General features: G+C 65.8%; 55 protein-coding genes and 2 tRNA genes (2 of these 57 cut by a window edge). 7 read left to right on the plus strand and 50 right to left on the minus strand.

The annotated features are described in order from the left end of the window. Positions 1-474, plus strand: partial view of a YdgA family protein gene (locus AB3147_RS00750; protein WP_367351225.1) — the 3' portion only. It extends 999 nt beyond the left edge of the window; the window shows 474 of its 1,473 coding nt (coding positions 1,000-1,473); the start codon falls outside the window, past its left edge; the stop codon is at positions 472-474. Positions 475-607: 133 nt separating this feature from the next. Beyond that, the gene (locus tag AB3147_RS00755; RefSeq protein WP_367351226.1) at positions 608-2,059 is read left to right on the plus strand and encodes a YdgA family protein; all 1,452 of its coding nucleotides are present in this window, start codon (positions 608-610) and stop codon (positions 2,057-2,059) included. Between the two features lie 3 nt (positions 2,060-2,062). Here AB3147_RS00755 and AB3147_RS00760 read toward each other — a convergent pair whose 3' ends face one another. The 8 genes from AB3147_RS00760 to AB3147_RS00795 all read right to left on the minus strand — a co-directional run bounded on the left by AB3147_RS00760 (position 2,063) and on the right by AB3147_RS00795 (position 12,840). After that, positions 2,063-3,271, minus strand: coding sequence for a metal-dependent hydrolase family protein (locus AB3147_RS00760; protein ID WP_367351227.1), 1,209 nt, complete (start codon positions 3,269-3,271; stop codon positions 2,063-2,065). Positions 3,272-3,298: 27 nt separating this feature from the next. Next, positions 3,299-5,026 (minus strand): ABC transporter ATP-binding protein, encoded by a 1,728-nt coding sequence (locus tag AB3147_RS00765; protein WP_175137045.1) that lies wholly within the window; start codon positions 5,024-5,026, stop codon positions 3,299-3,301. A 7-nt stretch (positions 5,027-5,033) separates the two neighbouring features. Further along, positions 5,034-5,960: an ABC transporter permease gene (locus AB3147_RS00770; protein WP_175137046.1), complete on the minus strand. Its 927-nt coding sequence runs from the start codon at positions 5,958-5,960 to the stop codon at positions 5,034-5,036. Between the two features lie 11 nt (positions 5,961-5,971). Continuing rightward, entirely contained in the window at positions 5,972-6,943 is a 972-nt protein-coding gene (locus AB3147_RS00775) for an ABC transporter permease (protein WP_056565682.1), read from the minus strand. A gap of 119 nt (positions 6,944-7,062) precedes the next feature. Continuing rightward, on the minus strand, positions 7,063-8,670 hold the full coding sequence (locus AB3147_RS00780; RefSeq protein ID WP_175123932.1) for an ABC transporter substrate-binding protein: 1,608 nt from the start codon (positions 8,668-8,670) through the stop codon (positions 7,063-7,065). Between the two features lie 355 nt (positions 8,671-9,025). Then, on the minus strand, positions 9,026-10,414 hold the full coding sequence (locus tag AB3147_RS00785; RefSeq protein ID WP_367351228.1) for a GTPase/DUF3482 domain-containing protein: 1,389 nt from the start codon (positions 10,412-10,414) through the stop codon (positions 9,026-9,028). Next, a complete protein-coding gene (locus AB3147_RS00790) occupies positions 10,407-11,852 on the minus strand; it encodes a DUF2868 domain-containing protein (protein ID WP_367351229.1) in 1,446 nt (481 codons plus the stop codon). Before AB3147_RS00790 ends, AB3147_RS00785 begins: the two co-directional genes overlap by 8 nt. Before the next feature lie 97 nt (positions 11,853-11,949). After that, entirely contained in the window at positions 11,950-12,840 is an 891-nt protein-coding gene (locus tag AB3147_RS00795; RefSeq protein ID WP_367351230.1) for a helix-turn-helix domain-containing protein, read from the minus strand. Positions 12,841-13,011: 171 nt separating this feature from the next. Here AB3147_RS00795 and AB3147_RS00800 point away from each other — a divergent pair, with 171 nt between their 5' ends. Next, complete coding sequence (locus AB3147_RS00800) at positions 13,012-13,920, plus strand: DMT family transporter (protein ID WP_175185557.1); 909 nt, start codon at positions 13,012-13,014, stop codon at positions 13,918-13,920. Positions 13,921-13,976: 56 nt separating this feature from the next. Here the strand turns inward: AB3147_RS00800 and AB3147_RS00805 are convergent, their stop codons facing one another. The 4 genes from AB3147_RS00805 to AB3147_RS00820 form a co-directional block, all read right to left on the minus strand. Beyond that, positions 13,977-15,173, minus strand: a complete 1,197-nt coding sequence (locus tag AB3147_RS00805) for an aminotransferase class V-fold PLP-dependent enzyme (RefSeq protein WP_367351231.1) — start codon at positions 15,171-15,173, stop codon at positions 13,977-13,979. Positions 15,174-15,207: 34 nt separating this feature from the next. Continuing rightward, positions 15,208-15,681: a RidA family protein gene (locus AB3147_RS00810; RefSeq protein WP_175137053.1), complete on the minus strand. Its 474-nt coding sequence runs from the start codon at positions 15,679-15,681 to the stop codon at positions 15,208-15,210. 118 nt (positions 15,682-15,799) lie between these two features. Beyond that, a complete protein-coding gene (gene gcvA, locus AB3147_RS00815; protein WP_343737608.1) occupies positions 15,800-16,711 on the minus strand; it encodes a transcriptional regulator GcvA in 912 nt (303 codons plus the stop codon). A 162-nt stretch (positions 16,712-16,873) separates the two neighbouring features. Then, positions 16,874-16,949: transfer RNA gene (locus AB3147_RS00820), tRNA-Asn, on the minus strand. A 173-nt stretch (positions 16,950-17,122) separates the two neighbouring features. On the opposite strand from AB3147_RS00820, the gene AB3147_RS00825 reads away from it, so the two are divergent. Continuing rightward, positions 17,123-18,511, plus strand: coding sequence for a GntP family permease (locus AB3147_RS00825; RefSeq protein ID WP_175137055.1), 1,389 nt, complete (start codon positions 17,123-17,125; stop codon positions 18,509-18,511). A gap of 101 nt (positions 18,512-18,612) precedes the next feature. Here AB3147_RS00825 and AB3147_RS00830 read toward each other — a convergent pair whose 3' ends face one another. From AB3147_RS00830 to petA, 8 genes are all read right to left on the minus strand, one after another. Then, positions 18,613-20,427, minus strand: a complete 1,815-nt coding sequence (locus AB3147_RS00830) for a T6SS phospholipase effector Tle1-like catalytic domain-containing protein (RefSeq protein WP_367351232.1) — start codon at positions 20,425-20,427, stop codon at positions 18,613-18,615. Positions 20,428-20,516: 89 nt separating this feature from the next. After that, positions 20,517-21,047: a DUF3304 domain-containing protein gene (locus tag AB3147_RS00835; RefSeq protein ID WP_367351233.1), complete on the minus strand. Its 531-nt coding sequence runs from the start codon at positions 21,045-21,047 to the stop codon at positions 20,517-20,519. A 362-nt stretch (positions 21,048-21,409) separates the two neighbouring features. Then, positions 21,410-21,485 (minus strand) — tRNA-Thr (locus tag AB3147_RS00840). 68 nt (positions 21,486-21,553) lie between these two features. Continuing rightward, the gene (locus AB3147_RS00845; protein ID WP_367351234.1) at positions 21,554-22,006 is read right to left on the minus strand and encodes a ClpXP protease specificity-enhancing factor; all 453 of its coding nucleotides are present in this window, start codon (positions 22,004-22,006) and stop codon (positions 21,554-21,556) included. Between the two features lie 13 nt (positions 22,007-22,019). After that, the gene (locus AB3147_RS00850; protein ID WP_006388039.1) at positions 22,020-22,631 is read right to left on the minus strand and encodes a glutathione S-transferase N-terminal domain-containing protein; all 612 of its coding nucleotides are present in this window, start codon (positions 22,629-22,631) and stop codon (positions 22,020-22,022) included. Positions 22,632-22,782: 151 nt separating this feature from the next. Continuing rightward, the gene (locus AB3147_RS00855) at positions 22,783-23,634 is read right to left on the minus strand and encodes a cytochrome c1 (protein ID WP_175123920.1); all 852 of its coding nucleotides are present in this window, start codon (positions 23,632-23,634) and stop codon (positions 22,783-22,785) included. 24 nt (positions 23,635-23,658) lie between these two features. Next, on the minus strand, positions 23,659-25,047 hold the full coding sequence (locus AB3147_RS00860) for a cytochrome b (RefSeq protein ID WP_105236915.1): 1,389 nt from the start codon (positions 25,045-25,047) through the stop codon (positions 23,659-23,661). 71 nt (positions 25,048-25,118) lie between these two features. After that, positions 25,119-25,760: a ubiquinol-cytochrome c reductase iron-sulfur subunit gene (petA, locus tag AB3147_RS00865; protein ID WP_063954111.1), complete on the minus strand. Its 642-nt coding sequence runs from the start codon at positions 25,758-25,760 to the stop codon at positions 25,119-25,121. A gap of 138 nt (positions 25,761-25,898) precedes the next feature. Between petA and mscL the strand changes: the two genes are divergently transcribed. Next, the gene (gene mscL, locus AB3147_RS00870; RefSeq protein ID WP_105236917.1) at positions 25,899-26,345 is read left to right on the plus strand and encodes a large conductance mechanosensitive channel protein MscL; all 447 of its coding nucleotides are present in this window, start codon (positions 25,899-25,901) and stop codon (positions 26,343-26,345) included. A gap of 79 nt (positions 26,346-26,424) precedes the next feature. On the opposite strand, the gene AB3147_RS00875 is transcribed toward mscL, so the two are convergent. Beyond that, a complete protein-coding gene (locus tag AB3147_RS00875) occupies positions 26,425-27,201 on the minus strand; it encodes a Nif3-like dinuclear metal center hexameric protein (RefSeq protein ID WP_105236918.1) in 777 nt (258 codons plus the stop codon). Positions 27,202-27,220: 19 nt separating this feature from the next. Here AB3147_RS00875 and AB3147_RS00880 point away from each other — a divergent pair, with 19 nt between their 5' ends. Continuing rightward, complete coding sequence (locus tag AB3147_RS00880) at positions 27,221-28,378, plus strand: trypsin-like peptidase domain-containing protein (protein WP_367351235.1); 1,158 nt, start codon at positions 27,221-27,223, stop codon at positions 28,376-28,378. On the opposite strand, the gene AB3147_RS00885 is transcribed toward AB3147_RS00880, so the two are convergent. The 26 genes from AB3147_RS00885 to AB3147_RS01010 all read right to left on the minus strand — a co-directional run bounded on the left by AB3147_RS00885 (position 28,375) and on the right by AB3147_RS01010 (position 48,543). Beyond that, complete coding sequence (locus tag AB3147_RS00885; protein WP_367351236.1) at positions 28,375-28,782, minus strand: helix-turn-helix domain-containing protein; 408 nt, start codon at positions 28,780-28,782, stop codon at positions 28,375-28,377. The two genes, AB3147_RS00880 and AB3147_RS00885, sit on opposite strands and share 4 nt — an antisense overlap. A 100-nt stretch (positions 28,783-28,882) precedes the next feature. Next, positions 28,883-29,674, minus strand: a complete 792-nt coding sequence (gene tatC / locus AB3147_RS00890) for a twin-arginine translocase subunit TatC (RefSeq protein ID WP_175123917.1) — start codon at positions 29,672-29,674, stop codon at positions 28,883-28,885. Continuing rightward, positions 29,671-30,297 (minus strand): Sec-independent protein translocase protein TatB, encoded by a 627-nt coding sequence (tatB, locus tag AB3147_RS00895; RefSeq protein WP_367351237.1) that lies wholly within the window; start codon positions 30,295-30,297, stop codon positions 29,671-29,673. Before tatB ends, tatC begins: the two co-directional genes overlap by 4 nt. 75 nt (positions 30,298-30,372) lie before the next feature. Further along, the gene (tatA, locus tag AB3147_RS00900) at positions 30,373-30,600 is read right to left on the minus strand and encodes a Sec-independent protein translocase subunit TatA (protein ID WP_056320404.1); all 228 of its coding nucleotides are present in this window, start codon (positions 30,598-30,600) and stop codon (positions 30,373-30,375) included. A gap of 14 nt (positions 30,601-30,614) precedes the next feature. Further along, positions 30,615-30,983: a histidine triad nucleotide-binding protein gene (locus AB3147_RS00905; RefSeq protein ID WP_367351238.1), complete on the minus strand. Its 369-nt coding sequence runs from the start codon at positions 30,981-30,983 to the stop codon at positions 30,615-30,617. A gap of 16 nt (positions 30,984-30,999) precedes the next feature. Beyond that, complete coding sequence (locus AB3147_RS00910) at positions 31,000-31,350, minus strand: phosphoribosyl-ATP diphosphatase (RefSeq protein WP_175123914.1); 351 nt, start codon at positions 31,348-31,350, stop codon at positions 31,000-31,002. Further along, complete coding sequence (gene hisI, locus AB3147_RS00915; RefSeq protein ID WP_175123913.1) at positions 31,347-31,751, minus strand: phosphoribosyl-AMP cyclohydrolase; 405 nt, start codon at positions 31,749-31,751, stop codon at positions 31,347-31,349. The genes AB3147_RS00910 and hisI overlap by 4 nt, the downstream gene beginning before the upstream one ends. Before the next feature lie 2 nt (positions 31,752-31,753). Continuing rightward, positions 31,754-32,575 carry an imidazole glycerol phosphate synthase subunit HisF gene (hisF, locus tag AB3147_RS00920; RefSeq protein ID WP_343737110.1) on the minus strand — a complete coding sequence of 274 codons (822 nt, stop codon included), beginning with the start codon at positions 32,573-32,575 and terminating at the stop codon, positions 31,754-31,756. Continuing rightward, complete coding sequence (hisA, locus tag AB3147_RS00925) at positions 32,572-33,312, minus strand: 1-(5-phosphoribosyl)-5-[(5-phosphoribosylamino)methylideneamino]imidazole-4-carboxamide isomerase (protein ID WP_006224535.1); 741 nt, start codon at positions 33,310-33,312, stop codon at positions 32,572-32,574. Before hisA ends, hisF begins: the two co-directional genes overlap by 4 nt. A 56-nt stretch (positions 33,313-33,368) precedes the next feature. Then, positions 33,369-34,067, minus strand: coding sequence for an imidazole glycerol phosphate synthase subunit HisH (gene hisH / locus AB3147_RS00930; RefSeq protein WP_175123911.1), 699 nt, complete (start codon positions 34,065-34,067; stop codon positions 33,369-33,371). Positions 34,068-34,115: 48 nt separating this feature from the next. Beyond that, complete coding sequence (hisB, locus tag AB3147_RS00935) at positions 34,116-34,703, minus strand: imidazoleglycerol-phosphate dehydratase HisB (protein WP_105236925.1); 588 nt, start codon at positions 34,701-34,703, stop codon at positions 34,116-34,118. Between the two features lies 1 nt (position 34,704). Beyond that, positions 34,705-35,808: a histidinol-phosphate transaminase gene (hisC, locus tag AB3147_RS00940; RefSeq protein WP_367351239.1), complete on the minus strand. Its 1,104-nt coding sequence runs from the start codon at positions 35,806-35,808 to the stop codon at positions 34,705-34,707. After that, the gene (gene hisD / locus AB3147_RS00945) at positions 35,805-37,109 is read right to left on the minus strand and encodes a histidinol dehydrogenase (protein WP_175123909.1); all 1,305 of its coding nucleotides are present in this window, start codon (positions 37,107-37,109) and stop codon (positions 35,805-35,807) included. Before hisD ends, hisC begins: the two co-directional genes overlap by 4 nt. A gap of 65 nt (positions 37,110-37,174) precedes the next feature. Further along, positions 37,175-37,849, minus strand: coding sequence for an ATP phosphoribosyltransferase (gene hisG, locus AB3147_RS00950; RefSeq protein WP_175123908.1), 675 nt, complete (start codon positions 37,847-37,849; stop codon positions 37,175-37,177). Next, positions 37,846-39,114 carry a UDP-N-acetylglucosamine 1-carboxyvinyltransferase gene (gene murA, locus AB3147_RS00955; RefSeq protein WP_175137175.1) on the minus strand — a complete coding sequence of 423 codons (1,269 nt, stop codon included), beginning with the start codon at positions 39,112-39,114 and terminating at the stop codon, positions 37,846-37,848. The genes hisG and murA overlap by 4 nt, the downstream gene beginning before the upstream one ends. Further along, on the minus strand, positions 39,114-39,359 hold the full coding sequence (locus AB3147_RS00960) for a BolA family protein (RefSeq protein WP_175123907.1): 246 nt from the start codon (positions 39,357-39,359) through the stop codon (positions 39,114-39,116). Before AB3147_RS00960 ends, murA begins: the two co-directional genes overlap by 1 nt. 5 nt (positions 39,360-39,364) lie before the next feature. After that, on the minus strand, positions 39,365-40,177 hold the full coding sequence (locus tag AB3147_RS00965; RefSeq protein ID WP_175123906.1) for an ABC transporter permease: 813 nt from the start codon (positions 40,175-40,177) through the stop codon (positions 39,365-39,367). Continuing rightward, the gene (locus AB3147_RS00970; RefSeq protein WP_175123905.1) at positions 40,174-40,986 is read right to left on the minus strand and encodes an ABC transporter ATP-binding protein; all 813 of its coding nucleotides are present in this window, start codon (positions 40,984-40,986) and stop codon (positions 40,174-40,176) included. The genes AB3147_RS00965 and AB3147_RS00970 overlap by 4 nt, the downstream gene beginning before the upstream one ends. Before the next feature lie 175 nt (positions 40,987-41,161). Further along, a complete protein-coding gene (locus AB3147_RS00975) occupies positions 41,162-41,791 on the minus strand; it encodes an MlaC/ttg2D family ABC transporter substrate-binding protein (protein ID WP_175123904.1) in 630 nt (209 codons plus the stop codon). 38 nt (positions 41,792-41,829) lie between these two features. Then, positions 41,830-42,639, minus strand: coding sequence for an MlaA family lipoprotein (locus AB3147_RS00980; RefSeq protein ID WP_175123903.1), 810 nt, complete (start codon positions 42,637-42,639; stop codon positions 41,830-41,832). An 82-nt stretch (positions 42,640-42,721) separates the two neighbouring features. Continuing rightward, positions 42,722-43,222 carry an outer membrane lipid asymmetry maintenance protein MlaD gene (gene mlaD / locus AB3147_RS00985; protein WP_175123902.1) on the minus strand — a complete coding sequence of 167 codons (501 nt, stop codon included), beginning with the start codon at positions 43,220-43,222 and terminating at the stop codon, positions 42,722-42,724. A gap of 12 nt (positions 43,223-43,234) precedes the next feature. Further along, on the minus strand, positions 43,235-44,023 hold the full coding sequence (gene mlaE / locus AB3147_RS00990) for a lipid asymmetry maintenance ABC transporter permease subunit MlaE (protein ID WP_175123901.1): 789 nt from the start codon (positions 44,021-44,023) through the stop codon (positions 43,235-43,237). Further along, positions 44,020-44,856 carry an ABC transporter ATP-binding protein gene (locus AB3147_RS00995; protein WP_175123900.1) on the minus strand — a complete coding sequence of 279 codons (837 nt, stop codon included), beginning with the start codon at positions 44,854-44,856 and terminating at the stop codon, positions 44,020-44,022. The genes mlaE and AB3147_RS00995 overlap by 4 nt, the downstream gene beginning before the upstream one ends. Positions 44,857-45,229: 373 nt before the next feature. Beyond that, the gene (locus AB3147_RS01000) at positions 45,230-46,291 is read right to left on the minus strand and encodes an NAD(P)H-dependent flavin oxidoreductase (RefSeq protein WP_367351240.1); all 1,062 of its coding nucleotides are present in this window, start codon (positions 46,289-46,291) and stop codon (positions 45,230-45,232) included. An 18-nt stretch (positions 46,292-46,309) separates the two neighbouring features. Then, positions 46,310-47,287 carry a Bug family tripartite tricarboxylate transporter substrate binding protein gene (locus AB3147_RS01005; protein WP_175123898.1) on the minus strand — a complete coding sequence of 326 codons (978 nt, stop codon included), beginning with the start codon at positions 47,285-47,287 and terminating at the stop codon, positions 46,310-46,312. A gap of 26 nt (positions 47,288-47,313) precedes the next feature. Beyond that, a complete protein-coding gene (locus tag AB3147_RS01010) occupies positions 47,314-48,543 on the minus strand; it encodes a YbfB/YjiJ family MFS transporter (RefSeq protein WP_367351241.1) in 1,230 nt (409 codons plus the stop codon). A gap of 65 nt (positions 48,544-48,608) precedes the next feature. On the opposite strand from AB3147_RS01010, the gene AB3147_RS01015 reads away from it, so the two are divergent. Beyond that, positions 48,609-49,481 carry a LysR family transcriptional regulator gene (locus tag AB3147_RS01015; RefSeq protein ID WP_367351242.1) on the plus strand — a complete coding sequence of 291 codons (873 nt, stop codon included), beginning with the start codon at positions 48,609-48,611 and terminating at the stop codon, positions 49,479-49,481. A 39-nt stretch (positions 49,482-49,520) separates the two neighbouring features. On the opposite strand, the gene AB3147_RS01020 is transcribed toward AB3147_RS01015, so the two are convergent. From AB3147_RS01020 to AB3147_RS01030, 3 genes are all read right to left on the minus strand, one after another. Next, the gene (locus tag AB3147_RS01020) at positions 49,521-50,162 is read right to left on the minus strand and encodes an OmpW/AlkL family protein (RefSeq protein ID WP_175123895.1); all 642 of its coding nucleotides are present in this window, start codon (positions 50,160-50,162) and stop codon (positions 49,521-49,523) included. A 203-nt stretch (positions 50,163-50,365) separates the two neighbouring features. Next, positions 50,366-51,832: a glutamate synthase subunit beta gene (locus AB3147_RS01025; protein WP_367351243.1), complete on the minus strand. Its 1,467-nt coding sequence runs from the start codon at positions 51,830-51,832 to the stop codon at positions 50,366-50,368. Positions 51,833-51,840: 8 nt separating this feature from the next. Further along, positions 51,841-55,709, minus strand: the 3' portion of a protein-coding gene (locus tag AB3147_RS01030) for a glutamate synthase-related protein (RefSeq protein ID WP_175123893.1). It continues 871 nt past the right edge of the window; 3,869 of the gene's 4,740 nt are visible here — the last part of the coding sequence; its start codon lies beyond the right edge, outside the window — the gene reads right to left on this strand; the stop codon is at positions 51,841-51,843.

Genomic DNA, 55,709 nt, shown 5'->3' on the forward strand with positions numbered 1-55,709 from the left:
GACGAAGAAAAGGCTGCGATCCAGACCAACGTCGAGCAACTGCTGGCCGGCAACCCGACGCTGGCCGTCGCGCCGCTTGAAGTGCGCACCGCTAACGGTACGTCGACGTTCAACCTGGACATGGCGCTGGTCAAGCCGGCCCAGCTGGAAGGCGACGCGTCCGACATGGCGGTGAAGGCCCTGAAGAAGCTGGATGCCAAGCTCGTGCTGTCCAAGGGCAACCTGGCGGACCTGATGGCCATCGAACCGCAAATGCGCGGTGTGGCGGCCGAACAGGCCGCGCAGACCGCCAAGGGCCAGGTTGAAATGGTCGGCACCATGGCCACGGCAATGGGTCTGGGCAAGATCGAAAACAACAACATCGTCTCGTACCTGAACTACGCCGACGGCCAGGTCGACTTCAACGGCAAGAAGATGCCGCTGCAGCAGTTCCTGATGATGGCGATGGGCGGCGTGCTGGGCGGCATGCGCTAAGCTGCCGCAACACGATTGGCACGCCGCGATTCTCTCGGCGTCGCCTGCGACGGGCTGTCCTTGCGACAGCCCGTTTTTCTTTATGATCGCCCCTTGCGGCAATCACGGCGTATCTCAAACGGACAGAGGCATCATGAACAAGCGGATCGTGGCGGTTGGCGTGGTGGTGGCGGTGGTGGCCGCGGCGTGGGTCGGCACCGCGTGGTACACCGGCAAGCAGATCGAAGCCCGGCTGGCGCAGGATGTGCAGGCGTTGAATGCAGAGGCGCAGCGCCTGAGTGCAAAGCTGGGCGTGCCCGTGACGCTCGAACTGCAATCGTTCGAACGCGGCGTGTTTTCGTCCGATGCGCGGTTCGGGGTGAAGGTCAACGTGCAGTCCGGACGCAAGCCGGCCGAAAAGACATTCGCGTTCACGAGCAAGATAGAGCACGGTCCGTTTCCCGCCTCTCGGCTTGCGTCTGGCGCTGTCGCGCCCGTGATGGCGGCGGGCCGGCTGCATATGACGGAGACGCCCGACGCAGCCGCCTGGTTCGCGGCCGCGGGTGGGTCGGCGCCGGTGACGGCGAACTTCCTGATCGCATATGACCGCGACTTCTCGGGCGATCTGGCGCTGGCGCCGGTGAAGTATGCCGACGCTCCGATCACGTTCGACTTCTCGGGCTTGCAGCTGCAGGTCAAACATGCCGGCGACGGCACGCACGACACGGTGTCACTCGCCGTCAACAAGGCCTCGCTGACCGAAGTGATCAGGGGCAATCCCAACACGCTGACCCTGGATGATCTGGCGGTGTCGCATGAATTGTCCGGCACCGCGGCGTCCTCCACGAGCAGCTCGACGCTGACGGTCAAGCAATGGGCGTCCGATATGGACAAGCTGCCGCTGGGCCTGAAGGACATTGCGCTGACGCTGGGTTCGGAAGGGACACCTGAGCGCATGGCCGGCAAAATGACGCTCGATGTCGGCAGCATCAGCGTGCGCCACTTGCATGTGGCCAAGCTGCGGATGGAGGCGGGCGGCAAGGATATGGACGTGGCGGCGCTCAAGGCGTTTCAGGACGCCACCACAAGCACGCCGTTGAACGCGAAAAAGGCCGATCCCCTTTCGGGTGAGGGGATGCTTGCCGCGTCGCAAATGTTGAAGTTTCTTCTGGCCCGTCCCAGCTTCACGCTGTCGACGCTGCAGGTCGATACGGCGCGTGGCACATCGACGCTCAGCCTGGATATCGGCCTGGATTCGCCGTCATTCTGGAAACACGACCCCATCGCCGTCGCCAAGGAAGTCGTGCGCAACCTGAGCGTGCGGCTGAAGCTGTCGCCGGAAAACCTGGCCGACGTGATCGCGGCGCGGGCGGAACTGAAGGGCGCCACGCGTGAGGCGGCCCGGTCGGCGGCCGAGCGGGAAGCCGCAGGGCTGCGCGGCCTGGTCGCCGCAACGACCTGGGCCCGTATCGAGGACGGCGTGATCCAGTTCGAGGCGGACTACCGCGATGGTCAAGTCGACATCAACGGCAAGCGCATCCCCGTCGAGATGTTCCTGGGCCAGATGTTCATGCGCAATTCGCCGGGCGCCGCGCCGGCGCCCTGAGGGTCAGAACGGCAAGGCCCCCGCCGCAAGTTCGCCGTTGCGCAGCACGGCGACGTGAAACCGCTTGTCCGCGGCCTTCATGACGTCTTCGGCGGGGTCGCCCTGCACCAGCAGCAGGTCGGCCACCTTGCCCTCTGCAATCACGCCGTGATCGGTCATGCCCATCAGGTCATGGCCGCGTGACGTGCCGGCGATCAACGCGTCCACCGGCGTCATGCCGAACTCCACCATGTAGGCCAGTTCCATGGCGTTCTCGCCGTGCAGGTTGAACGGCGTGCCCGCGTCGGTGCCCAGCGCGATGCGCCCGCCCGCCTTGTAGTACATCTGGAACGACTCGCGATGGCGCTGCTCCACCGCGCGGGCCTTTTCCACCGCGTAGGCGGGAATGCCGTTGTCGGCGTTGGCGATAATGTTGCGCACGGCGGCGATGGTCGGCACCAGATACGTCTCGGCTTCCAGCATTTCGCGCAGGCAGTCGTCGTCCATGAAGATGCCGTGCTCGATCGAATCGATGCCCGCGCGCACCGCGTTCAGGATGCCTTGCGTGCCCTGCGCATGGCTGGCGGTGCTTTTACGAAAGCGCTTGGCCTCGTGCACGCCCGCCTTCATTTCGTCGAAGCTGTAGTGCGCATCCATGGGGCTGACGCCCGGCGTCATGACGCCGCCGGTGGCCATGATCTTGACCAGGTCGCAGCCGGCGTGAACCTGTTCGCGCACGGCCTTGACCACTTCCTCGCATCCGTCGGCGACGCGGCCGATTCGGTTGCCGTGGCCGCCCGTCATGCAGATGATGCGGCCCGAGGCCTTGATGGTGGGGCCGGGGAACACGCCGCGCGCGATGGCGTCGCGCACGCCGAATTCCAGATAATCCTTGCCGCCGCAGTCGCGCAGCGCCGTGACGCCGCCGCGCAGGCTGGCCTGCGCGTTCTCCAGCGCGGTCAGCGTGATCTGCGCGGGGCCCTGCTTGCTCAATTGGGCGTTGGGGTCCGCGCCGCCGGTGTACACCAGATGCACGTGGCAATCCGCCAGGCTGGGCATGAGCGTCATGCGGGTGGTGTCGACCCTTGCACCCGCGTAGCCCGAGAACTCGCCCGCAGGCGCCACGCGGGCCACGCGTGCGCCCTCCACCAGCACGCCGTGGTTGGGAAGTGTCTTGCCCTCCCCGTCGAAAACCTTGCCGCCGATGAAGAGGGTTTGCCGTGACTCGCTCATGTCAGTGGACTCCATTGGCGCGCGGTCTCAACCCACCACGTCCAGCCCTTCGCGGGACATGGATTGCAGACGAGGCATCAAACCGAGCAGATGTTGGCTGTAGGGATGCTGCGGGTGTTCGAACAGGGTTTCGGTCTCAGCGACTTCCAGCAGTTCGCCGTGGCGCATCACGCCGACGCGATCGCACATCTGCCGGATCACCGGCAGGTCGTGGCTGATGAACAGCATGGTCAGGCCAAGCTCTTCCTGCAGGTCTTTCAGCAGGTTCAGGATCTGTGCCTGGATGGAGACGTCCAGCGCCGACGTGGGCTCGTCGCAGATCAGAAAACGCGGCCGCGTGGCCAGCGCCCGTGCGATGCAGATGCGCTGCCGCTGACCGCCGGAGAACTCGTGCGGAAAGCGTTCCGCGGCGCGGTCCGCGAGGCCTACCACGTCCAGCAGGTCGGCCACGATGCGGCGCGTCTCGGCTTCGCTGGCGGCAAGCTTGTGGAAGCGGATGGGCTCGGCCACGATGTCCAGCACGCGCATGCGCGGGTTCAGCGACGAGAACGGATCCTGGAAGATCATCTGGATCTGCCGCCGGAATGGATTGAGTTCCTTCTCGCCCTTGAGCGCCGTGAGATCGGTGCCGCCGAATGTGACCGAGCCTTCGCTGGGCGTGTACAGCCCCGATATCAGCCGCGCCACGGTCGACTTGCCCGAACCGGATTCGCCGACCAGACCGAAGACCTCGCCTTCGCCGATGGATAGATTCACGCGCTTGACCGCGTCCAGCGTGCGCTGGTTGCGCTTGAAGAAGGCGCTCTTGAGCACAAAGCGCATGGACAGGTCGCGCACCTGCACCAGCGGGCCTTCCGTTCGCTTGCCGAAGTCGCGGCGCTGGCCCAGCCAGTGCGTGGCCAGGTCCAGCGGCTGCGCAGGCGTGCGCACGGATTCGATATAGGTCACCAGCGGAAAGCGCTTGAGCTTGATGTCCGGACGCGGCACGGCCGAGATCAGGCTGCGCGTGTAGGCGTGGTCGGGGTCGCCAAGAATCTTGGCCGTGGGGCCCTGCTCGACCAGCTTGCCGCGATACAGCACCGCCACGCGGTCCGTCACATCCGCGATCACGCCCATGTCGTGCGTGATGATGATCATGCCGACCTGTTCTTCGCGGCACAGTTTCTTGAGCAGATCCAGGATCTGCGCCTGGATCGAAACGTCGAGCGCGGTGGTGGGTTCGTCGGCGATGATGACTTCAGGCTCGCAGCACAGCGCCAGCGCAATCACCACGCGTTGCCGCATGCCGCCGGAGAACTGGTGGGGATACTGCTGCACGCGCAGCTCGGGCTGGTCGATGCCGACCTGCGCCAGCAGCTGCACGGCCCGTTTCTTTGCGGCGTCGTGCGTCAGGTCCAGATGCACCTGCATCGTTTCCACCAGCTGGCTTTCGACGGTCTGCAGCGGGTCTAGCGAGGTCAACGGATCCTGGAAAATCATGCCGATGCGTCGGCCGCGCACTTTGCGTTTCTGTGCGGGCGTCAGCGTGTCGATGCGTTCGCCGTTCAGCAGCACCGATCCGCCCGCCAGCCGTCCCGGCGCTTCAAGCAGGCCAATGACCGCGTTGCCGATGGTGGACTTGCCCGCACCGGATTCGCCCACCACGCCCAGGATCTCCCCTTTTTCCAGCGACAGGGAAACGCCGTCCACTGCCACCAGCGTGCCGCGGCGGCTGGGGAATTCGATCCGGATGTCATCAATGTTCAGCAGGGCCATGGCGTCCTCAGCGCAGCTTGGGGTTGAGCGCGTCGCGCAGCCAGTCGCCCAGCAGGTTGACTGACAGCACCAGCGCCACCAGCGCGATGCCGGGGAAGATCGAGATCCACCACATGCCCGAAAACAGATAACTGTTGCCGATGCGGATCAGCGTGCCCAGCGACGGCGCGGTGGGCGGCACGCCCACGCCCAGGAACGACAGCGTGGCCTCGGTGATGATGGCGATTGCCAGATGAATGGTGGCGATGACCAGCACCGGCCCCATGACGTTAGGCAGGATGTGGCGGCGCAGGATGGTGATGGGGCCGATGCCGATCAGCTTGGCCGCCTGCACGTATTCCTTGTTGCGTTCGACCAGCGTCGAGCCGCGCACCGTGCGCGCGTACTGCACCCAGCCGGAAATGCCGATGGCGAAGATCAGCACGTAGAGCGCAAGCTGGTCGTGCATGTCGCGCGGCAACAGTCCGCGCGCCACGCCGTCGATCAGCAGCGCGACCAGGATCGCCGGAAACGAGAGCTGCACATCGGCGATGCGCATGATGAAGCTGTCGACGCGTCCGCCCGCGTAGCCGCTGATGAGCCCGAGCGTCACGCCCAGCACCATCGAAAACAGCACCGAGGCAAAGCCGACCAGCAGCGATACACGGGATCCATACATCACCGCCGACAGGATGTCGCGGCCCTGGTCGTCCGTGCCCAGCAGAAAGTCGGGGCTGCCGCCTTCTTCCCAAGCCGGCGGCGTGTTGGCGTCCATGATGCTCAAGGACGCGAGATCGAATGGATTGTGCGGCGCCACGAGCGGCGCGAACAGCGCGCCCAGCACGATGACCAGCGTGACGACCGCGGCGATGATGGCGCCGGGCGAGCGTTTGAAGCTGTGCCACAGGTCGCTGTCGGCGGCGCGTGTGAAGAAGGGAGCGATGCGAGCAATCATGCGTTATTCCTTTATTTGCTCTGCACGCGCAGACGCGGGTCCACGGCGAAGTACAGCAGGTCAACGACCAGGTTGATCACCACGAACATGAAGGCGATCAAAACCAGATACGCGGCCATGACCGGGATGTCCACCATGCTGATGGCCTGGATGAACAGGAGACCCATGCCGGGCCACTGAAACACCGTCTCGGTGATGATGGCGAAGGCGATGATGGAACCGAGCTGCAGCCCCGTGATCGTGATGACGGGCACCATCGTGTTCTTGAGTGCGTGCCGGAAATTGATCAGCCGCTCTGGCAACCCACGCGCCCGAGCAAATTTGATGAAGTCGGCACGCAGCACTTCCAGCATCTCAGCGCGCACCAAACGCATGATGAGCGTCATCTGAAAGAGCGCCAGCGTGATCGCGGGCATGATGAGCGCCAGCCATCCGGATTTGGTGAGAAAGCCCGTTGTCCACCATCCCAGGCTAACCACATCGCCGCGCCCGAAGCTGGGCAGCCATCGCAGCTGCACGCCGAAGAACAGAATGAGCAGGATGCCGATCAGGAACGTGGGCAGCGAGATGCCCGCCAGCGAAATCGCCATGAACGCCTTGGACAGCACACCGTGGCGCTTGAGCGCGGTGTAGATGCCCATGGGGATACCGAGCGCCAGCGCCATGACGGCGGACACGAACGACAGTTCCAGCGTAGCCGGCATGCGCTCTTCGAGCAGGTCGCTGACCGGGCGGCGGTGCCGGTACGACATGCCGAAGTCGCCCTGCACCGCGTTGATGACGAAGTGGGCGTACTGCACGACGAAGGGATCATCCAGGCCGAGCTGTTCGCGCAACTGGGCGCGCTGTTCGGGCGTCGTGTCCTGACCCACCATGCTGGCGACCGGATCGCCCACGTAGCGGAACATGGAGAACGCGATCAGCGCCACCGTCAACATCACGAGCACCGACTGAAACAGCCGCTGCGCAATAAAGGAAAGCATGTCAGGAAGCCCTCTGGTTCGGACGGCGCCGGGCCGCGTTCCGCGCGCGATGCGGGAATGGGGGCTGGGCCGGGCGCGTCCGGGCGGCGCGTGCCGCCCGGGGTTGCATCACGCGCCGCTTACGGCAGCACGACGTCGCGCAGGTCCAGCACGTCGTCGGCGCGCTGGGTGACGGTGACGTTTTCCTTCACGCCCCACGACATGGGCTGCTGGTGCAGCGGCAGGTAGCCGAAGTCGCTGCGCACGATGCCGAAGGCTTCCTTGATCATCGCGTTGCGCTTGGCCTGATCGGTTTCGACGCCGATCTTGTTGGTCAGCTCGTCCACCTTCTTGTTGCAGTAGCCGCCCAGGTTGAACTGGCCGGCGGCCGTCTTGGCGTCGCGGCACGAGGTCAGGTTCAGCAGCGTGTTGTGCGCGTCGGTGGAGCTGGGCGTCCAACCCAGCATGTACATGCTGGTCTGGTTGCCGGCCTGCAGCAGGATCTTGCCGAAGTACTTGGACTTGGTCTGCGCCAGCAGGTTGATCTTGATGCCCACGCGCGCCAGCATGCCGGCCACGGCCTGGCAGACCTTTTCGTCGTTGACGTAGCGGTCGTTCGGGCAGTCCATCGTCACGGTGAAGCCCTTGGGATACCCGGCTTCGGCCAGGAGCTTCTTGGCGCGTTCGGGATCCGGCTTGTACGGCGCGCCGAACGATTCGTCGTAGCCGTTGATGGACGTGGCGATCAGCGAGCCCAGCGGCTTGGCCGCGCCGCGCATGATCTTCTCGTTGATGGCCTTGGTGTCCACGGCCAGCACGACGGCCTCGCGCACGCGCACATCCTTGAACGGGTTCTTGCCCTTCACGTCTGAGAACAGCAGCTCGTCGCGGTCCTGGTCCATGCCGATGAAGATGGCGCGGGCTTCGGGCGCGGTCAGCGGCTTGACGCCCTTGGCGTCTTCCAGGCGCTTCCAGTCCTGCACCGGCACGGGCTGCACGACGTCCATCTCGCCCGAGATCAGCGCGGCCACGCGCGTGGCTTCCTGCGTGATCGGCTGGAAGACGACTTCGTCGATGTTGGTCTTGATGTTCTTGTTCCAGTAGCCGCCGTAGCGCTTGAGCACCGTCTTCACGTCGGGCTGGCGCTCGGTCAGCATGAACGGGCCGGTGCCGTTGGCGTGCAGGTTGGCGTAGTTGCCCTGGTTGTCGCCCTTGACGTTGGTGGCCTCGGTGGTCTTGTTCTTTTCCGCCCAGTTCTTGCTCATGATGTACAGGAACACCCATTCGCGTGGCAGGATGGGGTTGGGCGTGGGCGTGGTGACTTCGATGGTGTAGTCGTCCACCTTCTTGATGTCGCTGGCCTTGGCGCCGTAGCCCTTCATGTCCGAGCCGGGCGTCAGGCTGCGCTTCCACGAGAAGATCACGTCGTCGGCGGTGAACGGCGAACCGTCATGGAACTTCACATCCTTGCGCAGCTTGAAGACCCATTTGGTGGGCTCGGGGTTCTCCCAGCTTTCCGCGAGCAGCGGCGTGAGTTTCAGGTTGCCGTCGTAGCCGGCCAGCGTTTCGTAGATGTTGCCCTGGAAACCCAGCGTGAAGGTCTCGTTCAGGGCCATCGGATCCATCGACGTGGCGTCGCCCTGATACGACCAGTGCAGCGTTTTGGCGGCTGCGCCGGCGCTGAAGGCCAGCGAGGCGGCCACGGCAGCGGCCAGCGCCGCCTGCTTGAAGTGGGGAAAAGTACGCATAGCCCTCATGCTCCGTGTGGTGCGCGGATCGCGCGACAGAAGTGACAGGGCCCCGGCCCCAAGGGGATCCGGGGCATGGCGTTGCTGCTTACGACGATGGAAGGATGGGGGCCGGGCGGCGCGCGGCGCGAACTGCGCGCAGGCCGTGGTTGGCGATGCCGGTAATCACTGCGCAGGACTTCGACTTCACGATAGACCGACCCCTTGTGATTGGCATGACGGGGACGGACCCGCGCCGATGCAGATCGAATCTTATCGACGCATTCGTTTAAGCGTCAATTGCTTTGGGTTGGGGTTATCACGCGCTTGCCGGATGCCGTGAATGGTGCGTCCTGCGGGGCACGCGGGCCGCCGGTCATTCGGCCGGGAGCGGCGTGGATGCTAGGGTTTTCGCCAATTCGTGCAGCATGCGCTTGCGGCGGTCGCTGTCTTCATAGTGTTTACCCAGGGCCGACCATTCGGGCCGGCTGCGCGCTTCCTTCAACGCGTCGGGCAACGGGCCCTTGCGCCATGCATCATCGGCGGGAAGGTCCAGGCGCAATGGATCGCGGGCCGCGTGGCCACGGCGCTCCAGTGCCTCGATCAGCTGCCGTTGGCGCAAGGCGAGCAGGCGCAGCACGGCATCGTCGACGCTGATCTCGCGATAGCCGCGCAGCTTGCCCGCGACCCGCTTGCCCAGCTTTTCGACGCCTTGCCACAAGCCGCCCGCGGCCGCGCCGATCAGCATGCCGGTGCCCAGGCTCAGGCCCGCGCTCATCAGGTCCACGGCGGCGCCGGCCATGGCGCCTGCGGCCGCGCCCATGCCGACCTGCACGCCCATGTCCTTGAGCGCCTGCGGGTGAAAGAGATCCATGCCCCAGCGTTCGCCTTGCAGGGGTAACGCGTCGTCGGTGTAATCGGTGGCGCGGAAGTTGTACAGCGCGAGCAGCGCGTTGACGCAGGTCTGTTCGCGCTGGCGCACCTGATCGCGTAGCTGGCTGGACGCGGCGGCCAGCGCGGCTTCATCGCTTGGGCTCGACAGGTGCAGCGCAGCCACGTCGATGAGCAGGTCCGCGACAAGCTCGTAGGCGGCGGCGTGGCGTTCGCGGCGCTGCGCAGCAAGGCTGTCCGACAGCCGGGCCAGCGCGCCGGCGTGGCGATCCAGCAGCACGCCGAGCTTGGCGTACAACTGCTGTTCGCCATCGAGCGGCGGCGCGACGGTGTCGAACTCCACCACGGCGTGCAGGCCCAGTCGTGCCATGGCATCGCGCCATTCGTCGGCGCGGTGCGCGGGTGCGTTGACGAAGTTGAGGACCGGCAGCAGGGGCCGGCCGCACGCGGCCAGGATGGCGATTTCATCGCGATGCTTGCCCAGCACCGGATCGCGGGCGTCGATGACGTACAACGCGGCATCGCAATCGAGCATCTTGGTCAGGACGCGCGCCTCCTGTTCGTAGCGGCCGTGCGCTTCGGGCGTGTCCAGGAAACGGCGGATGCGCGCCGGGCCGTCCAGCCTTTCGCCGGGGCGGTCCAGCCGTTCCAGGTATTCCAGCAAGGCGATGCTGTCTTCCATGCCGGGCGTGTCAAACCATTCCAGCACGGGCCGCCCGTCCAGGCGCAGGCGCGCGCCTTCGACGTGACGCGTGGTGCCGGGGCGGTCGGCCACTTCACCAAACGTCGTGTCGCGGGTCAGCGTGCGCAAGAGCGACGTCTTGCCGGTGTTGGTGTGACCGACGAGGGCGATCTTGATGAGCGGGTCAGCCATGACCGGACTCCAGCCAGGTGAGCGGTGCACTGGGCGCCTGCAGGATGGCATCGGTGGGCAGGCCCAGCGCCAGCAGGCGGTCGCGCCAGAGGCCGGCGCGGGTTTCGGCAGACGTGTCGTCGCCGGCGCGCGGCGTGATCAGCCAGACGCGCGTCTGGCCCGCGTGGGCCGACAGGTCCGCCACCAGCGACAGCGTGCCCCGGTCGGGCGTCTGGCGCGCGTCGCAGGCAATCAAAAGACGCGAGGCCGCCGATTGGGCGAGCGCATCGAGCACGCGGTTGCGTTCTTCGCGGGTATCCAGGTTGCCGGCCTGGCGGATGGTGCTGGGCACCTCCGCGGGCGGCCACGTCAGGTCCGCGGGCAGCTCCAGCGCCAGCAGCACGGGCTGCCCGCCCAGGCCGTCCAGCGCCGGGGCACGCACCCGCGGTTCGTGCAGCGGATCGACGGGGCGGTCGATGCCGGTGGACAGCGCGGGCGGTTCAAGCCGGTCGCGCAGGGGCGAGAAACCGGCCAGCGTGGGATCGATGTGCACGCGTCGCAGCGCGCGCAGCGTGGCGGCGACGCACAGCGCGCCCGCGATCAGGCGCGGCACGATGCCGTAGACCACCAGCACGCCGATCAGCCAGAGCGACCATTGCGCCTGCGCGCCGGCCGGCAGGACCTGCGTGCCGTCGCTGGCGCGGATCGTTTCGGCGTCGGGCATGGGAAAGCCCAGATGCGCGGGCAGCCAGCCGATGACCTGCGTCAGCCAGACGAAGGTGTCGGGCGCGAGCAACGTGGTGGCCCAGATGAAGCGGTAGCTGGCGGTGGACAGCACGGCCAGCAGCGTCGCGAGCGCGGCGCACAGCGCGGTCAGCCACAGCAGATGGCTGATGCTGCCGAACAGGCCGCGCAAGGCGCCGGCGCGTGACAGCAGATTCAGGAAGGCCTGCGGCACCAACGCGCCATCGGGTCCGCGCGCCAGCTTGCGCGTTGCCCATAACCAAAGCCGCCCAAAGCCGGTCACGGCCCCGGGCCGCAGCAGAAAGCTTGCCAGCCACAGCAGGAACGTCAGCGCGTGCAGGCCCAACAGCGCGCCCACTGCCCACAGCACATTGACGGGCCGCGTGCCATCGCCCAGCGCACCCATGGCAGCCGCGGCGCCGGAAACCAGCGCCAGCACAAACAGGGCGGCCAGCATGGCCGTGGCGCTGCGGCGCCAGGCGTCGACGAGGGGATTGAGGTTTTCGCGTTGCGCCAGCAGCGCGGCGCGGGCCAGGATGCGCGACGGCAGGTCGGCATCGAGTTGGCGCACCTGGCGCACCGCCTGCGCGTCTTCGAGCGGCCCCCAGTGCGTTTCGCGCAACCGGATGAGTTCGGCGAGCCAGTGCGCGCGCAAGGGGCGCTGACCGGCGCTGTCGATGAGGGGGGAAGTATCGCGAGAGGTCGGAAGCGGCATCGCGTCGGAGCAGGCGGGAGGTGGCCGGGTGAGCCGCTAGGGCGATGCGCCATTGTAGACCGCGCGCTGCGGCCGGCATGATGCCAGATGGGCGGTGTCAGTGCCGGGCGTGCGCACTGCGGTACTGGCCCGGCGTGACGCCGATGGCGTCCCGGAAGACGCGGGCCAGGTGGCTGGCGCTGCCAAAGCCGCAGGCCTGCGCAATGCTGGCGAGGTCGCCCTTGCCGGCCGCCAACAGGTGTTGGGCGCGGGCCAGACGCCTGCCCCGTACCCAACCATGGGGCGGCTCGCCGAACGAGGTGTGGAACATGCGGGCGAAGTGATACGTGGACAGCGCGGCGACGCCGGCCAGCTCGTCGAGCGTCAGCGGATCGGCCAGATGCGCGTCCACGTAGTCCATCACCCGGCGGCGCACGCCCGGCGCCAGGCCGCCGCGCGCCGGTTGCGGCGTTTTGCGCGCCACGCCCTGCATCAGCAGATGGTGCAACACGGTCTCGGCCGCGCTGCTGGCGGCCAGCCGGTCGGCGGGTTCGTTCCAGTCCGCATCCAGCAGGCGGCGGCAGACGTCGATGAGCGAGTCGTCCTGGATGTAGGTGCGGTCGCGCAGTTCGAGGGTGCGCGGTTCGCAGTCCAGCCGCATGACGGCTTCGCGCGCCAGCCGCTGCGGAGCGATGTACAGGTGCAGGAAGCGCACGTTGTCGTTCATGCTCCAGCGGGAATGGTGCTCGGCGGGCAGCACGCAGAATTTGCCCGCACCGCCATGCAGCGAGTCCTGGCCCACGCGAAACGACCGGTCGCCGCCGTGCAGGTACAGCGACAGCGTGTGGTGGCCGGGCGTTTCGTAGCCCAGCGTTTCGCGGGCGGTGCGCGACCACTGCGAGATCGCCATGCCCTCGCCCAGCGACGTGGCGCGCTGCAGCGTCGCGGTCGAGCGCGACAGCGTGCGGAATACGGAGAAATCGGCCGGGGCCGTAGCGGTGTTGCCCATGGGAAGGAATGCTACTGCGTTCGCGCGCGCGTGACGCGCCCGATCCGGACAAAAGCGCAAGAAACGGCAATTGCGGCGTGGCTCGGGGGCGCACACTGGATGCACGGTGCGCCAGGTGGCCGCCGGTGTCCGAATCGGCTCTCAGGGCTGCTTTACCGCGCCCCTCGCATCATGAATCTTTTCCTGTATCTGCTCACCGTCCTGATCTGGGGCACCACCTGGATCGCCATCAAGCTGCAGCTTGGCGTGGTGGCCATTCCCGTGTCGATCTTCTACCGTTTCGCGCTGGCGGGGCTGCTGCTGTTCGTGACGCTGCTGGCGATGCGCAAGCTGCAGAAGCTGGACCGGCGCGGCCACTGGCTGTGCGTGGGTCAGGGCCTGTGCCTGTTCTGCCTGAACTTCCTGTGCTTCTATTCGGCCACGCAATGGATTCCGAGCGGCCTGGTGTCAGTCGTGTTTTCGGCTGCCACGCTGTGGAACGCCCTTAACGCGCGGATCTGGTTCGGCACCCGCATCTCGCCGCGCATCATGGTGGCCGGCGCGCTGGGATTCTGCGGCCTGGTGCTGCTGTTCTGGCCGGAACTGGCGGGCCAGGAGGCCAGTCACGAGACGCTGCTGGGGCTGGGCTTTGCGCTGCTCGGCACGCTCTGCTTTTCCACGGGCAACATGCTGTCGTCCCTGCAGCAGCGCGCCGGCATCCGGCCGCTGACGGGCAATGCGTACAGCATGCTTTATGGCGCGGCGATTCTTCTGGCGGGATGCGTGGTTGCCGGACTGCCGTTCGGCTTCGATTCCTCGCCGGCCTATGTGGGCGCGTTGCTCTATCTGGCCGTGCTGGGGTCGGTCGTGGGTTTTACCGCCTATCTGACGCTGGTCGGCCGCATGGGGCCGGCGCGGGCCGCCTACTGCACGGTGCTGTTTCCGGTCGTGGCGCTGAGCATATCGACCGTCGTCGAAGGCTACCGCTGGACGCCCTACGCCTTCGCCGGCCTGGCGCTGGTGATGCTGGGCAATCTGCTCGTGTTCACGAAATGGTCGCCGTTTTCGAAGCGGGCGGGCGTGGCGGGCAGGATCGCGTAATGCGGGCCGCAGGCGCCGCCGCGCAGTCATACGCGGGCGGCTCGATCCAGCACCCGTTATGAGGCCAGCTTGCGCAAGGCTTCCAGCAGCCGGTCGATCTCGTTGCCGCTCGTCAGATAGCTCACCGATGCGCGTGCGACCCGGTCCAGGCCGCGGGCCTGCATGTCCAGCGGGGTGTAGGGCACGCCGTTGCTGCCGATGGTGATGCCCTGCGCGGCCAGCGCGCGTTGCACGTCGGTCGCGTCGTGTCCGGCGAGGTTGAAGGCGACCAGCCCGGATTTGTCGCGGCCCTGGTCCAGCACCGACACGCCGGGAATGACCGCCAGTTCGGCGCGCAGTGCCTGGGCGTTGGCGTCGATGGTCGCCCGGATCGTGTCCAGGCCCACATCCAGTGCTTCGCGCAGGGCATTGGCAAGGCCGCAGCGCAGCGCCAGCGAGTTCTCCGCGGATTCCAGACGCGCGGCATCGGCGCGCAACATGGGCTCGCCGTCAGCGCCCAGCGGCGCGGAATGCGTGTCCACGAAGGCGGGCGTGAGCCGATCCAGGAAGTCGCGCCGCACGTACAGCAGCCCCGTGCCGCGCGGTCCGCGCAAGGCCTTGCGGCCGGCGCCGCTCAGCACATCGCAGCCGACCTCGCGCACGTCGATGGAAAACTGACCCACCGCCTGTGCGCCGTCCACAAAGTACGGAATGCCATGCTTGCGCGCCACGCGTCCGATGGCGGCGGCGGGGTTGATGAGGCCGCCGTTGGCGGGCAACCAGGTCAGCGCGATCAGCCGCACCCGGTCGTCCAGCATGGCTTCCAGCGCCTCTGCGTCCACGCAGCCGCTGTCGTCCGACGGGATCGTTTCCAGCGTCGCGCCCGCGCGCTGCGCAATCAGGCGCATGGCGGCCAGGTTGCCGCCCCATTCGTGGCGGCCGACCAGAATGCGATCACCGGGCCGCCACGCCGGCAGCGCCGCAAACGCGGCGCCCCAACCCGGCGAGTTGCCGCCCGTCAGCGCGATCTCCTCGATCTGCGCATTGAACAGCTGCGCGGCCAGCGTGCGGGCTGCTTCGATAAGATCGCGCGCCGCCACGCCCGCTTCCATCGGCCCCTGCGCCGCTTCGCGCTTCAGATGCGCATGAATGGCCAGCAGCGTGGCTTCTGACGGCAGCGATGCGCCGGCGTGATTGAAGTGCACCGTGCTTTGCGCGCCGGGCGTGAGGGCGCGCAGCGCCTGGACGGCGCTCGGGGTCAGGGGGGCGGTCATGGCGGTTCCTGTTGTGGCTTTCAGTCGGCCGGCATCAGGCCGGGGTCAGCGCGATCACGGCCTCGACTTCCACCGATACGCCTTGCGGCAACGCGGCGACGCCGACGGCGCTGCGGGCATGGCGTCCCGCGTCGCCGAACACCTCGACCATCAAGTCCGAAGCGCCATTGGCGATGGCGCTCTGGCGGTTGAAGTCCGGCGCGCTGGCAACGAACACGCCCAGCTTGACGACGCGCGCCACGCGATCCAGGCGGTCGCCCGTGGCGGCGGCAATCTGCGACAGGATGCCCAGTGCGCTGGCCCGCGCCGCCTCGACGCCGTCGGCGTCCGACACCTGATGGCCCAATTGGCCCAGATAGGCCGCCTTGCCGTCCTTGCGCGAGATCTGGCCAGAGATATAGAGCAGGTTGCCTTCCTGGACGAAGGGCACGTAGTTGGCGGCCGGCGCGGCGGCTGCTTCCAGGACCAGGCCAAGTTCGGCAACGCGGGCGGAAATGCTTTGGGTCATATCGGATCACCTATGAAGAATGGGAAAGCGCGTCTTGACGCTTCCCCGATGCTATCGGCCGCGGCGCGGCATGACCAATCAATTCTTGCTTGGTACGTATGAGTAAAACTAATACGTGTCAGACACCCGTGGATTGGGTTGCCGTCTGCGCCAGCCAGTCGTGCAAGGCCTGGACGGGTTCGCTGAATGCACCGCGCGGCGTGACGAACCACCAGCCGATGCGCGGATCTTCCAGCACCGCACCGGGCAGCGCCTCGACCAGCGCGCCGCTCGCCAGGTGCGCGCCGATCAGCCGTTCCCGGCCCATCGCCAGGCCCTGCCCTGCAAGCGCGGCCTCGACGACGATGTTGTAGTCGTGCAGGCGCACCGTGCGCGCGGCACCCAGATCCAGCCCGTACCGGTGCGCCCAGGCGTCCCATTCGAACTGCTGCCGCGCGTGCGAGACCAGCAGCGGGTGGCGCAGCAGGTCTGCGGGCGTTTTCGGCCGCTTCCTGCCCGCCACCAGCGCGGGCGCGCACACGACCGACAGGCGTTCCGTCATCAACAATGTGCTGCGCACGCCGGGCCAGCCACCGCGACCATAGCGGATCGCGGCGTCGACCTCGCCGCCCGCCACATCCGCCAGCGCGATGTCGGGCTGCAACTGCAGATCGATGTGGGGATGCGCGGCGGCAAAGGCGGGCAGGCGCGTCGCCAGCCAGCGCGTGGCGAACGACGCCAGCAAGCCGATCCGCAGCGTATGGCGCGCGGGCTCGGGCGCGCGCAGTTCGTCGGTGCTCCGGCGCAGCAGCTCGAATGCCGCGTGCACGTGGGCGTAATAGGCCTGGCCCGCGTCGGTCAGCGCAACGGCGCGCGTGCGCCGCTCAAAGAGCGCCACGCCCAATTCCTTTTCCAGCCGCTGGATGTGATGGCTGATCGCGCTCTGCGTGACGAAGAGCTCTTCTCCGGCCTGCGAAAAGCTCAAGCGCCGCGCGGCGGCCTCGAAGGCGCGCAGGGAGACCAGAGGCGGCAGGGATCGCGAGGAACGCATTGTTGTGCGGGGATGGAAGGTGCGGCAGATCCGGGTGATGCTACGCGATGTGCTCGGGTTGGCAACTCGTGCGCCCTCCCGCGCACGCCGCCGCGCCCGAATGCAAAAAGCCCGCAAACAAGTTGCGGGCTTTTTTAAGGGTACTGCGGTACTGCAAATTCTTGGCTCCCCGAGCTGGGCTCGAACCAGCGACCTGCGGATTAACAGTCCGTCGCTCTACCGACTGAGCTATCGGGGAACAGGTAGAGGGGGCGAATTATGCACAAAAAAACGGAAGAATGCAAAGCGGGGCCGAAAAAGCGCGTTTCGGCGGCCGAAACCGGCCCTTTTTTTCAAGCTTGCCGTCAACCCGATCCCGTATGATGGCGCGCAGAGGGCTCGCGACCTCTCTCGATTTTTCTGGGTTCTCATATGTCTTCGTTCGACATTCAATTGCTGCTCACCGCTCTGGTGAGCGTTCTGGTCCTGGTCGCACTGATCGTCTCGCGGATACGCATGCATCCGCTGCTGGCGCTCTTGATCGTGTCGATCGGCGTCGGCTTTGCAACGGGCATGGCCCCGGGCGCCATCGTCAAAAGCCTGACCGACGGCGCCGGCAAGACGCTGGGCGCCGTGGGCGTGGTGATCGCGCTGGGCGCGATGCTGGGCAAGATCCTCGCGGACTCCGGCACCACCGAGCGCCTGGCCAACGCAATCCTGCGCCACACCTCCCCGCGCCTGATTCCCTGGGCCATGACGCTGGTGGCGTTCGTCATCGGCATCCCCATGTTCTTTGAAGTGGGTCTGGTGGTGATGCTGCCGCTGATCTTCAGCGTGGCGCGCAAGCTGGAAAGCCAGGCGCGCTTCAAGGGTTCGGCCTATGTCTACGTAGGCGTGCCGGTGATTTCGGCGCTGGCCGCCATGCACGGCATGGTGCCCCCGCATCCCGGTCCGCTCACCGCCATTGCCACCCTCAAGACCACGGTCGGCCCGACCATGATCTACGGCTTCATCGCAGCCCTGCCGGCCATGATCTTCGGCGGACCGCTGTATGGCGCGTTCATCGCCCCGCGTATGACGACGCGGCCGGACGAGGCGCTGCTTGAACAGTTCACTGCCTCCACCGACAGTCCCGCGGGCCAGAATGCGCCCAGCGTCGGCCTGGGCGTGCTGGCGGCACTGCTGCCGGCCTTGCTGATGCTGGTCCATGCCGTGGCCGAAATGCTGCTGCCCAAGGACTCCAGCGTGACGCACGTGGCCGCCTTCCTGGGCAACCCTGTCGTCGCCATGCTGCTGGGCGTGCTGTTCGCGGCCGTGACACTGGTCTTCATGCGCGGCGGCGACCCGGAAAAGCTGCGCGGCGCGCTGGGCCAAAGCTTGAAGCCCATTGCCGGCATCATGCTGATCATCGCCGGCGGGGGCGCCTTTCAACAGGTCCTGACGAACGCCAAGGTCGGCGACGCCATCGTGCACCTGACCCACCAGTTCGCGTTCCCGCCGCTGATCCTGGGCTGGCTGATCGCCATGCTGCTGTCGGTGTCGACTGGCTCGGCCACCGTCGGCATCGTGGGCGCCGCGGGTTTGCTGGCGCCACTTGCTGGCGCCGACCCCAACCTGAATTTGCCGCTGCTTGCCCTGTCGATCGGTTGCGGCTCGCTGTTCTTCAACTACGCGAACCACGCCGGATTCTGGATGGTGAAGGAATCGTTCGGCATGACGATGGGCGAAGCCACGAAGACGATCTCGGTCGTGCAGTCGATCGTGTCGGTGGTGGGGTTGGTGATGGTGCTGCTGTTTAACTTGTTGCCGGCGCTGGGGTGACGAGGGCCGGGGGCGGAGGCGCGGCGTGCGCGCGCCGCCTTCTCATTACCTATGCGGGCGCTTAGTAAAAGGATGCCGATCTGCCCGGTGCCCGGCATTGATCACCGTGGCAGACTGAACAGCTTCTTCATATCGATGCTGTTCTGCAGCGCGCGCCTCGTCGCTTCGTACTCGCGCTGCTCCGCTTCCTGGCGCTGTTGCTCGGTGGGTGGCGCCTGGGTCACGGGCTTGCCTGTGCCCCGATAGATGCGACGGTAGCGCAGATAGCCTTGGAGTTCCCACCTGCCGGGCACGGGATCTGCACAGCCAAGGCGGCTAAGCGGTTGATCGAGCGGACGGAAGCCCGCGTAGGAATCATGCAAGTAGTTGGCAAACAAATAGGCTTGCGGCGTCAAGTGCTCCGGATTCTCGGGAGTCGCCAACGTCGGATGTGCCTTGATGTGCTCCAGCACGTCCCCGGCTTCGTCGGCCAGCACCAATCGGCGCGAAGTTTTCGTCACGGCATCGCCGCCATACGCCAACGGACTCACCATGGCCGCACGTTTGAGGTACTCACTCTCCTCTTCGGTCATCCCGTCCAGGGCGGAGATGTCCTTCAGTAGCGTCTGGTTGGCGCCTTCCAAGTCCTGAAAGTCGTGGGGGAAGGCTTTCTTCGCGCGGGCCACCCAGGTTAGTTTGGTTGAAAAGACGTTTCGCACCTGATAACGCCACGCGAGGTAGGAAATCAGCCAATGGCTGGCAGTCGCTTCCGCTGGAACCGCTTGCATGAAGGCGTCGTAGGCGTTGCGTACATCCGGGTGAATGGCGAAGGGGTCATAGCCGATGTCTTCCGCCAACTTCTTGTTCAGCGGAACTTGCGCCATGCGTGCGGCGTCGTACATGAGTTCCAAAGGAATCTGCGACAGCATGTCGTCGTATCGTCCGCTGGGACCGCGCCCCTGACTTCCGGGCAGATAGCCGCCTCCCACATCGGAATGCACACCAGGCACCGCGTATTCCTTGTGCCTGCGTGCAAGGCTGCCATCGGGGCTGCGTATGCTGTCCAGCGGAAACGAGGTGCGATTCTCGTGCATGGCCACATAATGCACGCATTGCACGTTGGCCGGCACTGCTAGTGCGTCGGGCGTGGCCCAAGCGAAATGCCCATCGCCACCGGCGCTGGCCGGAATGCCGATTGAGGCCACCGTGTCGAACAGGCCGACAAACCGAATCTCCGTCTGTACGCCGCACAAGCGATCCCCGTCCATCAGCGCGCGCAACCAATTGCAGAACACGCGGGCCTGGGCAGCACCTCGGGAAAAACCGAAGACGTCCAGCGAAATACTGATCAGTTTGGGCTTGACTGTCCTGGCGATCCTGTCTGCCAACGCCTGGACCTCACGCCGGTAAAACGCCTCTGCGTGCGGGCGAGCACCGTCTCCACAGCACAGCAAGCCCCCCTCGGTACGCATGCCCACCGCATCCAGCGCCTGCACATCCTGAACGCCTCCCTCCAGAGGGGAATAGGTGTCTGTGCGCTCGAAATAAATGCGCTTGCCGTTGCGGCAGAGCGCCATGATGACTGCGTCTGCGTAGCGAAATCTATTGCCGCTGATCGCACGATGAATAAAATCCAGCACGCTCAGCAAGCCAAAGTTGATGCGTCCGTCACCGCCCTGGCCGCTCGACGGTCCGAAAGCGGCGTGGTCGTTCTCGCCGATTTCTGGAAAGGGTGTACCCACGCCTGGAACATATAGCCTGCGCTTACCCTCCGTGAACTTTTCGGGGTATGCCCTGAACAGCCGAGCCACATTTGTGTCTTTCCGCGCCATGAGTTGGGTAATCCCCGGGCCAAGGCCTGGCGCGCATTCGTTCGCATCGTCCCAATATTGGTTGTTGCCCGTCCCATCAAAGAATACGCCGATCTGTAGATCCACCTCGCAGTTCTCCGTGGCGGGAAGGCATTGTGGAAACGACGGGTGGATACTCGGCGTAGGGCCGACGGGATGGGCTCGAAGGAGTTTATTCACTGCGCTCTTTCCATCATGACCGGGCCGCCTGCCCACGAACAGCGTTCGCGATAGCTGCCGTAGACATCCCAGGGGTCCTTGTTAGGGATCAAGTCATCCGGTCCGAGGTAGCCGTTGCCAGGGTAACCAGGACCTACGTTTGCTGAAACGACACGAACGCTTCCATCTGCTAAGAAGTGAACAAACATATGCCCCACCTTCTCGTAGGGGTCCACTGCCACGCGTCGCTCGTAGCTTTGTCCGCCACAATCTCGCCAGTTAGTGACATTCCAGTTCACCACCACCGTTAGATCGGGATGCCATTTCCGCGGCAGCGTCGCGCAGCAGACGACGCTGCCACCAGTGCCTGCTTGATGTCCGCTGGCGCCATTGACCCAGAAGTTCTGCACGCTCACGTGATCCGGCAAGTGATCGATTCCGGTCATGGACGTGCCCACGGTGTCCTGCTTGGCCTGCCGACCGTCACAGCTAGTCAGCTGGACCGCGAGCAAGGCGAGTGCTAGAAAAACAAGAGGGAAAACTTTCATGCCGACGCGTTGTTGGTTCTGACTACAGGTGGATTGAATTACCCCAGGACGGGTGTTTCCGCGACCCACTTGTAGACGCCATGCTCAAGGTCGGTAAATAGGATTTCTATTATTTGTGCGGCCGATCCGACCACGATCATGGAGTCCGGCGCAGATGTCCCGGGGCCGCGTCAATCGGGGTTCAACGATTGCGCGGTTGCCGTGGCATGAAAGTCACAGGCCGCAGTGTCCGCCGCACGCGGTCAAATGTGCCGTCTCCCGGCGCAATCTGACGGTCGATTCTCACAGGCAAGAAAAAACCCGCATCGCCAGTTTGGATGCGGGTTTCGTGTACTGCGCCAGATGAATCTGGTGGAGATTTTTGGTGCCGGTGAAAGGAATCGAACCCTCGACCTTCTCATTACAAGTGAGCTGCTCTACCAACTGAGCTACACCGGCGAAGCGTGCCGGGGCACGCGCAGGGACTGCATTGTAATGAAAAAAATGCAGCCCCTCTTGTGGGGTCGTTATTTGACGATGGTCAGGCGCGGGCGCTTGGGTTCGTCGTCGTCGCCGTCATCGTCGCCGGAGGCGGGATTGGCGTCCGAGCCCTCGGGGGCGGCGGGGTTCGGCGTGGCGCCTTGGGCGCCTGCCTCGGGCGGCTCGTAGGGCTGTACCTCGAAGCCCATGCCGGCGCCGGTTTCGCGCGCATAGATGGCGCTGACGGCGCCCACGGGGACGTAGACGTTTTCGGTCACGCCGCTGAAGCGGGCCTGGAATTCGATGAGTTCGTTGCCCAGCACCAGGCGGTTGGTGGCCAGCGTGCCCACGTTCAGCGTGATCTGGCCGTCGCGCACGTGGGCGACGGGCACCATGGTGTGCTCGTCGACCTGCACGGTGATGTACGGCGTGTAGCCGTTATCGGTGCACCATTCGTGCAGCGCGCGGATCAGATACGGTTTGGTCGAAGTTTCACCCATTACACAGCCAGCCTTAACGACGCATCACTTTTTCCGAAGGCGTCAGCGCTTCGATGTAGGCCGGGCGCGAGAAGATGCGTTCGGCGTACTTTTGCAGCGGAGCCGCATTCTTGGGCAGTTCGATGCCGTAGTGGTCCAGGCGCCAGAGCAGCGGAGCGACGGCCACGTCGAGCATGGAGAATTCCTCGCCCAGCATGTACTTGTTCTTGAGCAGCATCGGGGCCAGCTGGGCCAGGCGGTCGCGGATGTTCTGGCGAGCGTTGGCGAGCTTCTTTTCGTCGGGCTTGGCGCTGCGGTCTTCCAGCGTCGAGACGTGAACGAACAGTTCCTTCTCGAAGTTGTACAGGAACAGACGCGTGCGGGCGCGCATGACCGGGTCGGCGGGCATGAGCTGCGGGTGCGGGAAGCGCTCGTCGATGTACTCGTTGATGATGTTCGACTCGTACAGCACCAGGTCACGTTCGACCAGAATGGGCACTTGACCGTACGGGTTCATCACCGAGATGTCTTCGGGCTTGTTGTACAGGTCGATGTCGCGGATCTCGAAATCCATACCCTTTTCGAACAACACGAAGCGGCAGCGTTGCGAAAACGGACACGTGGTTCCGGAATAGAGCACCATCATGGCGGTAAGTCCTTTATTGAAAAACGAAAGGCCAGCGCCTAAATCTAGCAGGCGCTGGCCCCAATTGCCAGGCAGGATAGGCTTACAGCCCTATCCGCCTCTTCCGTCCCCGATAGACGGGGTGGCTGGGGAACCTGGCGGGGCGTTACGGTTAGCGCACGTGTTTCCAGTACGAGGCATTCAGGCGCCACGTAACAAAGAAGAACAGGAGCAGGAACAACATGACGCCGACGCCGATGCGGACGCGCAGTGTCTGGACGGGCTCGGCCATCCAGGACATGAATGCGGTCAGATCAGCGACGTCGTTGTCGTATGTTGCGGTTTGGGCCGGGTTGGCGGCCTTGAATTTGGCATCGAAGGTGGCATGGCCATGGTGATTGGCTAACGGCTCGGCCTTCACCGTGGCAAAACCCTGTGCATCGTACACCGTTGTGACGCGTTCCCAGGTTTTGGGGGCGCCTTCCTTGCCTTCGACTTCGTGAACGGCGACGGTGGTGAGCTCGCGCGGACCCTGTTCCTGCCAGAGCGCGTGCGGCATGCCGACCGACGGGAAGACCAGGTTGTTCCAGCCCGTGGCGCGCGACGTGTCGCGGTAGAACGTGCGCAGGTAGGTGTACAGGTAGTCGGATCCCGAGGGGCCGGCGTTCACGGATTTGGCGCGGGCGATCACGGACAAGTCCGGGGGCGTCGTGCCAAACCAGGCCTTGGCGTCCTTCGGCGTCATGGCGACGTGCATCATGTCGCCGATCTTTTCGCCGGAGAACAGCAGGCTTTCCTTGATCTGTTCGTCGGTCAGACCGATATCCCGGAGCTTGTTGTAGCGCATCGAAGACGCGCTATGACAGTTCAGGCAGTAGTTGACGAACAGCTTGGCGCCGTTTTGCAGCGACGCCATGTCGTTGACGCGGTAAGGCGCCTTATCCAGCGGGAATCCGCCTCCGGCGGCAAAGGTTGCGGTACACGTGAGCATCAAGGCCACGGCACCAATCAGCTTCTTGATCATGGTTAGTCCGTTATTCTCGTTGGCTCAGTGGGCGTGGAACGTGACGCGGTCGGGCACTTGCTTGAACGTGCCCAGGCGGCTCCATACCGGCATCAGGAAGAAGAAGGCCAGGTACAGCAGCGTGCCGATCTGCGACGTCAGGTTCAACGGCGGACTGGGCGGCTGCGTACCGATGTAGCCGAGCACCAGGAAGTTGACCATGAAGATGCCGTAGATCCACTTGTGCCACGTGGGGCGGTAGCGGATCGACTTGACCGGCGAATGATCGAGCCAGGGCAGGAAGAACAGGATGACGACCGTGCCGCCCATGGCCACCACGCCCCAAAACTTGGCGTCGATGACGCGCAGCAGCACGGCGACGACGATCAGGATGCCGGGGACGGCGATGCGCATGAAGCCCTTCAGGTTGCTCTTGGCGAACAGCACGATGGCGCCCAGCACCGACGCGCCCGCCAGCACCCACGTGAATTCATCCGTGGTGGCGCGCAGCATCGAGTAGAACGGCGTGAAGTACCAGACCGGGGCGATGTGCGGAGGCGTCTTCAGCGAGTCAGCAGGAATGAAGTTGTTGAACTCGAGGAAGTACCCGCCCATTTCCGGGGCGAAGAACACGATGGCCGCGAACACCAGCAGGAAGCCCGCCACGCCCACCAGGTCATGCACCGAGTAGAACGGATGGAACGGGATGCCGTCTTTCGGGCGGCCGTACTTGTCTTTCGGGCCCTGCTTGATTTCGATGCCGTCCGGGTTGTTCGAGCCGACTTCGTGCAGCGCCACCAGGTGAGCCGCGACCAGACCGATCAGCACCAGCGGAATGGCGATGACGTGGAAGGCGAAGAAGCGGTTCAGCGTGGCATCGGACACGACGTAGTCGCCGCGGATCCAGATGGACAGTTCAGGACCGATGAACGGAATGGCTGCGAACAGGTTCACGATCACCTGGGCGCCCCAGTACGACATCTGGCCCCAGGGCAGCAGGTAGCCGAAGAAGGCTTCGGCCATCAGACAGAGGAAGATCGCGACGCCGAAGATCCACACCAGTTCGCGGGGCTTGCGGTAGGAACCGTAAAGCAGGCCGCGCAGCATGTGCAGGTAGACGACGACGAAGAACATCGACGCGCCGGTCGAGTGCATGTAGCGCACCAGCCAGCCCCACGGGACCTCGCGCATGATGTATTCGACGGATTGGAACGCGCGCTCGGCGTCCGGCTTGTAATGCATGACCAGGAAAATGCCGGTCACGATCTGCAGCACCAGCACCAGTAGCGCCAGCGAGCCAAAGAAATACCAGAAGTTGAAATTCTTGGGTGCGTAGTACTCGGACAGATGGGCTTTCCAGGTGGAGGTCACCGGAAAGCGCCGGTCCAGCCAGCCCAACAGGCCTGTCGTCTCGACGGTTTTCTCGCCAGCCATGTAACGGCTCCTTCTATACGTGGCGTATTGTTCTTACTTACGTAGATCGGGAAAAAAGCGCGACGCGAGCGTCAGGCCTTGTTGTCTTCATCGACGCCCACGATGATGCGGGTGTCGGTGAGGTACTGGTACGGCGGAACTTCGAGATTATCGGGAGCAGGCTTGTTCTTGAAGACCCGGCCAGCCAGGTCGAACGTGGAGCCGTGGCACGGACAGAGGAATCCGCCTTGCCAATCCGCGCCCAGACCGCCGCCGCCACCCGTTTCGAAATGCGCGGTGGGCGAGCAGCCCAGGTGGGTGCAGATGCCGACGCAGACGAAGATCTCGGGCTTGCGCGAGCGGGCTTCGTTTTCGGCATACGGAGGCGTGAAGCCGGGCCGCTTGGATTGCGGGTCGGCGAGCTGGGGATCCAGCGCTTTCAGTCCGGCCAGCTGCTCGGGCGAGCGGTGGATGATCCAGACCGGTTTGCCGCGCCATTCGACCGTTTTCATGGCGCCGACGGGAATGTCGCCGATATCCACTTCAACGGGCGCTCCGGCCGCGCGGGCTTTTTCGGAGGGGGAAAACGTGCTCACAAGCGGCACTGCCGTTGCGACACCTGCTACGCCGCCCACAGCACAGGCGGTGGTAACCCAGAAACGTCGCGAAGGATCAGGTGGCAGGTTGGGATCAACCGCACCGTCATCGTCATGCACCAGCGTATCCTGACTCATCTTCCTATCCTTGTTGATGCGCCCGCTCAACGAGTAGCATCACTTCTGCGGCATCGGGTTCGCGGGAATATGTAACAACATAGCAACCGCGTATTATAGGCCAGCCTACCCCAGGCGTATCACGAATGGAGCGGATTTATGAGCAAATCGACTGGTTTCGTCAAAGAGTTTCGAGATTTCGCGGTCAAGGGCAACGCGGTCGACTTGGCCGTTGGTGTGATCATCGGTGCGGCGTTTGGCAGGATTGTCGACTCGCTGGTCCGAGACATCATCATGCCGCTCGTCAATTTCATCCTTGGCGGATCGGTCGATTTCTCGAACAAGTTCCTGGTCTTGTCGATGCCTGAAGGCTATGCCGGGCCGATGACCTACGCGGATCTCACCAAGGCCGGCGCCAACGTGTTCGCGTGGGGCAACTTCGTCACCATCATCATCAACTTCGTCTTGCTGGCGTTCGTGATCTTCTGGATGGTCAAGGCCATCTACAAGGCCCGCAACAAGCAGGAGGAAGCGCCGGCGCCCGCCAAGACGCCGGAAGACGTGGCCCTGCTGCGCGAGATTCGCGACCTGCTGAAGCGGCCGTAAACAGCAAGGCGCCCCGTCGGGGCGCTTTTGTTTTCTGCCGGGTCGATGGCCGGAGGTCCGGCGCTCCGGCGTCAAGGATTCAGGCCGGGTTGTCGATGTCGACGAATTCGACCTTGATGCCGAAGCGCTCGGCCACGGCCTGCCCCAGTGCCTGAACGCCATAGCGTTCGGTGGCATGGTGCCCGGCGGCGATGAAGCCCACGCCGGTTTCCCGCGCCAGATGTACCGTGGACTCCGAGACCTCGCCCGTGATGTAGACGCTGGCGCCCGCGTCAACCGCGTCGCCCATCATGCCTTGCGCGCCACCGGTGCACCACGCGACTGTCCCCAACGGCTGGTCCGGGTCGCCCACGACGAGCGGCTGGCGGCCAAGGCGTTGGGCCACCTGGTCGCCCAGTTGGCCCAGCGTCTGCAGGCCGCTGGCCTCGCCCAGCCAGATCAGCCCGTCCTGCCCGCAGGTCCGCGGGGCGCCGTCGTCGCGTAGCGCCGGCGTCAGACCCAGCACGCGCGCCAGTTGCGCATTGTTGCCCAGCGTGGGGTGTGCATCCAGCGGCAGATGGTAGGCAAACAGGTTCAAGTCGTTCTTGAGGGTCAACGCCATGCGCGTGCGGCGGGTGCCGATGACGCGGCGGTCTTCGTTGCGCCACATCCAGCCGTGGTGCACCAGCACCGCATCGGCGCCGCGGTCGACCGCCTCGCGCAGCAATGCTTCGCTGGCCGTGACACCGGTGATAATGTGTCCGACCTCGGATCGGCCTTCCACCTGCATCCCGTTGGGACAGTAGTCCTTGAAACGGGCTGCCTGCAGGGTGTCGTCCAGCCAGTTGGCCAGGACGCGGGAGTCCACTTTATTCATTGCTAGTCCTATCAGAAACATGCGCCGATATTGGCTGATCTTTGCTCAGGCCGTCACGGTCTGCCTGGCTATTCTATTCGTGGTGACGACGTTGCGGCCCGACTTGCTGCGGGTGAACGGGCCCGGCACGGTCCCGTCAGCCACTGCCGCGGCGGGCGGCGCGCCCACGGGTGATGTGGGTGCTGTGTCGTACGCGGACGGCGTGGCGAAGGCGGCGCCGTCGGTGGTGAATGTGTTCACCACCAAGCACGTGAACGTGCCCTTGATTCCGCTGCCCGATGATCCGGTGCTGCGCCAGCTTTTCGGGCAGGTGCCCGGCGTGAGCCGGCGCGAGGCGTCGACCAGTCTGGGTTCGGGCGTGATCGTGAATGCGGACGGCTACGTGCTGACCAATTACCACGTGGTGCAGGCCGCCGATGCCATCGAGGTGGCGCTGCGCGACGGACGGCGCGATACCGCCAAAGTGGTGGGCGCGGACCCGGACACGGACCTGGCGGTGCTCAAGCTGTCCAAGTTGCGCGACTTGCCTGCCGCAACGCTGGCGTCCGACAAAGGCTTGCGCGTAGGCGACGTGGTGCTGGCGATCGGCAATCCGTTCGGCGTGGGCCAGACCACCACGCAGGGCATCGTGTCGGCGCTGGGCCGCAACGGCCTGGGGCTGAACACGTACGAGAACTTCATCCAGACCGACGCGGCGATCAATCCGGGCAATTCGGGCGGCGCGCTGGTCGATGCCTACGGCAACCTGGTGGGCATCAACACCGCAATCTATTCGGAGTCGGGCGGGTCGATGGGCATCGGCTTTGCGACCCCGATCGAGATTGCGCGCAAGGTCATGGACGACATCGTCAAGACCGGGGCGGTCAAGCGCGGCTGGCTGGGCGTGGAGCCGCAGGACATGACGCCGGAACTGGCGCGGGCCTTCGAGCTGCCGCGCGATGCGGCGGGCGTGATCATTGCCGGGGTGATGCGCGACGGCCCGGCAGCGCGGGGCGGCCTGCGCGTGGGCGATATTGTCCAGTCGGTCAATGGCAAGCGGGTGGCGGACACAAACGGCCTGCTGTCGGAGATTGCGCAGGTGCCGCCGGGCCAGCGGGCCACGCTGGGCATCTTGCGCAGCGGCAAACCTGCGGAACTGGCCGTGGTGGTGGGGACGCGGCCGGGCAAGCCGCGCTAGGCGCATTTTCGCGCCGCTGAACGGGTGGCGGGGGTGGCGCCGGTGTCTGGTTTGTCGGAGAGTTCACGCACCAGGGCCAGGATCAGGCGCTTGGTGCTGTCGGGTTGCGGCGCCAGCCGCGCGCAGATTTCGGCGCAATAGCCGTCGATGCCGTTGGCGGCGGCGTCCTGCGGCCCCGACCCCGGGGAAGTGGCGGGCACTACGCCATCCGTCAGCCACGACGCGCTGGTGCCCAGGGCCTGCGCCAGCCGCACCACCGTGTTGCGCGCTGGCGAATAGCGGTCTTCGCGGGTGAGGATGCGGTGGATGCAGGACTGCGGCACGCCCGACAGGCGCGAAAGCTGGTTCTGGCTATGGATGCCGCGCCACCGCATGAGGGTGCGCAGTCTTTGTGAGAGCGACATGACTGCAATGTAGGACTGCAGTCATGGGCCGACAAGGTAAAACGGTCCGCTTTTGTGCGGACCGTTCTGGTTTCCTTCTACCCTGCCGTCTGCGGAGATTTCAGTGGCGTTCGGTCAGGGAGTCGGCGGCGTCATCTGTCGACGCACCTTCTTTCGGTGTGACCATCCGGGCGCAGATCAGCCCGACTTCATAGAGCAGGCACAGCGGCACTGCCAGCATGAACTGGCTGACCACGTCGGGCGGGGTGACGACGGCGGCGATGATGAACGCGCCCACCACGACGTAGCCGCGCGCCGCCTTCAGCTTGGACAATTCGACCACGCCCATCTTCACCAGCAGCACCACGGCCACGGGCACTTCGAACGTGATGCCGAACGCCAGGAACATCGTCATGACGAAGCTGAGATAGGCCTCGATGTCCGGCGCCGGGGTGATGGACTGCGGCGCGAACGTGGCGATGAAGTGGAACACCGTGCGGAACACCACGAAATAGCAGAACGCCATGCCCGCGATGAAGAGAAAGGTGCTGGACACGATGAGCGGCAGCGCGAGGCGCTTTTCGTGCCGGTACAGCCCCGGAGCCACGAAGGCCCAGGCCTGGTACAGCACCACGGGCAGCGCCAGGATGAATGCGGCCATCATCGTGACCTTGACCGGCACCATGAATGGCGTGATGACGCCGGTGGCGATCATGCGGGTGCCTTCGGGCAGCGAGGCCAGCATCGGGGCGGCCAGCACGTCATAGATGGCCGACGCGCCGGGATAGATGAAGAGCACGATAAACACGGCCACCACGGCGCCGACGGCGCGCAAGAGGCGCGTGCGCAGCTCGACCAGGTGGGAGATGAAGGTCTCTTGCTGGCCTTCTTCTTGGGTTGCGTCCTGGGTCACGACGGAGTTCCGGAGGGCGAGACGGGCTTGGCGGCGGGCGCGGCGACGTCGGCCGCAGGCGCGCTGGGCGCCGGGGCGGGTGGTTGAGGGGCGGCGGCCGGACGCGGTGCGGGCTCGGCGGCAGGCAGGTCCAGGTCCAGATTGTGGTTCTGGCTGGGCGGTGCGATCGTGCGCGCAGGCTCAGCGGATGCGCCAGCGACGGACGCGTCGGCAGCGGGCGAACCTGCGGCAGGCGAACCTGCGGCAGGCGCTTGTGCAGCATCAGCGACCTGGGCCGTCACCGGCGCCTGCGCAACCGCCGGCGTCGCCTTGCCGCTGGCTTCGCGGGCGACTTCGTCGAGTTCGGCGCGGAACTGCTGCACGGGTTCCTGCAGCGAGGCCCCGGTTTCGTTCAGCGATTGCTGCACGCCCTGGGCCGCGTCTTCCATTTCGGTCTTGAACTTGCGGAGTTCGTCGAGTTCGATTTCGCGCTGGATATCGGACTTGACATCATTGACGTAACGCTGCGCGCGCCCGAGCAGGTGGCCGACGGTGCGGGCAACCTTGGGCAGGCGTTCGGGGCCGATGACGATCAGGGCGACGACGCCGATCACCATCAGTTCAGTGAGGCTGACATCAAACATTCGACGGCCGCTCGGGAATTGAAGCAATAAGGGCCGGCCCGTTCAGGGCTGGCCCGGAGGGAGACTGGCTGGCGCTCAGGAGTTGGACTTTTCCTTGGCCTGCACGTCGATGGTGTCGCCGGCGACGCGTTGCTGCGTGACCGGTTCAGCGGGCTTGTCGCTGTTGGCTTCTTTCATGCCGTCCTTGAAGCCCTTGACCGCGCCGCCCAGATCGCCGCCGATGTTGCGCAGCTTCTTGGTGCCGAAAATCAGCGCAACGATGACCAGGACGACCAACCAATGCCAAATGCTGAAACTACCCATGATGATTCTCCGAATTACGCAGTGGGAGCCACGCGCCCTTTCCAGGGACGCGAGCCGCCGATGATGTGGAAATGCAGATGCGGGACTTCCTGGCCGCCTTCGACGCCAGAATTGATCATGATGCGAAATCCGCCATCAGGGCCCGGACGGCAACCGTTCTCGGCGGCAAGCCGCGGCGCCAACGACATCATTCTACCCAACCAATCTGCGTCCTCGCCCGTAATATCCTGCATGGATGTGACATGACGTCGAGGGATCAGCAGTAAATGCACCGGTGCGGCCGGATTGATATCGTGGAATGCAACAAAGTCCTGGTCCTCGTAGACCTTCTTGGACGGGATCTCGCCGACGGCGATCTTGCAGAAAAGACAGTTGTCGCTCATGGGGTGGTTTCCGTGGTCAGTCCTTGGGGCGGCTTGCCTTTTCCACCAGGCCCGACAGGCCTTCGCGGCGGGCCAGCTCAGCCAGCACGTCTTCGGGCCGCAGATTGAAATGCGTCAGCGCCACCAGGCAATGGAACCACAGATCGGCGGTTTCGCTGACGATGCGGTCGGGCACGCCGTCCTTGGCGGCCATGACCAGTTCCGTGGCTTCTTCCCCGATTTTCTTCAGGAAGGCATCCGGCCCCTTGGCCAGCAGCTTGGCCGTGTAAGAGGCGGCAGGATCGCCGCCATTCTGCGGACGGCGGGTTTCCAGGGTGTCTGCGATGCGGGCCAGGATGTCGGCCGCGGTCAGGGTCTGATCGGTCATTTGTAGATGAGTTCCGGATCTTTGAGCACCGGATCCACCGTGACCCAGGACGCGTGATCGGTCTGGCCTTCCAGGCGACGGAAGAAACAGCTGGCGCGGCCGGTATGGCAAGCGATGCCGCCTTCCTGGTGCACCTTCAGCAGCACCACGTCGCCGTCGCAATCCAGGCGCAGTTCGTGCACTTCCTGGACGTGGCCGGATTCTTCGCCCTTGCGCCACAGGCGCTGGCGCGAACGCGACCAGTAGACGGCGCGGCCGGTGGCGGCCGTTTCGGCCAGGGATTCGCGGTTCATCCAGGCCACCATCATGATCTGGCCGTTTTCGGCGTCTTGGGCGATGGCGGGAATCAGGCCGTTTTCGTCGAAGACGACGTCGGCCAGCCAGGCGGGTTCGTTGCTCATAATCAGTCCAATCGTACGGCGATGCCCTGTTCGGCCATGAAGTGCTTGCACTCGCCGACGGTATGCTGGCCAAAATGGAAAATGCTGGCGGCCAGCACCGCGCTGGCGCGGCCGGTGGTGACGCCGTCGGCCAGATGCTGCAGGTTGCCCACGCCGCCGGAGGCGATGACGGGCACCGGCACGGCGTCCGAGACGGTGCGGGTCAGTTCGAGGTCAAAGCCGGACTTGGTGCCGTCACGGTCCATGCTGGTCAGCAGGATTTCGCCGGCGCCATAGGCGGCCATGCGGCGCGCCCACGCCACGGCGTCCAGGCCGGTGGCCTTGCGGCCGCCGTGCGTGAAGACTTCCCAGCGTGCCGGTTCGCCGGGCGCGGACACGCGGCGCGCGTCGATGGCCACGACCACGCATTGCGAGCCGTGGTAGTCCGACGCGGCGCGAACCAGTTCAGGGTTGGCCACGGCGGCGCTGTTGATGCTGATCTTGTCGGCGCCGGCGTTGAGCAGGCGCTGGATGTCGGACACCTGGCGCACGCCGCCGCCCACGGTCAGCGGAATGAAGACCTGCGACGCCACCTGCTCGATGATGGGCAGGATCAGGTCGCGGCCGTCGCTGGTGGCGGTGATGTCCAGAAAGGTGAGTTCGTCGGCGCCCTGCTCGTTGTAGCGGCGGGCGATCTCGACGGGGTCGCCCGCGTCGAGCAGGTTGACGAAGTTCACGCCCTTGACGACGCGGCCGGCCGTGACGTCAAGGCAGGGAATGATGCGGCGGGTCAGCGCGTTCTGTGCGGACGCGCCGGCCCTGGGGGTGCTGCTGGATGTGGTCATTTTGCCAATTCGTCGGCGCGCGCCTGCGCGGCCTGGAAGTCGAGCGTGCCTTCGTAGATGCTGCGGCCCAGGATGGCGCCTTCGACACCCTCTTCCTCGACGGCGCACAGCGCCTCGATGTCCTGGATGCCGGCGATGCCGCCCGAGGCGTACACGGGAATGCGCACGTGCTGGGCCAGGCGGACCGTGGCTTCGACGTTGACGCCGGACAGCATGCCGTCGCGGCCGATGTCGGTGTAGATGATGGCTTCGCAGCCGTAGTCTTCGAACTTCTTGGCTAAATCCAGCACGTCGTGGCGGGTGAGTTTGCTCCAGCCGTCGGTGGCGATCTTGCCGTCGCGGGCGTCCAGGCCGACGATGATCTGGCCGGGGAAGGCGCCGCAGGCGTCCTGCAGGAAGCCCGGGTTCTTGACCGCGGCGGTGCCGATGATGACGTACGAGATGCCGGCGTCGAGGTAGCGTTCGATGGTGTCGAGGTCGCGGATGCCTCCGCCGATCTGGACGGGAATGTCGTCGCCGACGGCGTCCAGGATCGCCTTGATGGGGGCTTCGTTCTTGGGCTTGCCGGCGACGGCGCCGTTCAGGTCGACCAGATGCAGGCGGCGGGCGCCCTGGTCCAGCCAGCGGGTGGCCATGGCGGCGGGGTCTTCGGAGAACACCGTTGCATCGTCCAGGTCACCCTGGCGCAGGCGAACACAGCGCCCGTCTTTGAGGTCGATGGCGGGGATCAGCAGCATGGTTGGCAGCGAGTAAGAAAGTGGGGTTGAACGGGCTGGCGCACGCGGCTCGAGGCCTAGGGCTGCCAGTCTACAAAATTGCGATACAGGCGCAAACCGTGCTCGGCGCTTTTTTCGGGGTGGAACTGCACCGCGAAAATGTTAGCTGCCGCCACCGCGCAGGTAAAGGCGACGCCATAATCGGTTTCACCAACCGTCAGGCCCGGATCGGCCGGATCGGCGTAATAACTGTGGACGAAATAGAAGTGCGAGTCGTCCGGAATGCCGTCCCAGATCGGATGAGAGCGGGTGTGACGGACTTTGTTCCAGCCCATGTGCGGGACCTTCAGGCGCTCGGGACGGGTGTCCACGAGACCGGCCGCGCCCGTGTCGGCCAGGCAGGCCTCGTCGTCGGCGGGGATCAGGTCGGCAAAGCCTGGGCCGGAAAAGCGGCGCACGACGCCGGGGAACAGGCCCAGGCAGGCGGTGCCGCCCTCTTCGCTGGATTCGAACAGCATCTGTTCGCCGACGCAGACGCCCAAGAGGGGCTTCTCGCGGGCGGCGCGCACGACGGCGTCGCGCAGGCCGGATTCGTTCAGGGTGCGCATGCAGTCCGCCATGGCGCCCTGGCCCGGGAAGACCACGCGGTCGGCGGCGGCGATTTCCTGGGGCTGGTTGCAGATGCGGATGTCGGCGTCAGGCGCGGCGTATTTCAGGGCGCGTGCGACGGAATGGAAATTGCCCATTCCATAGTCGACGATGGCGATAGTGGTCACTTCTGTCTGCCTGGTGCGGTGCGAAGGTGGAATGCGTACGTTACAGCGTTACAGCACGCCCTTGGTGGACGGCACGACGTCGCCCATGCGGGGGTCGACTTCGAGGGCCATGCGCAGCGCGCGGCCACAGGCCTTGAACACGGTTTCCGCCTGGTGGTGCGAGTTGAAGCCGCGCAGGTTGTCGATGTGCATGGTGATCAGCGCGTGATTGACCAGGCCCTGGAAGAATTCGCGCGTGAGGTCCACGTCGAAGCTGCCGATGTGCGAACGCGTGAAGGGGATGTGGTATTCCAGGCCGGGACGGCCGGAAAAGTCGATCACGACGCGCGACAGGGCTTCGTCCAGCGGCACGTACGCATGACCGTAGCGGCGCAGACCCGCCTTGGTGCCGGCGGCCTTGGCGATGGCCATGCCCAGCGTGATGCCCACGTCTTCCACCGTGTGATGCGCGTCGATGTGCAGGTCGCCCTCGGCCTTGATGTCCAGGTCGATCAGGCCGTGGCGCGCGATCTGGTCCAGCATGTGGTCCAGGAAGGGCACGCCGGTGTCGATCGTCTGCTTGCCGGTGCCGTCAAGGTTGATGGCCACGCGGATGCGGGTTTCGTTGGTGTTGCGGGTGATTTCTGCGGTACGCATGTTAAGCACTCAAGATCTCTTGCAGGGCAGCCAGCAAGGCGGCGTTCTCGGCCGGGGCGCCCACCGAAATGCGCAGGCAGTCGGCCAGCAGCGGGTGGGCATTGGAGAAGTTGCGAATCAATATTTTGCGCGCTTTCAGGGCAAGATGCACGGCGTTGCCGTCGAGCTTGCCGGAAAAGCGGGCGAGTATGAAGTTGGCGGCGGAAGGGAATACCCTGACGCCGGGCAGTTGCGCCAGCGCCGCGGCCAGCGGTTCGCGGTCCGCGCGCAGCCGTGCGGCCTGGTCGTCCAGCACGGCCTTGTGGCGCAGCACGGCCAGCAGCGTCGCCTGGGTCAGCACGTTCAGGTTGTAGGGCGGGCGCACCTTGTTCAGTTCGGCGATCCACGCGGGATGCCCGGCCAGGTAGCCGAAACGCAGGCCGGCCAGCCCGATCTTGGACACGGTGCGCATGACCACCACGGTGGGCGCATCCAGCACGCGCGGCATGAACGTGTAGTCGGCGAACGGCTGGTAGGCCTCGTCGATCACCACCAGCCCGGGCGCGGCCTGGATGATGGCGTTGACGTCTTCCGGCGACCACAGGCCGCCGGTGGGGTTGTTGGGCGTGGCCAGAAACACGAGCCGGGGCTGGTGTTCGCGGATGGCGGCCAGCATGGCCGGCAGATCCAAGGCCAGGTCCGCCGTCAACGGCACGCCCACGAAGCGCGCATGATCGAAGCGGGCCGCCATGTCGAAGTACACGAACGACGGCCACGGCGACAGCACCACGTCGCCCGGGTTGCAGCACGCCTGCACCATCAGGTGGATGAGCTCGTCCGAGCCGTTGCCGAACAGCACGTCTGCGGCGTCCGGCACGCCAAAGGCCATCTTGACGGCGGCCTCAAGCGCCGACAGGTCGGCGGACGGATAGCGGTTGAGCGGCGTGTCGCGGACGGCGCGCGCGATGTCGTCGCGCACGGCGTCGGGCAGCTCGTACGGGCATTCCATGGCGTCCAGCTTGATGCAGCCTTCGGCATGGGCGACGGGGTATGCCGCCAACCCGCGAATGTCCGCCCGGACGGTGCTTTTAATGCGGCCGGCGACGTCCGCCGGTCCGACGCTCATGACTTGTCGATCCGGTACTGGGCGCTGGCGGCGTGCGCCTGCAGACCCTCGCCCAGCGCCAGTTCGGCGGCGATGCGGCCCAGCGTCTGCGCGCCGGCGTGCGAGACCTGGATCAGGCTGGAACGCTTCTGGAAGTCGTAGACGCCCAGCGGCGACGAGAAACGCGCCGTGCGCGAAGTGGGCAGCACGTGGTTCGGGCCGGCGCAGTAGTCGCCCAGGGCTTCCGAGCTGAAGCGGCCCATGAAGATGGCGCCGGCGTGGCGGATGCGGGCGGTCCAGACCTCGGGCTGCTCGGTGGAGATCTCGAGGTGTTCGGGGGCGATGTCGTTGGCGATCTGGCAGGCTTCTTCCAGGTCGCGGACCAGGATCAGCGCGCCGCGGTTGGCCAGGCTGACGCGCAGGATGTCGGCGCGCGGCATGGTGGGCAAGAGGCGGGCGATGGACGCTTCGACTTCCTCGATGAAGGCGGCGTCGGGGCAGAGCAGGATGGACTGGGCCAGCTCGTCGTGCTCGGCCTGCGAGAACAGATCCATGGCGATCCAGTCGGCCGGCGTCTTGCCGTCGCAGATGACCAGGATTTCACTGGGGCCGGCGATCATGTCGATGCCGACGACGCCGAACACGCGGCGCTTGGCGGCCGCCACATAGGCGTTGCCCGGGCCGACGATCTTGTCCACGGCCGGCACGGTGTCGGTGCCATACGCCAGCGCGCCAACGGCCTGCGCGCCGCCGATGGCGAACACGCGGTCCACGCCGCTGATGGCGGCTGCGGCCAGCACGATGGGATTGCGCACGCCGTCAGGCGTGGGCGTGACCATGACCAGTTCCTGCACGCCGGCGACCTTGGCCGGGATGGCGTTCATCAGCACGGACGACGGGTAGGCGGCCTTGCCGCCGGGCACGTACAGGCCCACGCGGTCCAGCGGGGTGACCTGCTGGCCCAGCAGCGTGCCGTCGGCTTCGGTGTAGGTCCAGGTCTCGGCGCGCTGGCGCTCGTGGTAGGCGCGCACGCGGTCGGCGGCGGCTTCCAGCGCATTGCGCTGGGCGGCCGGCAGCGCGGCCAGGGCCGCATGCCAATCGGCCTTGGGGATCTCCAGCGTATGCGCTGCCGCGTCCGGCATGCGGTCGAACCGCTGCGTGTATTCCACCAGCGCGGCGTCGCCGCGGGTGCGCACGTCGGCCAGGATGCTGGCGGCGGCGCGGTCGATGGATTCGTCCTCGGTGGCCTCGAAGGCCAGCAGCGTGGACAGGGCGGTTTTGAAACCGGGATCGCGGGAGTCGAGACGATTGATCAGGGCCATGGCGTCATGGAGCAAAGCAAGTAACGGTAACGTCCGCCACGCCGGGCGCGGCGGACGGTCGGGAATCAGACGTTGCGGGAGGCGGCTCTTGCGAAGGCGTCCAGCAGCGGTTGCAGGCGATCGCCGCGGGTTTTCAGGGCGGCCTGGTTGACGATCAGGCGCGACGAGATCGGCATGACGTCTTCCACGGCGACCAGGTCGTTGGCGCGCAGCGTGCCGCCGGTGGACACCAGATCGACGATGCAGTCGGCCAGACCGACCAGCGGTGCGAGTTCCATCGAACCATACAGCTTGATGATGTCGACGTACACACCCTTGCTAGCGAAGTGTTCACGGGCTGAGTGCACGTACTTGGTGGCCACGCGCAGGCGTGCGCCCTGGTGGACGGCGGCCTCGTAGTCGAAGCCGTTGCGCACGGCCACGGCCAGACGGCACTTGGCGATGTTCAGGTCGATGGGCTGGTACAGGCCGCCGGGCTGTTCCTTGGCGTGCTCGATCAGCACGTCCTTGCCTGCAATGCCCAGGTCGGCCGCGCCGTACTGCACGTACGTGGGCACATCCGAGGCGCGCACGATGATCAGGCGCAGGCCGGGATCGCTGGTGGGCAGGATGAGCTTGCGCGAGCTTTCCGGGTTTTCCGGGACTTCGATGCCGGCTTCCGCCAGCAGCGGCATGGTTTCTTCGAAGATGCGGCCCTTGGACAGCGCCAGGGTCAGGGGGGTGACGGTCGCACCGTTCATCGCTGTTCCTTGCCGGTAACTCGTTGGATGTTCGCGCCCAGGGCGCGCAGTTTCACTTCCATCTGGTCGTAGCCGCGATCCAGGTGGTAGATGCGGTCGACCAGCGTGTCGCCATCGGCAGCCAGGCCGGCGATGACCAGGCTGGCCGAGGCGCGCAGGTCGGTCGCCATGACGGTGGCGCCGGACAGGCGCGGCACGCCGCGCACGATGGCGGTGTGGCCGTCGATGTCGATCTGGGCGCCCATGCGGCGCAGTTCCTGCACGTGCATGTAGCGGTTTTCGAAGATGGTCTCGACGATGACCGACGTGCCGTCGGCCACGGCGTTCAACGCCATCAGCTGGGCCTGCATGTCGGTGGCAAAGCCCGGGTACTCGTGCGTGCGAAAGCCCACGGCCTTGGGACGCTTGTCCATGGCGCCGCGGATCCAGTCCGGGCCGGTCTCGATGGTCAGGCCTGCTTCGGTCAGCTTGTCCAGCGTGGCGCCCAGGATGCCGGCATCTGCGTTCTTGAGCAGGATGTCGCCGCCGGCTGCGCCCACCGCGCACAGGAAGGTGCCGGCTTCGATGCGGTCGGAGATGACGCGGTGTTCGGCGCCGTGCAGGCGGTCGACGCCGTCGATGACAATGCGGTCGGTGCCGTGGCCCTGGATGCGCGCGCCCATCTTGATGAGCAGTTCGGCCAGATCCACGACCTCGGGTTCGCGCGCGGCGTTTTCCAGCACGGTGCGGCCTTCGGCCAGGACGGCGGCCATCAGCAGGTTTTCCGTGCCGGTGACCGTAACCATGTCGGTGCGGATAGAGGCGCCCTTCAGGCGCTTGGCGCGCGCCACGACAAAGCCGTGTTCGATGCTGATTTCAGCGCCCAGCGCGGCCAGACCCTTGATGTGCTGGTCGACCGGCCGCTGGCCGATGGTGCAGCCGCCCGGCAGGCTGACGCGGGCTTCGCCAAAGCGTGCGACCAGCGGACCCAGCACCAGGATCGAGGCGCGCATCGTCTTGACCAGGTCGTACGGGGCTTCCAGGCTGTCGACGTTGCCGGCTTGCAGCGTCACCACGCCGTCGTCGGCGCGCTCGGCGCGCACGCCCATCTGGGCCAGGAGGCGCAGCATGGTGCCGGTGTCGTTCAGGCGCGGCACGTTGGACAGGACCAGCGTGTCGGCGGTCAGCAGGCCCGCGCACAGGATCGGCAGGGCCGAATTCTTGGCCCCGGAGATCGAGATCTCGCCGTGCAGCTGCGCGCCGCCGGTGATGCGTAGCTTGTCCATCATTCGCCCGCTTTGTTGTATTCGGCGGGGGTGAGGGTGCGCATCGACAGTGCGTGGATCTCGGCCTTCATGCGGTCGCCCAGCGCGGCGTAGACAAGCTGGTGACGCTGGATCAGGCGCTTGCCTTCAAAGGCGGTGCTGACGATGACGGCGTCAAAGTGCGAACCGTCGCCCTGCACGTCGAGATGTTCACAGGGCAGGCCGTCAGCGATGTATTGGCGGACTTGCGCGGGAGTGGGAAGCATGGACGTCAGTTCCTGAGTTTGTAGCCGCTGGACAGAAGCCGCAGCGCGTAAGCGGAGAGCGCAAGGAACACCGCCGTCACCACCGCCAGGCTGTGCCAGGGCGAGACGTCCGACACCGAGAAGAATCCGTGGCGGAATCCGTCGATGGTGTAGAAGATGGGGTTCCAGTGCGAGACGCTTTGCCAGAACGGCGGCAGCGTATGGATGGAATAGAACACGCCGGACAGGAAGGTCGCCGGCATGATCAGGAAGTTTTGAAAGGCCGCGAGCTGGTCGAATTTTTCGGACCACAGGCCCGCGATCAACCCCAGCGTGCCCATGATGCCGCACGCCAGCACCGCAAACACCAGCACCCACAGCGGATGCGCGGGCGACAGCGGCACAAAGAACAGCGCCACGGCCCACACGCACAGCCCGACGGCGAGACCGCGCGCGATGGCGGCCAGCACGTACGCGCCGAAGATATCGCGGTGCGACAGCGGTGGCAGCAGCATGAAGACCAGATTGCCGGTGATGCGGCTTTGTATGAGCGACGAGGACGGGTTGGCGAACGCGTTCTGCAGCATGCTCATCATCATGAGCCCGGGAATCAGGAACGACGTGTAGGGCACGGTGCCGTACACGGTGACGCGCCCTTCCAGCACGTGGGCGAACACCAGCAGATACAGCAGCGCCGTGATGACGGGGGCGGCGATGGTCTGGAAGCTGACCTTCCAGAAGCGCAGCAATTCCTTGCGCAGCAGGGTCGGAAAGCCGGAACCCGCGTCCAGGCGGGGTTGCACCAGCGGCTGGCCGGCAGACGTGGCGGGCTGGGTCATGATGAGATCTCTTCGGGTTGCAGGGCGCGCGCGCCGGGCTCGTCGTCCTGATGCATGATGCGCACGAAGGCGTCTTCCAGGTCCACGCCGCCGACGCGGGCCAGGAGCGCCTGGGTGGTGTCCAGCGCCACGATGCGACCGCCCTTGAGCATCGCGATGCGATTGCAGAGCGCCTCGGCTTCTTCAAGGTAGTGCGTGGTCAGCATGATGGTGTGGCCGGCCTTGTTCAGCCGCGAGATGAACTCCCACAGCGTACGGCGCAGGTCCACGTCGACGCCGGCGGTCGGCTCGTCCAGGACGATGACCGGCGGCCGGTGCACCAGCGCCTGCGCTACCAGCACGCGGCGCTTCATGCCGCCGGACAGCGCGCGCATGTTGGAGTTGGCCTTGTCGGCCAGGCCCAGGTTGAACAGGATTTCGTCGATCCAGTCGTCGTTCTTGCGCAGGCCGAAATACCCGGACTGGATGCGCAGCGTTTCGCGCACGGTAAAGAACGGGTCATAGACCAATTCTTGCGGCACGACGCCCAGCGCCCGCCGTGCCGACTTGTAGTCGGCCACGACGTCGTATCCACAGACGGTGGCGCGGCCCGCGGTGGCGTGCGCCAGGCCCGCCAGAATGGAAATGAGCGTGGTCTTGCCCGCGCCGTTGGGACCGAGCAGGCCGAAGAACTCGCCGTGCTCGATATTCAGGCTGACGTTGTCCAGCGCCTGGAAGCCGGGCCGGGGCGTGCGCCCGAGCAGCTTCTGCCAGCCGCGCTGGCGCGGCGAGTAGATCTTGGAGACGTTTTCTAGGCTGACGGCGGACATGACGGGGGGAGATGGCCCGAAAAGAGCGAATTGACCATTATATAAGCGCGATGTGGCGGAAACCGGGGATGGCCCCGGTGGCGATGGGGGCGGCGCACTGTTGCGTCCCCCAAAACAATCGGCCCGGCGGACCCCCGAGGGGTCGCGCCGGGCCGAGGCAAGCCTGAGCGAATCTTTACTTGTTGCGCTGGTTCAGCGCCTGGATCAGGCCGTCGATACCGTTCTGGTTGATCTGCTGGGCGAACTGGTTGCGGTAGTTCTCGATCAGCCAGATGCCTTCGACGTTCATGTCGTAGATCTTCCAGCCTTGGGGCGTCTTTTCCAGGCGGTAATCCACGCCCACCGGCTGGCTGTTGGACTGGCTGATCAGGGTGCGCACGACCACGTCGTCGGCCTTGGGATCGCCGCGGAACGGCAGGCCGGTGATGGTGGTGCTGGACGTGACGCGGGTCAGCGCGCCGCTGTACGTGCGGATCAGCGTGCCGCGGAAGGCGTCGGCCAGCGCGGTTTTCTGCTGGTCGGAGGCCTGGCGCCAGTAGCGGCCGGCGGCCAGGCGCGTGGTCTTCTGGAAATTGACGTACGGCAGGATGTGCTGGTCAACGACTTCGTTGATGCGGGCGGTGTTGCCGGCCCGCAGCGCGCCGTCGGACTTCAGGACCGCGAGGGCCTCGTTGGCGGCGGCCAGGACGAACTGCTCGGGCGGGCCGTTGGGGTCCGGCTTGGCGTTCGCGGCCGTGGCGGCCGCCAGGCCGACGAGGCCCGTGAAAACCAGCCGCTGCAACAGAGAGGGAATGGAAAATCGCATCAAATCTCCTTCAAATACCGAAAGCGCAAGGCCTCAGCTTACTTGTTCGCGGGTTGCGGCGCAGGCACGGGGGCCGGCGCGGGCGCGGCGGGGGTGTCGTCGTCGCCGTCGTCTTCGTAGTTGGGCAGCGAGCCTTCCTCGTCCACGCGGTGGCCCAGCACCATGGCGGCGCGGCGTTGCAGGAAGGCGTCGCGCACGAAGCTGTACGGGTCGAGCGCCACGCGGTCGATGGTGTCGGTGGTGTCGAGCAGGCTGGCGCGCGTGTCGACGATGCGCAGGCCCCACAGCGAGTTGCGCAGGCGGACATTGTCGATCGAGTCCACCCCCATGTAGCCGTAGGTGGTGCCGTACAGGTCGCCGACCAGGCCGACGCCGTCGCGCACGCTGGAGGCGCCGAAGAACGGCAGCACCAGGTACGGACCCTGGCTGAAGCCCCAGACGCCCAGCGTGGTGCCGAAGTCGTTGGGGATCTTGCGCGCGCCATTGGCCGAGGCGACGTCGAAGCAGCCGCCCACGCCCATGGTCGTGTTGAACAGGAAGCGGCCCAGCGTGTTGACGAAGTCGTGGCCGCGGCCCTGCAGGAAGCTGTTGGTGCCGGACCAGAGGTCGCCGACGTTGCTGAAGATGTTGTGGATGCAGCTGCGCACCGGCTGCGGCGTCACGAACGTGTAGGCCTGCGCGACCGGCTTGAACACCGCGCGGTCGACCGTGTCGTTGAACTGGTAGACGCCGCGGTTGAAGCCTTCCCAGGGGTCGCGCGGATCCGGATTCTTGGGGGCGGCGCAACCAGCCATCAGCGCGCCCGCGGCGGCGACAGTGGCAATTCGGGAAATAGCTTTCTTATTCATGTTCCGGGTATCCCTATCAACAATTCTTTTGTTATCGCGACGGCGAGACGCAGCGTTGTAACAGCCTGATGGCGCCGCGCCTTTAGTCCTGGGCCTTGGGGGCCGATTCCGGCGCGGCGGTCGTGCCTTGCTTTTCCGCCGACCCGTACAGGAACTGGCTGATCAGCTGCTCCAGGACCACGGCGCTTTGTGTATAGCGGATTTTTCCGCCGTCGGTAAAGTTATCTTCCTCGCTGCCGGCGGTCAGGCCCAGGTATTGCTCGCCCAAAAGGCCGGAGGTCAGGATGGCCGCCGACGAGTCCTTGGGGAACTGGTAGGCCGTCTCCAGATCGACCGACACAATCGCCTGGAAGGTCTTGTCGTCGAAGGAAATGCCCGTGACCCGGCCCACCACCACGCCGGCGCTCTTGACCGGCGCGCGCACCTTGAGGCCGCCTACGTTATCGAAGTTGGCGGTCACGGTATAGGTCGGGGCAAAGGAAAACGTGCTCAAGTTGCCGGCGCGCAACGCCAGGAACCCGAGCGCGATCGCGCCCAGCAATACAAACAGGCCTACCCAGAAGTCGGTTTTTTCGCGTGACATGATCGATCCGTATCAATTTCCAAACATCAAGGCGGTGAGCAGGAAGTCCAGCCCGAGAACCGCCAGGGAGCCCACGACCACGGTGCGCGTGGTGGCGCGGGCAACGCCTTCGGGGGTGGGCTTGGCCTGCCAGCCTTCATAAAGCGCCACCAGCGTCACCGTGACGCCGAAGACGACGCTCTTGATGGCGCCGTTGGCGACGTCTTTCCATACATCGACGCCGTTCTGCATCTGCGACCAGAAGGCGCCTGCGTCCACACCGATGAGCAGCACGCCCACGACCCAGCCGCCCAGGATGCCCACCATGGAGAACACGGCCGCCAGGATGGGCATGGCGATGATGCCGCCCCACAGGCGCGGCACGAGCACGCGGCGGATCGGGTCGACGGCCATGACTTCCATGGCCGACAGCTGTTCGCCTGCTTTCATCAGCCCGATCTCGGCTGTGAGCGAGGTGCCGGCGCGCCCTGCAAAGAGCAGCGCGGTGACCACCGGACCCAGTTCGCGCACCAGCGACAGGGCCACCAGCAAGCCCAATGCCTCTTCGGAGCCGTAGCGGTTCAGCGTGTAATAACCCTGCAGACCCAGCACGAAGCCCACGAACATGCCGGAGACGGCAATGATCAGCAGCGAATAATTGCCGATGAAGTGGACCTGTTGAGACACCAGGCGCGGCCGCGACAGCGCGATGCCGCTGCGCGCCAGCATGGCGCCGAAGAAGCGGGTGAAGTAGCCGATGCCGGCGACGCGGGAGCGCACCCAGTGGCCCAGTACGGCGACGGCGTTATTGGAAGCGCTCATGCTTTGCGCCCTTTCTGTTGCGACAGCCATTTCTGAAAGGCGGGCGTTTCGGGATACTGGAACGCGACCGGACCGTCCGGCTGGCCCTTGAGGAATTGCTGGACGTAGGGGTCCGGCGAGGCGGCCAGCATCTGCGGCGTGCCGGCGGCAGCCAGTTGGCCGCGGCCCACCAGATAGACCTGGTCCGCGATGGCAAAGGACTCCTGCACGTCGTGGGTGATCAGCACCGAGGCGCAGCCCAGCCGGTCGGCAAGGCTGCGGATCAGGCGGGCGGTGATGCCCAGCGAGATCGGGTCCAGCCCCGCGAAGGGTTCGTCGTACAGGATGAGTTCCGGCTCAAGCACCACGGCGCGGGCCAGTGCCACGCGCCGCGCCATGCCGCCGGATATTTCGGAGACCTTCAGGTGCGCGGCGGCGCGCAGGCCGACGGCGTCCAGCTTGTCGAGCACGCGGTCGGTGACCTCTGCCTCGCTGATACGGGTGTGTTCGCGCAGCGGAAACGCCACGTTCTCGAAGACGTTCAGGTCGGTGAACAGCGCGCCCTGCTGGAACAGCACGCCCATGCGCTTGCGCAGGGATTGCACTTCAGCGCGGGAGGCGGCGCCGATATCCTGGCCGAATGCCAGCACGCGGCCCTGCTGGGCGGTGATCTGGCCGGTGGCCGCACGCAGGAGCGTGGTCTTGCCGGAACCGGAGCCGCCCATGACTGCCACCACCTGGCCCGCCCGGACGTCCATGGAAATATCGCGCAAGACGGTGAAATCACCGTAGCCAAGCGCCACACCTTCCAGGCGCAGGGCGAATTCCGGGGTGCTGCTGGTTTGAGCGGGCATGGGCAACGAAAGGGAGTTTCGGCGGCGGAGCTTGCCCTGCGGTCCTGTCGACACGCGGGACCGAGGACCTGGCCGGCGCGGGCAAGACAGACTGCGTCGGGAAGCGCCCTGTTACTCAGATACCGGGGCAAGCGTAAGCGTTCGCTCCCGGCGGCGAGGCGCCATTGTAGCCCGACGCTGTGTAATCACAATTGGAGCGGCCGCCCGTGGAACAGTGTTTTCGGCTTCAGGAACAATCGGGTCGTCGCCGTTTCGGTGCTGATGGCGTTTGCCGATGCTCCATGGGTGTCTGACACCCTTGAGGCACTGGCCCGGCACACGCGGCTCCTACATGGGTGTCAGACACCCATTCCGGACAGACCGCCGCCAGCACTCAACGTCGCGCCTGCGCCGCCACCGTTTCCCGGGCCAGCCGCTGGATCAATTCCGCCGTCGACTCCCGCCGTGCCAGCGGTGCGCCCTGGCCGGCCCACAGGGACAGGACATTGATGTTGCCGCTCTTGCCGCCCGCCGTGCGCATGGGCCGGGTCAGGGCGTTCTGCAGCGGATACGGCAGGATGTCGCCGCCGATGGCGTCCACATCACGCATGAAGGCATTGGCGATGCCGCGCGCCGGACGGCCGGAGAAGCCGCGGGTGATCCGGGATTGTTCGGCGCGGGAGGCCGCCACGACCGCCTTGTAGGCGTCGCTGATGCCGGATTCTTCCGTGGTGAGGAAGGCCGTCCCCATTTGGGCGAAGTCGGCGCCCAGCGCGAGGGCGGCCGCGATGCCGCGCCCGTCCATGATCCCGCCCGACGCGATGACTGGCACCGAGACGGCGTCCGCCACCTGCGGGACCAGCGCCATGGTGCCGATCATGGACGCCTCGAACGTGTCGAGGAACGTGCCGCGGTGGCCGCCTGCCTCCGCGCCCTGCGCCACGATGGCGTCAACGCCGTCCTGCTCCAGCGCTTGCGCCTCGCGGACGGTCGTGGCCGTGCCCACGGTCAGGATGCCGAGTTGGCGGCAGCGGGCCAGCGCCTCGGCCGGCAGGCGGCCGAAGGTGAAGCTGAGGACGGCGGGCCGGATGCGCAGCACGGCCTCGAGCTGGCCCGGCAGCGGATCGGCCTGCGGGCCGGGGGCCTCGGGCGCCGGCAGACCAAGTTGCTCGTGATAGCGCGCCATTAGGGCCAGCATCCGGCTCGCATCGCCCTGCATGGGCTCTGGCGGCACGGATGCGAACAGGTTGATGGCGAACGGGCGATCCGTGCGGGCGCGGACCCCTTCGGCCGCCGCCTCGATCTGTTCGGGCGTCATGTACGCCCCGCCGAGCGATCCCAGGGCGCCCGCCTTCGATGCCTCCGCCACCATGTCCACCGTGGTGGCGCCGCCCGCCATGGGCGCCTGGATGATGGGATGGGTCAGCTTGAGCAGTTCAATCAAAGGGGTAGCCATGGGAAAACTCCTGGGAGGTTATTGGAGCTGGATGTTTCCAGCCTTGATGACGTGCGCCCACTTGTCGCTTTCGGTTTTGATGAAGGCGGCGAATTCCTCGGGCGTGCCGCCGCCGGCCTGGCTGCCGGTGTCGGCAATGGCCTTCTGCACATCCGGGTCCTTCAGGATGCGGTTGAATTCGGCATTGAGCTTGGCGATGATCGGCGCGGGCGTACCGGCGGGCGCCACGATGCCCTGCCAGTTGTAGGACTCGAAGCCCGGCAAGCCGGATTCGGCCATGGTGGGCACATCGGGCAGCACGTCCAGGCGCTTGGCGGACGTGACGGCGATCGGGTGGATCTTCTTGCCCTGAATGGCGGGCAGCGCGGAATAGCCCATTTCGAACATCATCGCGATGTGGCCGCCCATGAGATCGGTCGCAGCCAGGCTGCCGCCCTTGTAGGGCACGTGGACGATGTCGATGTTGGCCTGCTCGCGGAACATCTCGCCCGACAAGTGGTGCGCGCCGCCCACGCCGGACGAGCCGAAGGTCAGCTTGCCCGGTTCCTTCTTGGCCAGTGCGATCAGGTCGGCCAGCGTCTTGACCGGCAGTTCGTTGTTCACGCTCAGGACCAGCGGGCTGTTCTCGATCAGGATGATCGGGGCCAGATCCTTTTGTGGGTTGTAGGGCATTTCCTTCATCAGCGACGGGTTGACCGCCATCGGGGCCAGGTTGCCCGTGCCGATCGTGTAGCCGTCCGGGGCCGCCTTGGCGATGAGGTTGGTGCCGACCACGCCGCCTGCGCCCGCCTTGTTTTCGACAACGATGGGCTGGCCCAGCGATTCGCCCAGCTTGCGGGCCAAGAGGCGCACGCGGGTGTCGGCAAAGCCGCCCGGCGCGTAGGGCACGATCATGGTCACGGGTTTGGCGGGCCATTCGCCGGTCTGGGCTTGGGCAGCGCCGCCAAAGGCGGCGGTGGCGGCCAGGGCGGCGATCAGGGGGCGTAGTGCTTTCATGCTGGGGACTCCTCGTTACCTGCTTTCTAATTGCTGTGTGGTTGGCCCGAAGGGCCGATGGCATTATGCCCAGCGCCATTGCCGTCTGTCGTGACTTTTCCCAGCCCCCAGGCCGACGCCGCCAGCAACGCCGCGCTGGCCGCCAGCACCTGCGGCAGGCCGGCGCCCCAGCGCGCCGCCCACGAGGCCAGCAACGGTCCCAGAATCTGCCCCGCCGCAAACGCCGCCGTCATGATGGCCGCCGCCCGCGGCGCCGCCGGGCCGGACAGGCGGCGCGCGGTCAGCATGCCCGCCTGCGTGATCACCATGAAGGTGCCGCCGACCAGCAGCGCTGCCAGGATCACGGCGGCGATGTGGTGCCACAGCGCCACGGTCAGCATGCCGGCCGCCATCAGCGCCTGCGCGCCGCGCCACACCTGCCGGTCGTCTCGGCCGCGCGCCAGCCGCGGGACCAGCAGGCACGACAGCGCCGCCGCCATGCCAAAAAGCGGCCAGGCCCAGCCGAAGATCGCCGGGTCGGGAAAGATCTCTTTGGCCATGGCCGGCAGAAAGGTGGCGGGAATGATGTAGCCGACCCCGAAGACACCGTAGTGCAGCGACAGCGCGGCGATGCCGCGCGGCAGGCGGGTTTGCGGCGCGTCAGCAGCCGCCCGTCGCACGGGAGGCGATTGCCGGCTGAGTCCGGGCCACGCCGCCACGGACAACGCCAGCGCCAGGCAGCCCAGCGCGGTCCAGGTAACGCCGGCGCTCGCGTGCGACGCCATCAAGGCCAGACAGGCCAATCCCGTCAGCGCAATGCCCGCGCCCACGCCGGCATACGTCACCGCCGAAGCCGCAGCCTCGCGCGGGTCGCCGGCGGGCACCGGCCGCCATGCGACGATGCAGATGAAGGCACTGGCGCTGGCATAGCCGGCCGCCAGCCGCAGCACCGACCAGCCCGCCACGCTGTTGAGCATTGGCATGGCCAGGGTCAGCGCGGCCACGGCGGCCAGGCTGGCCGCCAGCGTGACGCGCAGCCGTCGCACCGGCCAGACGATCGCCGCCAGTGCGCCCAACAGATAGCCCGCGTAGTTGGCCGACGCCATCCAGCCGCCCTGTGTCAGCGACAGGCCGGACTCCTGCGCCATCAGCGGCCATACCGGCGTGAAGGCGAAGCGGCCGATGCCCATGGCCGCCGCCAGCGCAAGCGCCGCGGGCCAGGCCAGGCTTGTAGCGCTGGCCGAGGGGCGGGGGGAAGGGTAAGCAGGCGTTGACATGGAGCCTACTCTACGGCTGTACTTATATCTTGAATAGTGAATTATTAAGAACGTGAGTTCCCAAAATGAGAAATTTGGATCTCGACGCGCTGCAAATCTTCAAGACCGTGGCGGATCAGGGTGGCGTGGCGCGCGCCGCCGCGCATCTGAACCGGGTGCAGTCCAATGTGTCGACGCGCCTGAAGCAGCTGGAATCCTCGCTGGGAACGCCGCTCTTTCGGCGGCAGAACCGCCGACTGGTGCTGTCGGATCAGGGCCGCGTGCTGCTGTCCTACGCCGACCGCCTGCTGCGCCTGTCCGATGAGGCGCAGGCGGCCGTCCGGGAAGGCGCCCTGCAGGGCGTGCTGCGCATCGGCACCATGGAAAGCACGGCCGCCGCCCGCCTGCCCCCCATCCTGGCGGCCTATCACGCGGCCTGGCCGCAGGTGCGGATCGAGCTGGTCACCGGCACCTCGGGCGCATTGGCCGCGAAGGTGCGTAATTACGAGATCGAGGCTGCCTTCGTGGCGCAACCCTTCCCCGCAGAGGGACTGGCGGCGATGGATGCATTCAGGGAGGAATTGACGCTGATCTCGCCGTTGGCGTGGGATCCGATCGGCAGTCCGAAAGACCTGGGCAACCGCAGCGTCATCGCCTTTGCGGCGGGCTGCTCATACCGGCGCATCCTGGAGTCGTGGTTGAACCAGGAGGGCATTGCGCCCGGCAAGGTGATGGAGTTTGCGTCGTATCACGCCATCGTGGCGTGTGTGGCAGCGGGAACCGGGGTGGCGATCGTGCCGCGGTCCGTGCTGGCGGTGCTGGGGGCGGAGCATTCGGTGCGCGTGGGTGCGTTGTCCGGGTCCCATGGGCAGGCGCTTACCCAGCTGATCTGGCGCGCCGACGACGACACGCCGGCATTGCAGGCGCTGCGCAGCCGGCTTGCGCCGCCGCAGAATTGAGCGATGCGCGCGGGGCCGCGCGCATCGTCAGGCCAGCGATCAGAAGCGGTAACCAACGCCCACCGTGGCCACCCACGGGTCGATGCGCGCGGTGCCGACGCGTTCGCCGTCCAGCGTCACCTTCGACTTGATGTCGATGTAGCGGATGTCGGCGTTCATGAACCAGCGATCATTGATCTTGATGTCCGCGCCCAGTTGCGCGGCCACGCCCCAGGAATCGCCCAGCTTCAGGTTCGAGCCCTTGAGCGCGCCCTCGGCCTTGGTGTCGAAGAAGTGGGTGTAGTTGATGCCGACGCCGATGTACGGCTGGATCATGCTGTCGGGCAGGATGTGCCATTGCAGGCTGAGCGTGGGGGGCAGTTGCTTGGAGGAGCCGATCTTGCCCAGGCCGCCGCTGCCGCTGACGTCATGCTGGAAGGGCCAGGCGCCCAGCAGTTCGATACCGATGTTGCGGGTGGCCATGTAGGCCAGGGTGAAGCTGGGGCGCACGTTGTTGTTCACGTCTAGCTTGACGCTGCCGTCGAGCACGGTGCCATTGTTTTGCGAGGGGCGGACTTGCGTGACGCCGACGCGGAACAGCACGTCGCCCGCTTCGTGGGCGTGGGCGGGAGCGGCAAAGGCGCCGGCAGCGATCAAACCGGCAATGGCGGTGGCGCGGATACGCCCGTTCAGCGAAAACATTTTCTTCTCCGATCTTTCCGTGTGGGGTGAGACGACAGGTTCTCAGACCGCCCCGTCCCCGTTCTTGACGTGTGTCAATTCGTGAAAAGACCGTTTTCAGAAAGTGGTTATGTCGCAACAACTGCGGTTAACCGCAACGCAAAGGCAAAAAAAACGCCGCCGGTGCGCGAGGCAACCGGCGGCGTTGATATGTCGCAATACGATCAACGCGGCAATTCGCTGCTTCCCATCAGGTAGGCGTCGACCGAGCGCGCACACTGGCGGCCTTCGCGGATGGCCCACACGACCAGCGACTGGCCGCGGCGCATGTCGCCGGCGGTGAAGACCTTTTCCACATTGGTGCGGTAGTCGTCGGTGTTGGCGCGCACATTGCCGCGGCCATCGCGATCCACGCCGAACGCGTCCAGCACGTTCTGCACCGGCGACACGAAGCCCATGGCCAGCAGCACCAGATCCGCCTTGATCTCGAACTCCGAGCCTTCGACTTCGCGCATCTTCATCTGGCCGGTGGCGTCGTCCTTGAACCATTCGACGCGCGCGCCGACCAGCTTCTCGACCTTGCCGTTGGCGCCCTTGAGCAGCTTGGTGGTCACCGACCAGTCGCGGTCGCAGCCTTCCTCGTGCGAGGACGACGTGCGCATCTTCAGCGGCCAGTACGGCCACGTCATGGCCTTGTTTTCGGACTCGGGCGGCTGGGGCATCAGTTCGAACTGCGTGACCGATGCGGCGCCGTGGCGGTTGCTGGTGCCGACGCAGTCGGAACCCGTATCGCCGCCGCCGATCACCACCACGTGCTTGCCCTTGGCCAGCGTCTGGTTGGTGAGGCGGTCGCCCGCCACGGCCTTGTTCTGCTGACGCAGGAAGTCCATGGCGAAGTACACGCCGTCGAGCTCGCGGCCCGGCACCGGCAGATCGCGCGGCGTTTCCGAGCCACCGCTCATCACGACGGCGTCGAATTCGGCCATCAGCGATTTCGGCGTGCGCACCGTCAGGCCATCGGCAACGGGATCCTTCGGATCGCCGACGTAGGTCGACGGCGCGAATTCCACGCCCTCGGCTTCCATCTGCGAGATGCGGCGGTCGATCTGGTGCTTTTCGAGCTTGAAGTCGGGGATGCCGTAGCGCAGCAGGCCGCCGATGCGATCGCTCTTTTCGAACAGGGTCACGGAGTGGCCGGCGCGCGCCAGTTGCTGCGCGCATGCCATGCCGGCGGGGCCCGAGCCCACGACGGCGACCTTCTTGCCCGTCTTGCGCGCCGGCACTTGCGGCGCGACCCAGCCTTCGGCCCAACCCTTGTCGATGATCGCGTGCTCGATGGACTTGATGCCCACGGCGTCGCTGTTGATGTTCAAGGTACAGGCAGCCTCGCAGGGCGCCGGGCAGATGCGGCCCGTGAACTCCGGGAAGTTGTTGGTGGAGTGCAGGACGTCCAGCGCGCGGCGCCAGTCCTGCTTGTACACCAGGTCATTCCAGTCCGGGATGATGTTGTTGACCGGGCAGCCGTTGTTGCAGAACGGGATGCCGCAGTCCATGCAGCGCGCCGCCTGCTGCTTGGCCTGATCGTCCGTCAGGTGCAGGACGAATTCGCGCCAGTTCTTCAGCCGCTTCTGCGGGGACTCGGAGGCCTCCTGCAGACGCTGAAATTCCATAAATCCAGTAATCTTTCCCATGGTATCCCTCACGCAGCCAGTTGTTGCGGGTTGGCTGCACGCCACATTTCACCCAATGCGCGGCGGTAGTCCGTCGGCATGATCTTCACGAATTTGCCGCGCGAGGCTTCCCAGTCGCCCAGGATTTCGCGGGCACGGTAGCTGCCGGTGTAGCGGAAGTGATCTTCCACCAGGCGGCGCAGGATGGACTCGTCCGTCTCGCGTTCGCCACCGCGCTGCGCGCTGTGCCAGATGTCGATGTTGTTCAGCGACTGCTGCTCGGCGTGCGGCACGACCGATTCCAGTTCCACCATCGACAGGTTCACACGGTGCTTGAGCGTGCGGTCCGGATCCCAGACATACGCCACGCCGCCGGACATGCCCGCCGCGAAGTTGCGGCCGGTGGAACCCAGCACGACGACGGTGCCGCCGGTCATGTATTCGCAGCCGTGGTCGCCGGTGCCTTCCACGACGGTGGCCGCGCCCGAGTTGCGCACCGCGAAACGCTCGCCCGCCACGCCGTTGAAGAACGCCTCGCCTGCCAGCGCGCCGTACAGCACGGTGTTGCCGGCAATGATGTGGTCGGGGCCGAAGCCGCGGAAGTCATTGGGCGAGCGCACGATGATGCGGCCGCCGGACAGGCCCTTGCCCACGTAGTCGTTGCCTTCGCCCACCAGATCCATCGTGATGCCGTGCGCCAGGAACGCGCCGAAGCTCTGGCCGGCGGTGCCGTTGCACTGGATGTGGATGGTGTCGTCGGGCAGGCCGTCATGGCCGTAGCGCGAGGCCACGGCGCCGGACAGCATCGCGCCGATCGTGCGGTTGCGGTTGCGCACCGGCACGATGAACGACACCTTCTCGCCACGCTCCAGCGCGGGCTTGCTGCGTTCGATCAGCAGGTGATCCAGCGCACCGGCCAGGCCGTGGTCCTGCTCTTCGGTCTGGTGCACTTCGGCGTCGGACACCGTCTGGTGGAACACGCGGGTGAAGTCCAGCCCTTGTGCCTTCCAGTGCTCAACACCCGAACGCATGTCCAGCAGATCGGCGCGGCCGATCAGGTCGTCGAACTTGCGGATGCCCAGTTGGGCCATGATTTCGCGGACTTCTTCGGCGATGAAGAAGAAGAAGTTCACGACGTGCTCGGGCTTGCCCTGGAACTTCTTGCGCAGCGCGGGATCCTGCGTGGCCACGCCCACCGGGCAGGTGTTCAGGTGGCACTTGCGCATCATGATGCAGCCTTCGACGACCAGCGGCGCGGTCGCGAAGCCGAATTCGTCGGCGCCCAGCAGCGCGCCGATGACGACGTCGCGGCCGGTCTTCATCTGGCCGTCGGCCTGCACGCGGATGCGGCTGCGCAGGCGGTTCAACACCAGCGTCTGCTGCGTTTCGGCCAGGCCCAGTTCCCAGGGCGTGCCCACGTGCTTGATGGACGACACCGGCGAGGCGCCCGTGCCGCCGTCATGGCCGGCGATCACGACGTGGTCGGCCTTGGCCTTGGCCACGCCCGCGGCGACCGTGCCGACGCCGACTTCGGACACCAGCTTGACCGAGATCGAGGACTTGGAATTGACGTTCTTCAGGTCGTGGATCAGCTGCGCCAGGTCTTCGATCGAGTAGATGTCATGGTGCGGCGGGGGCGAGATGAGGCCCACGCCCGGCACCGAATAACGCAGCTTGGCGATGTACTCCGACACCTTGTGGCCGGGCAGCTGGCCGCCTTCGCCGGGCTTGGCGCCCTGCGCCATCTTGATCTGGATCTGGTCGGCGGACGACAGGTACTCGGCGGTCACGCCGAAACGGCCCGATGCCACCTGTTTGATCTTCGAACGCAGCGAGTCGCCGCGCTTGAGTTCGACGTCGGCTTCGATGCGGTCGGTGCCCAGCACCGAGGCCAGCGTGTCGCCGTCCTTGATGGTGCTCTTGCCTTCGCGCATTTCGGCGCGGTAGCGCAGTTCGTCCTCGCCGCCTTCGCCGGTGTTGGACTTGCCGCCGATGCGGTTCATGGCAACGGCCAGCACCGAGTGCGCTTCGGTCGAGATCGACCCCAGCGACATGGCGCCAGTGGCAAAACGCTTGACGATTTCCTTGGCCGGCTCGACGTCGTCCAGCGGGATGGCGCGCGACGGGTCGAAGCGGAACTCGAACAGGCCGCGCAGCGTCATGTGGCGACGGCTCTGGTCGTTGATGATCTGCGCGTACTCCTTGTACGTGCGGTAGTTGTTGGCGCGCGACGCGTGCTGCAACTTGGCGATCGAATCCGGCGTCCACATGTGCTCTTCGCCGCGGACTCGGTAGGCGTATTCGCCGCCGGCGTCCAGGTCGTTGGCAAGCACGGGGTCGGTGCTGAAGGCGGCGCGGTGCTGGCGCAGCGCTTCTTCGGCGACCTGGAAGATGCCGATGCCTTCGATGTTGGAAGCAGTGCCGGTGAAGTACTTGTTCACCAGGGCGCTCTGCAGGCCAACGGCTTCGAAGATCTGCGCGCCGGTGTAGGACATGTACGTGGAAATGCCCATCTTGGACATGACCTTGTTCAGGCCCTTGCCCAGCGCCTTGATGTAGTTCTTCACGGCCTTTTCGGGGTCATTCATCTTGCCCAGCGATTCGAGCGCCAGGTAGGGGTGAATGGCTTCGGCGCCGTAGCCGCCCAGGAGCGCGAAGTGATGCACTTCGCGGGCCGAACCGGTTTCGACGACGAGACCCGTGTTGGTGCGCAGGCCGGCGCGGATCAGGTGCTGGTGCACGGCCGACGTGGCTAGCAGCGCAGGGATGGCCACGCGCTCGCTGTCGACCAGGCGGTCCGACACGATCAGGATGTTGTAGCCGCTGCGCACCGCGTCAACGGCGCGCGCGCACAGGGCCGCCACGCGGGCTTCGATGCCCTCGGGACCCCAGGCGGCGGGGTACGTGATGTCCAGTTCAAAGCTGCGGAATTTCTTGCCCGTGACCTGGTCGATGTCGCGGATCTGCGCCATGGCGGCGAAGTCCAGCACCGGCTGGGACACTTCCAGGCGCAGCGGCGGGTTGACGTTGTTGATATCCAGCAGGTTCGGCTTGGGACCGATGAAGGACACCAGCGACATCACGAGCTGTTCGCGGATCGGGTCGATCGGCGGGTTCGTGACCTGAGCGAACAGCTGGCGGAAATAGTTGTAGAACGGCTTGGCGCGGTCCGACAGCACGGCCAGCGGGGCATCATTGCCCATCGAGCCGATGACTTCCTCGCCGCTCGACGCCATGGGCTCCAGGATGAACTTGTAGTCTTCCTGGGTCCAGCCGAATGCCTGTTGGCGGTCCAGCAGCGACACGGCCGATTGCGTGGCCACGGCGACCTGACGCGGCGCGGGCAGCGATTCCAGCTTGATCTGCAGGCGTTCGATCCACTGGCGGTACGGACGGCTGTTGGCCAACTGCAGCTTGATCTCGGCGTCGTCGATGATGCGGCCTTGTTCCAGGTCGATCAGGAACATCTTGCCCGGCTGCAGGCGCCACTTCTTGACGATGCGGTTTTCGGGGATCGACAGCGTGCCGGCTTCGGAAGCCAGGATGACCATGTCGTCGTCGGTGACCAGGTAGCGGGCAGGACGCAGGCCGTTGCGGTCCAGCGTGGCGCCGATCTGGCGGCCATCGGTGAACGCGACCGCGGCGGGGCCGTCCCACGGCTCCATCATGGCGGCGTGGTACTCGTAGAAAGCGCGGCGGCTTTCGTCCATCTGCGTGTGCTGTTCCCAGGCTTCCGGGATCATCATCATCATGGCGTGGGCCAGCGAGTAGCCCGAATTCACCAGCAATTCCAGGCAGTTGTCGAACGTCGCGGTGTCCGACTGGCCTTCGTAGACGATGGGGTACAGCTTTTTCAGATCGTCGCCCAGCACGGCAGACTGCATCATGCCTTCGCGGG

The organism is Achromobacter animicus (genome assembly GCF_040775605.1).
Taxonomy (GTDB): domain Bacteria; phylum Pseudomonadota; class Gammaproteobacteria; order Burkholderiales; family Burkholderiaceae_B; genus Achromobacter; species Achromobacter animicus.

Bases quoted from the DNA above. Each gene is read 5' to 3' on its own strand.
- AB3147_RS00775 (WP_056565682.1), bottom strand. From the start codon at position 6,943: ATGCTTTCCTTTATTGCGCAGCGGCTGTTTCAGTCGGTGCTCGTGATG.
- AB3147_RS00845 (WP_367351234.1), bottom strand. From the start codon at position 22,006: ATGGGTGAAACTTCGACCAAACCGTATCTGATCCGCGCGCTGCACGAA.
- hisF (WP_343737110.1), bottom strand. From the start codon at position 32,575: ATGACCACATCCAGCAGCACCCCCAGGGCCGGCGCGTCCGCACAGAAC.
- AB3147_RS00855 (WP_175123920.1), bottom strand. From the start codon at position 23,634: ATGATCAAGAAGCTGATTGGTGCCGTGGCCTTGATGCTCACGTGTACC.
- AB3147_RS00835 (WP_367351233.1), bottom strand. From the start codon at position 21,047: ATGAAAGTTTTCCCTCTTGTTTTTCTAGCACTCGCCTTGCTCGCGGTC.
- mlaD (WP_175123902.1), bottom strand. From the start codon at position 43,222: ATGTCACGCGAAAAAACCGACTTCTGGGTAGGCCTGTTTGTATTGCTG.
- AB3147_RS00980 (WP_175123903.1), bottom strand. From the start codon at position 42,639: ATGAATAAGAAAGCTATTTCCCGAATTGCCACTGTCGCCGCCGCGGGC.
- AB3147_RS00760 (WP_367351227.1), bottom strand. From the start codon at position 3,271: ATGAGCGAGTCACGGCAAACCCTCTTCATCGGCGGCAAGGTTTTCGAC.
- AB3147_RS00825 (WP_175137055.1), top strand. From the start codon at position 17,123: ATGTCTTCGTTCGACATTCAATTGCTGCTCACCGCTCTGGTGAGCGTT.
- AB3147_RS00975 (WP_175123904.1), bottom strand. From the start codon at position 41,791: ATGCGATTTTCCATTCCCTCTCTGTTGCAGCGGCTGGTTTTCACGGGC.
- AB3147_RS00755 (WP_367351226.1), top strand. From the start codon at position 608: ATGAACAAGCGGATCGTGGCGGTTGGCGTGGTGGTGGCGGTGGTGGCC.
- hisI (WP_175123913.1), bottom strand. From the start codon at position 31,751: ATGAGCAACGAACCCGCCTGGCTGGCCGACGTCGTCTTCGACGAAAAC.
- AB3147_RS01010 (WP_367351241.1), bottom strand. From the start codon at position 48,543: ATGTCAACGCCTGCTTACCCTTCCCCCCGCCCCTCGGCCAGCGCTACA.
- AB3147_RS00905 (WP_367351238.1), bottom strand. From the start codon at position 30,983: ATGAGCGACAACTGTCTTTTCTGCAAGATCGCCGTCGGCGAGATCCCG.
- petA (WP_063954111.1), bottom strand. From the start codon at position 25,760: ATGAGTCAGGATACGCTGGTGCATGACGATGACGGTGCGGTTGATCCC.
- AB3147_RS00780 (WP_175123932.1), bottom strand. From the start codon at position 8,670: ATGCGTACTTTTCCCCACTTCAAGCAGGCGGCGCTGGCCGCTGCCGTG.
- AB3147_RS00880 (WP_367351235.1), top strand. From the start codon at position 27,221: ATGCGCCGATATTGGCTGATCTTTGCTCAGGCCGTCACGGTCTGCCTG.
- mlaE (WP_175123901.1), bottom strand. From the start codon at position 44,023: ATGAGCGCTTCCAATAACGCCGTCGCCGTACTGGGCCACTGGGTGCGC.
- hisB (WP_105236925.1), bottom strand. From the start codon at position 34,703: ATGCGTACCGCAGAAATCACCCGCAACACCAACGAAACCCGCATCCGC.
- AB3147_RS00805 (WP_367351231.1), bottom strand. From the start codon at position 15,173: ATGACCGCCCCCCTGACCCCGAGCGCCGTCCAGGCGCTGCGCGCCCTC.
- AB3147_RS00995 (WP_175123900.1), bottom strand. From the start codon at position 44,856: ATGCCCGCTCAAACCAGCAGCACCCCGGAATTCGCCCTGCGCCTGGAA.
- AB3147_RS00810 (WP_175137053.1), bottom strand. From the start codon at position 15,681: ATGACCCAAAGCATTTCCGCCCGCGTTGCCGAACTTGGCCTGGTCCTG.
- murA (WP_175137175.1), bottom strand. From the start codon at position 39,114: ATGGACAAGCTACGCATCACCGGCGGCGCGCAGCTGCACGGCGAGATC.
- AB3147_RS00850 (WP_006388039.1), bottom strand. From the start codon at position 22,631: ATGATGGTGCTCTATTCCGGAACCACGTGTCCGTTTTCGCAACGCTGC.
- gcvA (WP_343737608.1), bottom strand. From the start codon at position 16,711: ATGCGTTCCTCGCGATCCCTGCCGCCTCTGGTCTCCCTGCGCGCCTTC.
- AB3147_RS00860 (WP_105236915.1), bottom strand. From the start codon at position 25,047: ATGGCTGGCGAGAAAACCGTCGAGACGACAGGCCTGTTGGGCTGGCTG.
- tatA (WP_056320404.1), bottom strand. From the start codon at position 30,600: ATGGGTAGTTTCAGCATTTGGCATTGGTTGGTCGTCCTGGTCATCGTT.
- hisD (WP_175123909.1), bottom strand. From the start codon at position 37,109: ATGGCCCTGATCAATCGTCTCGACTCCCGCGATCCCGGTTTCAAAACC.
- AB3147_RS00965 (WP_175123906.1), bottom strand. From the start codon at position 40,177: ATGACCCAGCCCGCCACGTCTGCCGGCCAGCCGCTGGTGCAACCCCGC.
- hisA (WP_006224535.1), bottom strand. From the start codon at position 33,312: ATGCTGCTGATCCCCGCCATCGACCTCAAAGACGGGCGCTGTGTTCGC.
- AB3147_RS00800 (WP_175185557.1), top strand. From the start codon at position 13,012: ATGAATCTTTTCCTGTATCTGCTCACCGTCCTGATCTGGGGCACCACC.
- hisG (WP_175123908.1), bottom strand. From the start codon at position 37,849: ATGAACGGTGCGACCGTCACCCCCCTGACCCTGGCGCTGTCCAAGGGC.
- AB3147_RS01000 (WP_367351240.1), bottom strand. From the start codon at position 46,291: ATGGCTACCCCTTTGATTGAACTGCTCAAGCTGACCCATCCCATCATC.
- AB3147_RS00970 (WP_175123905.1), bottom strand. From the start codon at position 40,986: ATGTCCGCCGTCAGCCTAGAAAACGTCTCCAAGATCTACTCGCCGCGC.
- AB3147_RS01015 (WP_367351242.1), top strand. From the start codon at position 48,609: ATGAGAAATTTGGATCTCGACGCGCTGCAAATCTTCAAGACCGTGGCG.
- AB3147_RS00960 (WP_175123907.1), bottom strand. From the start codon at position 39,359: ATGCTTCCCACTCCCGCGCAAGTCCGCCAATACATCGCTGACGGCCTG.
- AB3147_RS00785 (WP_367351228.1), bottom strand. From the start codon at position 10,414: ATGGCTGACCCGCTCATCAAGATCGCCCTCGTCGGTCACACCAACACC.
- hisC (WP_367351239.1), bottom strand. From the start codon at position 35,808: ATGAGCGTCGGACCGGCGGACGTCGCCGGCCGCATTAAAAGCACCGTC.
- mscL (WP_105236917.1), top strand. From the start codon at position 25,899: ATGAGCAAATCGACTGGTTTCGTCAAAGAGTTTCGAGATTTCGCGGTC.
- AB3147_RS01020 (WP_175123895.1), bottom strand. From the start codon at position 50,162: ATGTTTTCGCTGAACGGGCGTATCCGCGCCACCGCCATTGCCGGTTTG.
- AB3147_RS00795 (WP_367351230.1), bottom strand. From the start codon at position 12,840: ATGGGCAACACCGCTACGGCCCCGGCCGATTTCTCCGTATTCCGCACG.
- AB3147_RS00885 (WP_367351236.1), bottom strand. From the start codon at position 28,782: ATGTCGCTCTCACAAAGACTGCGCACCCTCATGCGGTGGCGCGGCATC.
- AB3147_RS01025 (WP_367351243.1), bottom strand. From the start codon at position 51,832: ATGGGAAAGATTACTGGATTTATGGAATTTCAGCGTCTGCAGGAGGCC.
- tatB (WP_367351237.1), bottom strand. From the start codon at position 30,297: ATGTTTGATGTCAGCCTCACTGAACTGATGGTGATCGGCGTCGTCGCC.
- AB3147_RS00875 (WP_105236918.1), bottom strand. From the start codon at position 27,201: ATGAATAAAGTGGACTCCCGCGTCCTGGCCAACTGGCTGGACGACACC.
- AB3147_RS00765 (WP_175137045.1), bottom strand. From the start codon at position 5,026: ATGGCCCTGCTGAACATTGATGACATCCGGATCGAATTCCCCAGCCGC.
- AB3147_RS01005 (WP_175123898.1), bottom strand. From the start codon at position 47,287: ATGAAAGCACTACGCCCCCTGATCGCCGCCCTGGCCGCCACCGCCGCC.
- AB3147_RS00910 (WP_175123914.1), bottom strand. From the start codon at position 31,350: ATGACCGATCAGACCCTGACCGCGGCCGACATCCTGGCCCGCATCGCA.
- AB3147_RS00790 (WP_367351229.1), bottom strand. From the start codon at position 11,852: ATGCCGCTTCCGACCTCTCGCGATACTTCCCCCCTCATCGACAGCGCC.
- AB3147_RS00770 (WP_175137046.1), bottom strand. From the start codon at position 5,960: ATGATTGCTCGCATCGCTCCCTTCTTCACACGCGCCGCCGACAGCGAC.